We start from the raw sequence: 56,719 nt of genomic DNA on the forward strand, positions 1-56,719 counted from the left end.
ATGGCGAACTCGCCGACATAGCCATAGCCGCCGAACACTTGCAGCGCCTGGCTGGCCAGATAAAAGCCGCGCTCGGTAAAGAACGCCTTGATGATCGGCGTCAGCAGGCCGGTCAATTGGGTGGCCTGGGCACGGGCCGCCGGGGTGGCGCCGTGGTCGGCCTGGTCGAGCAGGTGCCCGACCCAGTAACCCAGGGCGCGCAGGCCTTCGCTGCTGGCGCGCAGTTCCAGCAGGGTACGGCGCATGGCCGGGTGATAGTGCAGCGGGTCGGCGGCGCTGGCGGCCACGCCCGGTGGCCGGCACGGTGCGCGCATCTGCCGGCGCTCGGCAGCGTACTGGCGGGCGTTCTGCCAGGCCGCCTCGGCATGTCCCAGACCTTGCAGACCGACATGCAGGCGCGCCGAGTTCATCATCACGAACATGGCCGCCAGCCCTTGGTTCGGCTGGCCGATCAGCCAGCCCTGAGCCTGCTCGAACACCAGCGAACAGGTGGCGCTGCCCTTGATGCCCATCTTGTGCTCGATGCCGTCGCAGCGCACGGCGTTCAGACGGCCGTCGTCCAGCCGCCTGGGCACCAGAAACAGTGAAATGCCGCGGCTGCCGACCGGCGCGTCCGGCAGTCGCGCCAGCACCAGGTGCAGGATGTCATCACACAGGTCGTGCTCGCCGCCGGAAATGAACAGTTTGTTGCCGCTCAGCGCATGACTGCCATCGGCCTGCGGCTGAGCGCGGCTGCGCAACAGGCCGACGTCGCTGCCGGCCTGCGGTTCGGTCAGGCACATGGTCGCCAGGGCCTGGCCGCTGACCAGGTCAGGCAGGTAGCGCTCCTGAATCCACTGCGGCGCGTGCGCCTGCAAACACAGGCAGGCGCCCTGCACGATGCCGGTGTACATGGCCCAAGCGTGGTTGCTGGCGTAGAGCATTTCCTGCAAGGCGGCGTCGAGCACCTGCGGCAGGCCCTGCCCACCGTGCTGTTCGCTGCATGCCAGTGCCGGCCAGCCGCCCTCGACCCAGGCGCGGTAGGCGGCCTTGAAGCCTTCAGGAGTGCTGACGTTGCCGTCTTCGAAGCGACAGCCCTGGCGATCACCGCTGGCATTGAGCGGCACCAGCACGTCCTGGCAGAACAGACCGGCCTGTTCCAGCACCTGACTGGCCAGAGACGCATCGAGAAAACCGAACGCCTCGCTGTGCTGCCAGGTGGCCGGGGCGTCGAGCCAGTGCTCGATCACGAACTGCATGTCACGCAACGGTGGCTGGTAGTGCCACATGGCAATCTCCTTTGCCCAATGAAGGTTGAAGCTGCTGTAGGAGCGCGCTTGCCCGCGACCGGCTGCGTAGCAGTCGTAAATTTGCAGCGTTTCAAAGATTTTGAATGTGTTCACAGCCGTAGATTTGTGGCGTTTCAGAGAGTTTGCGAGCGCTGCGCACTCGGTCGCGGGCAAGCGCGCTCCTACGGGCGGTGAATTTAATAGCCAATGAAATCAATACGTTATTTTTTGATGAGAGCGGGTCAGCGGTGCCAGTCGGGGTTTTCGATGAGCATCGCCATGCCCTGTCCGCCGCCCACGCAGGCCGCGGCAATGCCATAGCGCAGATTGTGGTCGCGCAACTGGCGGGCCAGGGTCAGGACCAGGCGCAGGCCGCTGGCAGCCAGCGGATGCCCCAGGCCAATCGAACCACCGCGGCGGTTGAGCCGCTCGCTGTCGAGCTCCAGCGCACGGGCCACAGCCAAGACCTGGGCGGCCTGGGCTTCGTTGATTTCCAGCAGGCCGATGTCGTCCAGGTGCAGCCCGCTGCGTTGCAGCAACAGGCTGATGGCCGGCGCCGGACCGATGCCCATGTGCTCCGGGGCCACGCCGACCACCGCACTGGCGCGCAGATGCGCCAGCACCGGGCGGCCGAAGGCCGAAACCGGCCCGACCAGCGCCGCCGCTGCGCCATCGACCACCGCGCAACTGTTGCCGGCCGTCTGCACACCGCCCTCGTGCACGGCGCGCAACCGCGCCAGCGACTCCAGGCTGCTGGCACGCGGATGGCTGTCCTGCTCGACGCTGTCGACGCCACGCGGCAGATCAATACCGCGCGGCTGATAGCCGTCCAGTTCGAAGCGCTCGCGGGTCACGCTGAGGATTTCATCAGCCAGCCAACCGCTGGCCTGGGCTTGCAGGGTCAACTGATGGCTGCGCAGGGCATAGCGGTCCACGGCATCGCGCGGCAGGTCGTAATGCCGGGCCAGGCGGTCGGCGGTGGCGATCATGTCAATGCCGGGCGCCGGATCGTGCAGCGCCTCCCAGAGAAAATCCTTGAACTGCACCCCCGCGCCAAGCTTGAAGCCGTCGCGGTGGGTGTAGGCAGCAATGGGGTTGCGCGACATGGATTCGGCCGCCACACACAGCGCCAGTTGCGTGCCCTCGCCCACTTGCAGCGCGGCCTGGCGCAGCAGTTCGAAACCGGTGGCGCAGATGCGCTGTACACCCAGCGCCGGTACATTCAGCGGCACACCGCTGTACAGGCCGATGTGCCGGGGCAGCAGATAAGCATCGAAGCTGGCTTGAGCCATGGCGCCGGCCAGTACGCTGTCGACCTGGGCGCCGTCGAGCCCGGCGCGGGCCAACACCCCGCGACCGGCCTTGATTCCCAGGTCGATGGGCGAGACCTGCGCCAGCGCGCCGCCCAGGTCGACCCACGGCGTGCGCACCGCGTCGAACAGCGCGACATCGCTGAACGTCGAGTACTGGCCGGCGCCGCTCATGCCGGCGCCCCGACGGCCAGCGTACCGGCACGCAGAAGGGTGTCATCCTGGCCGCGATACAACGCCTCGACCTGGGCGGCACGCCACTGCAACACGGCGCGCTGGTTGATCGAGCCCTTGTCGGTGATCTCGCCACGGTCGATGGACGGCGGCTCGACCAGCAGCGCGATCCATTCCAGGCGGCTGGCGTTGCCGGTGGCGTCGGCATTCAGGCGCTGCAGCCAGGCGGCGAACCACTGGCGTACCGGGGCACTGGCCAGCACCTCGGCATCGCGGGCCTCGGTGCCGAGCCCGGCCAGTCGACGGCAGTCATGCAGGCGCGGGAACACCAGCGCGCCGAGGCATTCGCGGTCCGGTGCGGTGACCACGATGTCCTGCACATACGGCGAGCCTTCGAGCACCGCCCGGTTGCGCAGCGGGCCGACACTGACGAACACCCCGGACGACAACTTGAAGTCCTCGGCAATGCGCCCGTCGAACATCAGTCCCAGTTGCGGATCGGCCGGGTCGGCCAGCTTCAGGGCATCGCCCGAGCAGTAGTAACCCTCGCTGTCGAACGCCTCTGCAGTCTGCTGCGCCGAGCGCCAGTAGCCGGGCATGATGTGCGGCCCGCGAAAGCGCCCTTCCAGCTTGCCGTCCACCGGCACCAGGCGCACTTCGCAGCCCGGCGCCGGCAGACCGATGTAGCCGGCCTGCGACAGGGGGCCGGTGGTAAAAGTGCACGACGGCGAAGCTTCGGTCATGCCCAGCCCGGCCATCATGCGGATGCGCTCGCCGCAATGCTGTTCGGCAACCCGGTCGAGGCGGTCCCAGATGCTTTGTGACAGGCCGGCGGCGGCAAAGAAAAACAGCTTCATGCGCGCAAAGAACCGCTCGCGCAACTCGGCGTCCTGCTCCAACGCGTTGACCAGCTCTTCCCAGCCCTTGGGCACGGTCAGGTAAGCGGTGGGCGAAATCTCCTTGAGGTTGCGCAGGGTCTCGGCAAAGCCCTGCGGCGTCGGCTTGCCGTTGTCCAGATAGAAGGTGCCGCCGTTGTACAGCACGATGCCCAGGTTATGGCTGCCACCGAAGGTGTGGTTCCACGGCAGCCAGTCGACCAGCACCGGCGGCTCCTCGCCAAACACCGGGAAGGTCTGCAACAGCATCTGCTGATTGGCGCAGAGCATGCGCTGGGTGGTGACCACCGCCTTGGGCAGCTTGGTGGAGCCGGAGGTAAACAGGAACTTGGCAATGGTGTCGGGACCGGTGGCGGCAAAGGCAGCCTCGGCCTCGGCACCGCCGGGCTGTTCGAGCAAACGGGCAAAGGACGTCACGGTTCGGCCGGGCAGCTCGCCGCGCACGCTGATCACGGCCACGTCGGCCGGCAGCACGGCATCAATGGCTTTCTGGTAGTGGCTGGTATCGCTGACGAACACCAGGCCCGGTTGCAGCACCTCGCACACATGGCGCAGCTTGGCGAAATCCTGTGACAGCAGCGAGTAGGCCGGCGACACCGGGCAATAGGGGATCCCGGCGTACATCGCGCCCAGGGCGATCTGCAGGTGTTCGATGTCATTGCCCGACAACAGCGCCAGCGGCCGCTCGGCCGACAGGCCATAGCCGAGCAGGTGCTGGGCAATGGCCCGCACGTCATCGAGCATCCGCGCGTAGCTGACTTCGCGCCAGCCGCCCTGCGGGTCGCGGGCGGCGATAAAGGTCTGGTCGGGGCGCACCTCGGCCCAGTGCAGCAGGCGGTCGAGCAGGCGGTCCGGCCGCTCGGCCAGCGGTTCCAGGGCGCGCATGTGCAGCACGCCATCTGCTTCGGTCACCTGCACGGCGGGATGGCCGATGGACACCTGGCGGTAACGCGCCGGGTTCGTCCGGGCGATTGCGGGTTGGTTCACGTGCTGTTCCTCCATCGAGACCGGCCCTGCGGGCGGTCTCTGGCTGTCGCCTTATTGTTGTCAGGGGTAGCCTTTACCGAAGGCCGCCCGGGCTCGGATCGACCGCTTAAATGGGGTAGTGGCGCGGGCCGTTCTGCAGCGTGACCCAGCGCAACTGGGTGAAGAAGTCGATCGAGGCGCTGGCGCCAAAGCTGCCGTAGCCGCTGGACTTGACCCCGCCGAAAGGCATTTGCGCCTCGTCGTGCACGGTCGGGCCGTTGATGTGGCAGATGCCCGATTCGACCCGCTGGGCCAGCGCCAGGGCGCGGCCGGTGTCGCGGCTGAAGATGGCCGACGACAGGCCGAATTCCGAATCGTTGGCCAGGCGCAGCAGGGCTTCATCGCCGTTGGCACGCACCACCACGGCCACCGGGCCGAAGGATTCCTCGCGGTACAGGCGCATCCGGTCGGTCACGTGATCAAGCAGGGTCGGTTGCAGAATGCTGCCTTCACACTGCCCGCCTGCCACCAGGGTGGCGCCGTGGCTGACGGCATCGTCGATCAGGCCCAGAATGCGCTCGCCGGCACGCACGTCGACCAGCGAGCCGAGCACCGAGGCCGGATCGTCCGGGTGACCGGCGTGCAGGGTAGCGATCTTGGCGGTGAGCCTGGCGACGAAGTCATCGGCGACCTTGTCGTCGACGATCAGCCGCTCGGTGGACATGCAGATCTGCCCCTGGTTGAAGTACGCGCCGAAGGCGGCGGCTTCGACGGCGGCATCCAGGTCGGCATCGTCGAGCACGATGAACGGCGCCTTGCCGCCCAGCTCCAGCAATGCCGGCTTCAGGTGGCGCGCCGACAGTTCGCCGACAATGCGCCCGACATGGGTAGAACCGGTGAAGTTGACCCGACGCACGGCCGGGTTGGCGATCAGCCGCTCGACAATGGCCGGGGCGTCGGCCGGGGCATTGCTGATGACATTGACCACGCCGTCGCCCAGGCCGGCTTCATGCAGGATCTGGCCGATCAGGCGGTGCACGGCGGGACTCAGCTCCGAGGCCTTGAGCACCACGGTGTTGCCGCACGCCAGCGGCATGGCGATGGCACGGGTGGCAAGAATCACCGGGGCGTTCCAGGGCGCGATGCCCAGCACCACGCCGCACGGCTGGCGCAGCGCCATGGCGAAGCTGCCGGGCATGTCGGAGGGGATGACCTGCCCGGTGATCTGGGTGGTCATGGAGGCGGCTTCGCGCAGGATATTGGCGGCCAGCTTGACGTTGAAGCCATACCAGTTGGCCATCGCCCCGGTTTCACCGGCAGCGGCAATGAAGCGCGCACTGTTGGCCTGCAATTGTTCGGCAGCCTTGAGCAAGCGCGTGCGCCGCTCGTTGGGCGCCAGCGCCGACCAGGCCGGAAAGGCCGCCTGGGCCGCCGCCACGGCGGCATCGGCGTCTTCGAGGGTGGCGGCGGCCACCGTCGAGACGACTTCGCCGGTCACAGGGTTGCGGCGTTCGAAGGTTCGACCGTCGCCGGCAGGGCGCGATTGCCCGCCGATCAGCAAGGGCACGTCGAGCATGGTGATTCCTCTTTATTGTCTTTATCGGGAATACGGGTAATGCACAGGCGGGTCTGGCGAAGGGCACGCAGCCCCTCGCCCGCCAGGTTCAGCGCTTGTAGGTCTGCAGGCCCGGCTTGATGCTCTTGTCGTCCAGGAACTGCTTCATGCCCTGCTCGCGGCCGCCTTCGGTGTCCAGCAGGCGCGACTGGTCGAGCTTGGCGTACAGGTAGTCTTCGCTCTGCTCCCAGGTCAGTTCACGGCAGCGCTTGAAGCCATGCTTGGCAGCACGCAGCACGACCGGGTTCTTCTCCAGCAGGTTACGCGCCAGCTCGACAGTGGTCTCGCGCAGTTGCGCCAGCGGCACGCTTTCGTTGACCAGGCCCATTTCGGCGGCCTTTTTTCCGCCGAAGGTCTTGCCGGTCATGATGTAGTACAGCGACTGGCGGTGGCCTACGGTGTCAGCCATGGCCTTGCTGACCAGGTTGCCCGGCGGGATGCCCCAGTTGATTTCCGACAGGCCGAAGGTGGCTTCGTCGGCGCAGATCGCCAGGTCGCAGGCCACCAGCGGGCTGAAGCCGCCACCGAAGCACCAGCCGTTGACCATGGCGATGGTCGGCTTGCTGTACATGCGCAGCAGTTTCCATTGCCATTGCGACGCTTCGCGGCGGATCTTCTCTTGCAGGATCTCAGGGCCGGAGTCGGTCTCGCGGAAGTATTCCTTGAGGTCCATGCCCGCCGTCCACGACTCGCCGGCACCGGTCAGCACCAGCACACCCGCGTCGGCGTCCTGCTCCAGGGTTTCCAGCACGTCGATCATTTCCCGGTTCAGGGTCGGGCTCATGGCGTTGCGTTTTTCCGGGCGATTGAGGATGACCCAGGCAATGCCTTCTTCGATCTCGACCTTGACGGTGCTCCAGCGGCCTTCGTAGTTGCTCATGGTGGCTCTCTTGTTCTGTGTGGGGGCTTGTGCGGATGGCCTTTGGGCCGTTGAACAAAAATTAGCCTGAGAAAATAGTTATGTCAATTAACTATTAATCAAATTAACCAGACATTTTCGTGCCCGGCGCAGGTCGGGAAAAATTCGTGGTGAGTGGAGATAGCCATGACGCGGCAATCCCGGCAAACTGCATAGCCTTGTTAACTGACTCAATCAGGACTTGCCTCATGGCCAAGCTTTCCACTGCTGCTCTTCCCCGCGATGCCGTGCCAGGCGATGCCGACGCTCCGCTGCCGCTGGATGCAGCGCTGGACGACCTGATCGGCTATGCCCTGCGCCGGGCGCAGCTCAAGCTGTTCCAGAACCTGATTGCGCAACTGGCGGTGCATGACTTGCGTCCGGCGCAGTTCTCGGCGCTGGCGATCATTGACCACAACCCCGGCCTGATGCAGGCCGACCTGGCCCGGGCACTGGCCATCGAGCCGCCGCAGGTGGTGCCGCTGCTCAACAAGCTCGAGGGCCGGGCGCTGGCGGTGCGGGTGCGCTGCAAGCCGGACAAGCGTTCATACGGGATCTTCCTGAGCAAGACCGGTGAGGCCCTGCTCAAGGAATTGAAGCAGATCGCCGTGCAGAGCGACCTGGACTCCACCGCCGCACTGAACGACACCGAGCGCGAGCAACTGCTGGGGCTGCTGCGCAAGGTTTATCAGAACGCTTGATGCGCGCAAGCCCTCAAAAACAAAATAACTTGTTGATTTTATTGGTTATTGAATTCTGTGTAGGAGCGCGCTTGCCCGCGACTGGGCGCGAAGCGGCCATAAAAATTGATTAAACGCCACAAATTTACGACTGCTGCGCAGCCGGTCGCGGGCAGAGCGCGCTCCTACGGGATTTACGTCATGCCTTGCGATTCATGCTGCACCTCACCAGATCGGCAAGGTGTAGGTCGCCAGGAAGCGTGTCTGGTTTTCATCCCGGAACGCCGCCCCGGTCGGGAAGTCGTTGCGGTAGATGGCCTTGCGCACCACAAAGCCCAACTGCTTGAGCGGACCGCTCTGGATCACATAGCCCAGCTCCATCTGGAACTCGCGCTCCTTGCGGTCATCGGCCTTGAGCGAGGTCAGCTCGATATTGTCGCCACGCACATAACGCAGGCGGCTCTTGAGGCCGGGCACGCCCAGGGCGGCAAAATCGTAATCGTAGATAGCCTGCCAGGTGCGCTCCTTGGCGTTGAGAAAATCCGAGGCCATGGTCAGCTCGCTCATGCCCATCAATTCGGTGCCGGACACATACGGCGTGGCCGTGTCGCCACTGGAGTGCATGTAGCCCACGCCCAGTTTGTGCCCGCCCCAACGGTAGGAAAACAGCCCAGAAACATTGATGTTGTCGACCTTTCCGGCCTTGGCGCTGCCCGCCTCTTCACTAAAGAAGCTGCGCAGGTCGCTGGTCAGCACGCCCTCGCCCACGGGCAGGTTATGCAGCACCGCCAGGGTGCTCTGTCGGTACAGATCGTCCACCTCGGCGTGGTAGACACGCAGGCTCAGGTCCTTGCTGACCTGGTAATCGCCGCCCAGGTAGCTCATGTGCGACGTAGTGGCCGCGCCGTTGAAGCGCCCGTTGGGTGAAGCGATGGTCATGTTCTGGTACGAGGTCGAATCGCGGCGGTTGATGCGATCGATATAGCCGGCATTGAGCGTCAGCCCGTCAATGTCCCTGGAGCTGAGCGTGGTGCCACGAAAGGTTTGCGGCAGCAGGCGTGACGGGCTGGCGAACGCAAACGGCAGAAAGATCGACACGTCGCCGGTCTTTACCGTGGTCTTGGCCCAGCGCAACTTACCGGTCAGGGCCAGGCGCGAGTAATCGTCCGGGGCCCGCTTGTCGCTGGCAGACACCGGCAGCAGCTCGGTGCCGCTGCGGTCCGGCGACGAATCCAGCTTGACCCCCACCAGCGCCCGCGCATCCAGGCCGAAGCCCAGCGCGCCCGGGGTATAACCCGACTCGACATTGAGGATGAACGCCTGGGCCCACTCCCGGGCGGCGGTCTTGGCGCCATTGTCCTTGTAGTCGCGGTCCATGTAGTAGTTGCGCAGCGTCAGGGTGCCGTGGCTGTCGTCCAGCAGTCCCTCGGCCTGTAGCACCGGGCTGCACAGGCCCAGGCCCAGCAAGGTCAGGCAGCAGCCTGGGTGCAACTGAAAAACGGGGCGAATCCCTGCGGTGTTCGAAGGTGTGTCTGGCATGTCCGTTGTCCACTTATTGTTGTTGTTCTTGAGCGCAAGCGTGGGTGCTCCGAGGTCGCCTGCCGGGCAAGAATGGGAAGGCAAGGTCCAGTCGTCAACGGAAAACATCCGATAATCGAACATTAATTTTGTTATCTATTTTTTCTGATTTGTAGCGTTTCTGTTAAGTGCCTGTTTTTACAGGGGCCTGTGGCGTGTGCTTGCCTTCAGCTTGCACTTTGCTTTTTAGTTATCTTTGTTAATCTTATTTTCAGACTTGCCAAGACCCTGCTACCGTGCGGACGTCAGGCTGGCGATCACAACAAAAACAACAAATGAGGTTTATCCATGGACAGTTCACTGCGCCGTCCGGCGCTTACCATCGCGTTGTGTTTTATCGTGGCGCTTATCGAAGGGTTTGACCTGCAGGCGGCCGGCACCGCCGCCGCCGGGTTGCGCCACACCTTTACGCTGGACCCGAAGATGCTCGGCTGGGTGTTCAGCGCCGGGATCATCGGCCTGTTGCCAGGGGCGTTTTTCGGCGGCTGGATCGCCGACCGCATCGGCCGCAAGAAAATCCTGATCGCCGCCGTGCTGTTGTTCGGCGTGTTTTCCCTGGCCACCGCCTACGTCGAGAGCTACGCGGTGCTGTTGCTGGTGCGCTTCATGACCGGCCTGGGGTTGGGCGCCGCCCTGCCCAACCTGATCGCCCTGTGCGCCGAAGCGGTGGGCGAGCAGCGCCGTGGCACGGCGATCAGCATCATGTACGCCGGCGTGCCACTGGGCGGCGCCCTGGCCGCGGTGGTGGCGATGCTGGGCGGCGACCATTGGCAACTGACGTTCATCATTGGCGGCCTGGCCCCCTTGCTGGTGGTGCCGCTGATGCTGGTGTTGCTGCCCGAGTCGACCGTGTTCCGTCAGCAGGCCGACGCCACGGCGCGGGTCTCGACGTCCAAAGCCTTGTTCGGTGAAAGCCGTGCGCCAATCACCCTGGCCTTATGGGTCAGTTACTTCTTCACCCTGACGGTGATGTACATGCTGCTCAACTGGCTGCCGTCGTTATTGATTGGCCAGGGCTTCACCAAACCTGAAGCCGGGCTGGTGCAGATGCTGTTCAACATTGGCGGCGCACTGGGTTCGTTGTCGGGCGGATTGCTGCTGGATCGCTTCAACGGCGTGAAGGTGGTGATCGGCGTGTACCTGGGGCTGCTGGCGTCGCTGGTGGGTGTGGGGTTGTCGGTGGGTATCGTGCCGATGGCAGTGGCCGGTTTCTCGGCAGGCGTGTTCGTGATGGCCGCGCAACTGGTGCTGTACGCAATGGCCCCGCCGTCCTACCCCACCTCGGTGCGCGCCACCGGTGTGGGCGCCGCCGTGGCGATCGGCAGACTGGGTTCGGTGGCCGGCCCCCTGGCCGCCGGACAGATCCTGGCAGCGGGTGCCGGCACCACGGGCGTGTTGCTGGCGACCTCGCCCGGGCTGGTGATCGCCGCGCTGGCGATCATCACCGTGGTGTCACGTCCGGGGCTGGTGGTGCGTACCGCGTAGGACCGGTGACCCTGACCGCTGTTGGAGCGACCACCGGTCGCGAAGGGCCAGCCACCTCACCTTTGGTGCCTGACCGTCAGCCTTCGCGACCGATGGTCGCTCCTACGAGATGAATCCGTGCCCCAACAATGCAGACGCGCGAATGAAACGATCAGTGCGCGAACTGCGAAGCCAGTTCGCGCAGCATGACTTCGGCGTCCAGCACTTTTCTCACGGCTTCATGGGCTTTTTCACGACTCAGGTTCAAGCGCTCGTAAAGCTCGTCCGGAATGGCCTGGGCGGGACCCGAGCCAATGCCGTTCTGACGCAGCAGTTGCACGGCCAGGTACACCAGGTTGGCGTACTCGCAATACTCGCCGGTGTAGTACGGGTCGTGCTGGAAGCGCAGGGCCGTGGCCAGTTCATCCGGCATGTCCCAGGAGCGCATCAGCCAAGCGCCGATCTGCTCACGGCTGATGCCCAGCAAGTGCTGCTCGACAAAGCTGTGGTGCAGGTGCGGATTGACCTCCAGCTGGCGACAGATCAGTGAGAAGTGCGGCGGAAACACGTGGGCCAGCAACAGATAGCCAAAGTTGTGCAGCAGGCCGGCCAGGTAGGTCAGTCCGCCCTCGGGACGCTTGGCACGCGGCATGGCGCGGGTCAGACCTTCAATGACTGCCGCGGTGTAGATCGACTGCTGCCAGTAGGGTGTGGTCTGTTGCGGGTGATCCTTGGGCAGGCTCAAGGTCTTGCCGAGCGCCAGGCCCAAGGCCAGGTTGATCACCAGGTCGAAGCCCAGCACACGCACGATGGCGTCTTCTACCGAGCGGATCTTGCCGGTCGAGGCGTAATACGGCGAGGCTGCCCAGCTGACCACTTGGGCGGCCAAAGCCGGATCGGTCTCGACCACGCCGGTGATGTCGTCGATGGTCGCGTCCGGGTCGACCCGCAGCTTGATGATTTTCTGCGCGGTGCTGGCCAGCGGCGGAATTTCCAGGGTCGCTTCCAGGCGCTGCTGGATGCGCCGTGCGGTGAACGCGTGCACGGCCTGGGTGATTTCCTCGCGGTCATCGTGCGGACGATCAAGGTTGGGCTTGATCTGCGTGAGCACCTGGCCGAAGTGCGCGGCGCTGGCTTTGCTGAGCATGCTCTTGAAATCGTCGCTGGCAATTTCCAGCAACAGGCCCGGCTCGCCCGAACCGACCAGCAGGGTCGGCTCTTGCAGCAAGCGGTCATCGTACAGGCACGGCGAGCTGGTCAGCGCCGGCAAGCCGGGCAGGCTCTGCAGGTTGTGCTTGAGCAGCATGCGCGAGAGGCGCTCGAAGGACACGGCCTTGAGCTCGCGACCGGTCAGTTCGGCGATCCGGTTCAGGTCCAGCAACTGACTTTGCGGGAACAGGATCAACAGAGCACCGACAGCGTCTTCGACCAGGACGGCCTGGACCTTGCGCGCCACCGGCAGCGTCGCGTCATCCGAGACTTCCCGATAGCTGATGGCCAGCTTTTCCAACAACTGCCGGATCACGGAAGGGGCATGGTGAGCATCATTGACGTGGGCTACTTCTGTCATGGTCTGTGTCCATTTCCTACAATCTGCGCAGTATAACCAGCTTCTGCAAATTGGGTTTCGTCAGCTTCGCAAAGCGTTGCCTGGATCACACCTGACCATACTGCTGACCATGACGCAACCATCGTTCCAACAATGGACTGACATGGTGCGGCCAGCGTTCAAGCAAGGCCTGGGCGGCGTCACGCACCGCCGGCAGCAGGTCGGCGTCGCGCATCAGGTCGGCGACCTTGAATTGCAACAGGCCCGTTTGCCGGGTACCGAGCATTTCGCCAGGACCGCGCAGCTCGAGGTCTCTTTCGGCGATCACGAAGCCGTCGTTGGTCTCACGCATGATGCCCAGCCGCTGCCGGCCGATCTGCGACAGCGGCGGATGGTAGAGCAGCACGCAATGGCTGACCGCACTGCCGCGCCCGACCCGACCGCGCAACTGATGCAGTTGCGCCAGGCCCAGGCGCTCGGGGTTCTCGATGATCATCAGGCTGGCGTTGGGCACATCCACCCCCACTTCGATGACCGTGGTCGCCACCAGCAGCTGCAGGGCACCCTGCTTGAACTCGGCCATGATCGCGGCTTTTTCCACCGGCTTCATGCGCCCGTGGATCAGCCCGACGCGCAGTTCGCCCAGCGCCATGCTCAGCTCTTCGAACGAGGTCTCGGCGGCCTTGCAGGTCAGCTCTTCGGATTCTTCGATCAGGGTGCAGACCCAGTAGGCCTGGCGCCCTTCGGCGCAGGCGGCGCGAACCCGTTCGATGACTTCCATGCGCCGGCTGTCGGCCACCAGTACGGTATTGACCGGCGTGCGCCCCGGCGGCAGTTCGTCGAGGATCGAAGTGTCCAGGTCGGCATAGGCGCTCATGGCCAGCGTGCGCGGGATGGGCGTGGCGGTCATGATCAACTGGTGCGGGCTCATGACCCCGCCTACACCTTTGCTGCGCAGCGCCAGGCGCTGCTGCACGCCGAAACGGTGCTGCTCGTCGATGATCGCCAGGGCGAGGTTCTTGAATTTCACCTCTTCCTGAAACAGCGCGTGAGTGCCGACCACCATCCGCGCACCTTCGGCAATCTGCTGCATGGCACTGACCCGTGCCTTGCCCTTGAGCTTGCCGGCCAGCCAGGCGACTTCCACGCCCAGCGGCTCCAGCCAGCGCTGGAAGTTGATGTAATGCTGTTCGGCGAGAATCTCGGTGGGCGCCATCAGCGCCACCTGATAACCGGCTTCGATGGCCTGCAGGGCGGCCAGGGCAGCGACCACGGTCTTGCCGGCGCCAACGTCGCCCTGCACCAGGCGCAACATGGGCGCGTGCTGGCTGAGGTCATGGGCCACTTCCTTGCCGACGCGCTGTTGAGCGCCGGTGGGGGTAAAGCCCAGGTTGGCCAGAAAAAGCCCGGGTAATTGCCTGGCCGGCGGCAAGGCCGGGGCACGCAGGGCACGCTGGCTTTCACGCAAGCGTTGCTGGGACAACTGGTGGGTCAGCAGTTCTTCGAACGCCAGGCGATGCTGGGCCCAGTGGTGACCCAGTGCCAGTTCGTCGACATCGGCATCGGCCGGCGGGTAATGCAAGTAATGAATGGCCTCGTCGAGCGGCGCCAGTTGATAGTCGCGGGCCAGTTCGTCAGGCAGCCAGTCGGGCAGGCTTTTGGGACCGAGCATGGCCAGGCTCTGCTGGCACAGCTGGCGCAGGCGCTGCTGGGTCAGGCCCTCGGTGGTCGGATAGATCGGGGTCAGGGTCTGCTCGACCGGCGGCGGCTCGTCGCCGGTCAGGGCGCGGTATTCGGGGTGATAGATTTCCAGGCCCGAGGCACCGGGCCGCGCTTCGCCAAAGCAGCGCAAGTGCGTGCCGCGCTTGAGGCCGTCTTTCTGGGCATTGCTGAAGTGGTAGAAACGCAGGCTGACCACGCCGCTGCCGTCGCCCAGGCGCACCAGCAGGCTGCGCCGCTTGCCCATGACCACGTCCTGGCCGCTGACCACGCCTTCGATAACCGCATCCTGACCGGGCCGCAACTGGCCGATGGGCACTACGCGGGTGCGGTCCTGGTAGCGCAGCGGCAAGTGAAACAGCACGTCCTGGATATTCTCCAGGCCGACCTTGGCCAGTTTTTCGGCCAGGGCTTCGCCGACGCCCTTGAGGGCAGTGACCGAAACGTGGGAAAGCTCGCTCATGTTGCTCTTGCCGCTCCTGCCTAGCTTGCTTGTGCCTTGGGACGGGCCACCGAACACAGGCGCACGGAATCAGCGAGGATCTCGATTGCCTTGGGCCGCGGGAAACTGGCGCGCCAGGCGATGGCCACGGTACGGAACGGCGCCGGCGGCGTCAGGGGCCGCACCTCGATCACGCCGGGGGCGTAGTGGTGGCTGTCGACTGCCGAGAACGGCAGGATCGACACGCCCAGCCCCGAGGCGACCATATGGCGGATGGTTTCCAGCGAACTGGATTCCACCGTGGTGTGCCTGGCGGCCTCGCTGCCTTTAGTCAGTGTAGGGCACGCTTCAAGAACCTGATCACGGAAACAGTGGCCTTCGCCGAGCAACAGCAGGCTTTTGTCATTCAATGCCGAGGCGTCGATGGTCTGCTTGCGTGTCCAGGGATGGTCGGCCGGCATCAGCACATAGAAGGGCTCGTCGTACAGCGGCAGGGTCAGGACATCGGCTTCGTTGAACGGCAGCGCGATGATGATCGCGTCCAGCTCGCCGTTGCGCAGCTTGTCGCGCAGCACATGGGTGAAGTTTTCTTCGATGTACAACGGCATCTGCGGGGCTACCCGGTGCAGTTGTGGAATCAGGTGCGGGAACAGGTAGGGGCCGACGGTGTAGATGGCTCCGACTTTCAAGGGGGCGGTCAGCTGGTTCTTGCCGGCCTGGGCCAGTTCGCGAATACCCTGGGCCTGCTCCAGAACCTTCTGGGCCTGGGCGACGATGCCCTCGCCGACGGGGGTCAGGCGTACGGCGCTCTTGCTGCGCTCGAAGATCAGCACGCCCAGTTCGTCTTCAAGTTTCTTGACGCCGACCGACAAGGTGGGCTGGCTGACATGGCAGCGCTCGGCGGCATGGCCGAAGTGCTGTTCCTGGGCGAGCGTGACGATATAGCGCAATTCGGTGAGAGTCATAACGTGCGTCCATGTAGTTGCGCCCCAGCATAGCGGCTGCAATCGATAGACGCACGTTATCAGAGGCGCATCGGTGTATCAAAAAACCGATTTACCGTTTATCCAGCGAATACACGAACGGCGCCAGGATTTCGATCGATCCGTTGTTCAACACTTCTGCCGGCGGCTTGGGCACCGGTTGCGCACGACGGATCATTTCCATGGTGGCGCGGTCCAGTGACGGGCTGCCCGAACTGCTGGCAATCGAATACGAAAGCACATTGCCTTCGGCGTCGACCACAAAGCGCAAGCGCGCCACCCCTTGCATGCCTCGACGACGGGCGTCCTCAGGGTATTTCTTGTACTTGGCCAGGTGACGCAGCAGATCACCCTGCCAGCTTGGCAACGCCGTGCTCGGTGGCGATGGCGGGCTTGGCGGTGCCGCAGGCGCGGCGGCCTTCTCGATCTTCGGCGCAGGCGGTGCTTCTACCGGCTTCTCGTCGACAGGCTGTTCCTTGGGCGGCTCAGGCTTCTTCTCGATCGGTTTCTTCGGCTGAGGTTTCGGCTTGGGCTTTTCGACCTTCTTGGGTACGACGATTTCCGGCTTCGGCGCCTCGACAACCTCTGGCATGGGAATCTCTTCCTCAGGCGCAGGCGGGGTCGGCGGCTGCACGACCGCAGGCGGTGGCGGCAGAGGCTCGGGCAGAGGCGGCAGTTCGATCATCATGGCGGGCGGCGGCAATTCGATTGCCTGGGATGCCGGCCAGCGCAGGGCCAGAAGCACCGCGATGGCATGCACGGCCAGCACCAACAACAGACTACCGCTATAGCGCGTCAGTGTTTGGCGCATGGTGATCATTTTTTCCCAACCGTCTCGAGGCCCACCAGTCCGACCTTGAGATAGCCGGCGGCGCGCAGGGTGTTCATGACTTCCATCAGGTCGCCGTAGTCCACGCCCTTGTCGGCCTGGAAGAAGATCGTGGTGTCCTTCTTGCCGTGGGTGCGGGTATCGAGCACCTGGCCGATCTGTTCGCGGGCGACCATGTCGTTGCCCAGGTACAGGTTCTTGTCGGCCTTGACGCTGAGGAAGATCGGCTTCTCCGGCCTGGGCTGTGGTTGCGCCGTGGACGCCGGCAGGTCGACCTTGATGTCCACGGTGGCCAGGGGAGCGGCCACCATGAAGATGATCAACAGGACCAACATGACGTCGATGAACGGCGTGACGTTGATTTCGTGGTTCTCGGCGAGATCGTCGCCGCCTTCGTTAAGATGCAGGCCCACGTTTTAGCCCACCTTGCCCAGATGCGGATGTTGTTGGCTGCGCTCGGTCGGCTCTGGCAGGTGGTCCAGGTCGCGGCTGACCAGCAGCAGGACCTGCGCCGAGGCGTCGGACACCTGGGCCTTGTAGCCGGCGATGGAGCGGGCGAACACGTTGTAGATCACCACCGCCGGAATCGCGGCAACCAGGCCCAGGGCCGTGGCCAGCAGGGCTTCGGCGATGCCGGGGGCGACCACGGCCAGGTTGGTGGTCTGGGTCTTGGCGATGCCGATGAAGCTGTTCATGATGCCCCACACGGTGCCGAACAGGCCGACGAAGGGGGCGGTGGAACCGATGGTGGCCAGCACGCCGGTGCCGATGCTCATGGTCCGGCCGCAATTGGCGACCAGGCGCTCCAGGCGGAAGCTGACACGCTCCTTGATGCCTTCGCGCTCACGGCTGTTGGCCGACAGGCGCATTTCTTCCAGCGCATCGTGCACCAGCAGGTGCGCCAGGGTGCCTTCCTTGCCGTTGCTGGCACTGGCTTCGTTCAGGGTGCGGGCCTTTTTCAGGCTGGCGATTTCAGTGCGCAGGCGGCGCTTGGCGCCCAGCAGCTCGAAACCCTTGGCGATCCAGATGGTCCAGGTAATGATCGAGGCAATCGCCAGGCCGATCATGACCGCTTTGACCACGATGTCGGCGTTCTGGTACATGCCCCAGGGCGACAGGTCATGGGACGACATGCCCAGGCTGTTCTCGCCGGCCAGTGCATCGGCATCGGCGGCGTCGGCATTGACCGGCGCGGCTGGCGCAGTCGGTGCGGCAACAGCAGGGGCCGGGGCCGTTGCAGCGGAGGCAGCAGCCGGAGCGGCGGCATTGGTCGAGGCCGGTGGTGCCTGGTCGGCGAACGCCGGGGCGAGCATCAGGCTCAGCACGATGGCGGCAACAGCGCGCCAGGCGCGTGTCAGGCTGGGAAGCGTGGTTGGCGAGGCGGGTGTTGGATTGCGAGTCATGCTGGCCGGACCTGAAGTGTAGATGTAAGGACATTTGCGTCGTCGCATGGGCGCCGGACGCAGGTGCTTGAACAAACGGCTGCCATTATTGCAAATCGTTCTTGTTAACTAAAGTAATAATGTATCTTTCTGCGAAGAAATTGCGTTTAAACGGTAAAGTCCCGGTAAAGATGATGGCTTTTGATTTCGTTCCATGAGGAGAGACGCAATGCCCGCCCCTTCGCTACTGATCGCCGGTTGCGGTGACATCGGCTCGCGCCTGGCCCTGCAACTGCTCCCTTCGGGTTGGCAGGTGCACGGCTTGCGACGCGATATTGCTGCCTTGCCGGCAGGCGTCACCGGCATCGCCGGCGATCTGTTCGACCCGCAACGGCCAATGAATTGGCCGACCGGCGGCATCGATTACCTGGTGTACTGCGCCACCCCCACCGAACGTGATGAAGCGGGCTATCGGCGCGCCTATGTCGAGGGGCTTGAACACGCGCTCGGCTGGTTGCGCGCGTCCGGACAGTCGCCGCGCCGGGTCATTTTCGTCTCCAGCAGCAGTGTCTATGGTCAGCAGCAGGGCGAATGGGTCGATGAAACCTCGGCCACCGAGGCCACCGGCTTTTCCGGCCAGGTGCTGCTGGAGGCTGAACGGGTAGCGCTCGACAGTGGCTGGCCGGCCAGCGTGGTGCGCCTGACCGGGATCTATGGTCCGGGCCGCAGCGACCTGTCGAACCGGGTACGCCAGGGCTATAGCGTGGCGATCGACCCGCCGGTGTACGGCAATCGCATTCATGCCGACGATGCCGCCGGCCTGCTGGCCTATCTGCTCAAGGCCGATGCCGAAGGCGTAAAGCTGCAGGACTGCTATCTGGGGGTCGATGACGCGCCGGTGCCGCTGGCGGAGGTGGTGGCCTGGATGCGCGAATACCTGGGGGTGACCGAGTGGGCCGAGCAGGCGACCCTGCGCCGCGCCGGCAGCAAGCGCTGCAGCAACGCCCGCGCCCGCGCCCTGGGCTGGGTACCGCGTTACGCGGACTACAAGGCGGGGTATGCAGCGCTGCTGCGCCCGTAGGAGCGTGCTTGCCGGAATGCCGGACCACCGCGACCGAGTGCGTAGCGCTCGCAGAAATTGATTAAACACCGCTATTTTTACGACTGCTACGCAGCCGGTCGCGGGCAAGCGCGCTCCTACAAAGGTGGCGTGGGTTACTGCTTTTCGAGCACCCAGCGGCTCTGGCCCGGACGCAGCTGGGGCATTTCGTCGGCGCCGGCGGTGTTGAGCGCCTGGAAGATTTCCAGTCGTTTGCCATTGCGCACGAAGATCCACGGCGCGCCCTGCTCGGCCCGCTCCAGCCACATGCTGTCGTATTCGCCGCTCATGGCCGCACAATCGCCTGCCAGGCACAGCGCGTAGCGGTCGTTGTCACCCAGGCCCTGCACGGCGCCGTCAGGCATGAACTGCACGGTCGATCCCTGGCCTTCGCCACTGACAATGGTCCACTTGCCGCCCATGAAGGCGCCGTACAACGCATTTTCGAAGCTGCTGCCTGGAGGTGCATCGGCAGGCATCGCCGCCTTGGGCTTGACGAAGTGCTGCTCGGGGCCCGACTCGTTGGCGGCCTGGATCAGTTCGCCGTCGTCCACGCGCAGGTCTTCGACGAAATTGCCATAGAAGTCGATGCGCAGCTTGCCGTCGGCGGCGCTGGTGATCTTGCCTTCACCCAGCTCGAAACCATTGGAGTAAGAGGCCTGGCCGGCCTTGGTGTTGACTTGCCATTCCAGGTTGGGACCGTTGGCCAGCAGGGCCTGGCGCAGATTGCCATCCCTGACGGCGGCATCGATGGCGGTCTGGTTGATCCAGGTCCCGTCGGGGTTACGATCGACGTGGCTGGCACAACCGGTAACGAGTGCGGCCAACAGCGAGAGGGCGAGCGCACGGCGCATAGCAGAATCCTTCCTTAACGGGGTGGGCGCAGCATCAGGGGCTGCGCCCGGGGAGGTTTATTCGATGACCAGGATAGCGTCCATCTCGACCTGCGAGCCACGCGGCAACGCGGCCACGCCGATGGCGGCACGGGCCGGGTAAGGCTGCTGGAAGTAGGTGCCCATGATCTCGTTGACCTTGGCGAAGTGGCCAAGATCGGTGAGGAAGATGTTCAGCTTGACGATGTCCTTGAACGAACCGCCTGCCGCTTCGGCCACCGACTTGAGGTTTTCGAACACCTGGGTGATCTGCGCCTCGATACCGTCGACCAGCTCCATGGTCTTGGGATCCAGCGGGATCTGCCCGGACATGTAGACAGTGTTGCCTGCCTTGATGGCCTGGGAATAGGTGCCGATGGCGGCAGGGGCCTTGTCGCTGGTGATGACGGTCTTGGTCATGAGAACTCCTTGAGGGGGCTTTGGCTAGGCACGCATGCGCGTGATACGGGTCACGCCCGGCAATGCACGCAGCTTCTTGATGACGCGGGCCAGGTGCACGCGGTCGTGGACACTGACCACCAGTTGGACCACGCTGATACGACCATCGCGTTCGTCCATGCTGATTTTCTCGATATTGCCATCGGCGGCGTTGACGCTGCTGGCCAGCAGCGCGATCAGGCCGCGCTGGTGCTCGAGCTCGACGCGCAGCTCGACATTGAATTCGCCCGTCACATCCTTGGCCCAGGACAATTGCAGGCACTTTTCCGGATTGTGGCGGATTTCACTGATGTTACGGCAGTTCTCCAGGTGCACGACCATGCCCTTGCCGGCCGACAGGTGGCCGACGATCGGGTCGCCCGGAATCGGCGTGCAGCACTTGGCATAACTGAGCACCAGGCCCTCGGTGCCGCGAATGGCCAGCGGACCTTCGGCGTTAGGCAACTGCTCGCCGTCGCCCAGCAGGCGGCGTGCCACGACATAGGCCATGCGGTTGCCCAGGCCGATGTCTTCGAGCAGGTCTTCGAGCACCTGTGCCCGGTATTCGGTCAGCGCGGCCTGGATGCGCTCGGTGGCGATCTTGTCCAGGCTGGTCTCGAAGCCGTTGAGCACCTTGTTGAGCAGGCGCTCGCCCAGGCTGATGGATTCGGAGCGGCGCTGCAGCTTCAGGGCGTGGCGAATGTGCGTGCGCGCCTTGCCGGTGACGACAAAGTTGAGCCAGGCAGGGTTCGGTCGTGCGCCCGGCGCACTGACGATCTCGACGGTCGAACCGCTTTGCAGCGGCTCGGACAGCGGCGCCAGGCGGCGGTTGATGCGGCAGGCGATGCAGCTGTTGCCCACATCGGTATGCACGGCATAAGCGAAGTCCACGGCCGTGGAGCCCTTGGGCAGCTCCATGATCCGGCCCTTGGGCGTGAAGACGTAGACCTCGTCCGGAAACAGGTCGATCTTGACGCTTTCGATGAACTCCAGCGAGTTGCCGGCGCGCTGCTGCATTTCCAGCACGCCCTTGACCCATTGCCGGGCGCGGGCATGCGAGCCCTTGGGCTGCTCGTCGTCGCTGGACTTGTACAGCCAGTGCGCGGCGATGCCGTTGTTGGCCATCTCTTCCATTTCATGGGTACGAATCTGGATTTCGATGGGCACCCCGTGCATGCCGAACAGCGTGGTGTGCAGCGACTGGTAGCCGTTGGCCTTGGGGATGGCGATGTAGTCCTTGAAGCGCCCCGGCAGCGGCTTGTACAGGTTGTGCACCGCGCCCAGCACCCGGTAGCAGGTGTCAACCTTGTCGACGATGATGCGGAACGCGTACACGTCCATGATCTCGTTGAAGGCGCGGCGCTTGCCGCGCATCTTCTTGTAGATGCCATAGAGGTGCTTCTGCCGCCCGCTGACATCGCCGGCGATGCCGTCCACAGCCAGGCAGTGGCTCAGCGATTCTTCGATCTTGTTGACCAGTTCCTTGCGGTTGCCACGGGCACGCTTGACGGCCTGGCCGATGCGCGAGGAGCGCATGGGGTACATGGCCTTGAAACCCAGGTCCTCGAATTCGATCCGCACACTGTGCATCCCCAGGCGATTGGCGATGGGGGCGTAGATTTCGAGGGTTTCCTTGGCGATGCGCCGGCGTTTTTCACCGGACAGCACTTCAAGGGTGCGCATGTTGTGCAGGCGGTCGGCCAGCTTGACCAGGATCACGCGAATGTCGCGGGCCATGGCCATGGCCATTTTCTGGAAGTTTTCAGCCTGCGCTTCGGCCTTGGTCTCGAAGTTCATCTGGGTCAGCTTGCTGACCCCGTCGACCAGGTCGGCCACGGTTTCGCCGAACTGCGCGCTGAGGGCTTCCTTGGCGATGCCGGTGTCCTCGATCACGTCATGCAGCATCGCGGCCATCAGGCTCTGATGGTCCATGTGCATGTCAGCGAGGATACTGGCAACCGCCAGGGGATGGGTGACGTAGGCTTCGCCACTGCGCCGGCGCTGGCCGTCGTGGGCTTGCTCGGCGTAGAAATACGCCCGGCGGACCAGGTTGACCTGATCCTTGCCGAGGTAGGCTGAGAGGCGTTCGGCGAGGGCGTCTATGCTCGGCAAAGCGCTACCTCCTGCCGATGGCCCCTGCGCTGCGCCGCACTACGTCGACCCGGCATAGGCTTATACGGCCTCGCTGGACTCGTCCTCGAACGCGGCAAACAACGGTTCGTCTTCGACGATTTCAGCTTCGGCGATCACGGCGTTGTCGATCAGGCCGGCGGCGATTTCACGCAGGGCCAGAACGGTAGGCTTGTCATTTTCCCAGGCCAGCTTGGGTTCCTTGCCGCCGGTGGCGAGCTGACGCGAACGCTTGGTGGCGAGCATGACCAGCTCGAAGCGGTTATCGACGTGTTCCAGGCAGTCTTCAACAGTCACGCGGGCCATGGTATTCCTCGTAGCAAATGCGTATGCGCGTTGCCCGGATGGGCGAGCGGACTTGGTAGTGTACTAGCGGGGAGTGGCAAGCTTCAAGCGCCAAGCCATCGGCGGTGCCGATCCCGGCGCTCGGTTCAGCTCAGCAACTGGCTCAGCAGGACCCGGTGTTGCTGCTGTTGATGTGTCTGGGTCAGGCGATTGGCACGGAAGATGGCCTTGAGGTCTTCCAGGGCCTGGGCGAAGTGATCGTTGATGATCAGGTAATCGTAGGCGGCAAAATGACTCATTTCGCTGACCGCCTCGCGCATCCGGCCCTCGATGATCTCGTCGCTGTCCTGGCCACGATTGTTCAAGCGCTGGCGCAGCGCCTCCTGGCTGGGCGGCAGGATGAAGATCGAGCGCGCATCGGGCATCAGGTTGCGCACCTGCTCGGCCCCTTGCCAGTCGATTTCCAGGATCAGGTCGTGACCCTCATCGAGAATCTGTTGCAGGCTGCTCTGCGAGGTGCCGTACAGGTTGCCGAACACTTCGGCCTGCTCGAGAAAGTCGCCCTGCTCGATCATGGCCAGAAAGTCGGCGCGCTCGACGAAGTGATAGTTCACCCCGTTCACTTCGCCCGGGCGCATGGCGCGGGTGGTGTGCGAGACGGACAGACGAATCTGTGGCTGATCCTTGATCAGGGCCGAAACCAGGCTGGTCTTGCCGGCGCCGGAAGGCGCGGAAACGATGTAAAGGGTGCCGGTGCTATGGGTCATGGGGGCTTGGGCCTTACTCAATGTTCTGCACTTGTTCGCGCATCTGTTCGATCAACACTTTGAGGTTGACCGCCGCCTGGGTACTGCGTGGATCGAAAGCCTTGGAGCCCAGGGTATTGGCCTCGCGGTTGAGTTCCTGCATCAGGAAATCCAGGCGTCGCCCGGCCTGGCCGCCGGCCTTGAGCACCCGGCGCACCTCGGTGACGTGGGTGCTCAGGCGATCGAGCTCTTCGGCGACATCGCTCTTTTGTGCCAGCAGGACCAGTTCCTGTTCCAGGCGCTGCGGGTCCAGCTCGGCTTTCATGTCGGTGAAGCGGTCAAGAATCTTCTGGCGCTGGGCGGCCAGCATGTGCGGCACCAGGGCGCGCAGGGTGGTGACTTCCAGGGCAATGGCGTCCAGCCGCTCGTTGAGCAACGCTGCCAGGCCTGCACCTTCGCGGCCGCGACCGGTCTTGAGTTCGTCCAGGCCCTGGTTGAACAGCGCCAGGGCTTCGTTGTTCAGCGCCTGCGGGTCGCTGGCATCGGCCACCAGCACGCCCGGCCAGGCGAGCACCTCAAGCGGGTTGAGCGGCGCAGGCTGCTGGATCAGGCTGGCAACCTGTTCGGCGGCAGCGACCAGTTGCGCGGCGCGCTCGCGGTCGACCTGCAACGGCTTGCCGGCGCTTTCCTCGGCGAAGCGCAGGGTGCACTCGACCTTGCCGCGTGACAGGCCCTGGCGCAGGGCTTCACGAATGGCGCTTTCCAGGTCACGGAAGGCATCGGGCAGGCGCAGGTGCGGCTCAAGGTAACGGTGGTTGACCGAGCGCAGTTCCCAGCTCAGGGTGCCCTGGGCACCGGCCCGTTCGACGCGGGCAAAGGCGGTCATGCTGTGCACCATGGGGTGTACCTCCTGATTCGTGAGTCCTGGGCAAGGGTGGGTCCGGGCGGACGACGTGCGACAGGCTGCAAAGGCGCAGGATTGTAACCCAGTGCGTGGCCGGCTCCCAAACCGCTGATGCGCCGGCCCCTGCCCGGCTGTCGACACCGCCCGGCAAGGCCTGCGGCAGAGCCCTTGTGTCGGCTGAAACGGCCCGGCGGACTTTTAGATGTGCCCAGCGCCGGCCATGGGCTTTATACTCCCGGCAGTTTTCCGTCCCTGTACAGGTATTGCCAGATGAAACGTCCAAGTGGTCGCGCTGCCGATCAGCTGCGCCCGATCCGTATCACCCGCAACTACACCAAACATGCCGAAGGCTCTGTGCTGGTCGAGTTCGGTGACACCAAGGTCATCTGCACGGTCAGCGTCGAAAACGGCGTCCCGCGCTTTCTCAAGGGACAGGGCCAGGGCTGGTTGACCGCCGAGTACGGCATGCTGCCGCGCTCGACCGGCGAGCGTAACCAGCGTGAGGCCAGCCGTGGCAAGCAGGGCGGCCGCACCCTGGAAATCCAGCGCCTGATCGGCCGCTCGCTGCGCGCGGCACTGGACATGTCCAAGCTGGGCGACATCACCCTGTACGTCGATTGCGACGTGATCCAGGCCGATGGCGGCACCCGCACCGCCTCGATCACCGGTTCCATGGTGGCGCTGATCGATGCCCTGAAACTGATCAAGAAGCGCGGCGGCCTGAAAGCCGGCGATCCGCTCAAGCAGATGGTCGGCGCCGTGTCGGTGGGTATCTACAAGGGCGAGCCGGTCCTGGACCTGGACTACCTCGAGGACTCTGCGGCCGAGACCGACCTGAACCTGGTCATGACCAGCGCCGGCGGTTTCATCGAGATCCAGGGCACCGCCGAAGGCGCGCCGTTCCAGCCTGAAGAGCTCACCGCCATGCTGGAACTGGGCCGCAAGGGCATGGACGAGATCTTCGAGCTGCAGCGCGCGGCGCTGGCGGACTGATTGCCCGCGTGAGACCTACAATTTGCGGGTAATAAAAAGCCGACATCATGTCGGCTTTTTGTCGAATGGACATTGACCCGTGGTCAGATGGTCAGTGTCCAGTCGTAGTCCACGATCAGCGGCGCGTGCTGCGAGAAACGCGGCTGGCGCGGCAGGCGTGCGCTACGCACGAAGCGGCGCAGGCCCGGCGTCAGGATCTGGTAGTCGAAGCGCCAGCCCAGGTTGAGCATCTCGGCCTGTTCGCTGTCCGGCCACCAGCTGTACTGGTCGCCTTCGCGATTGACTTCGCGCAGGGCGTCCACATAACCCATGTTGCCGACGATCTCGTCCATCCAGGCACGCTCAGGCGCCAGGAAGCCCGGCGACTGCTGGCTGTCGCGCCAGTTCTTGATGTCGAGCTTCTGCTGCGCGACATACAGCGAACCGCAATAGATGTATTCGCGACGCTTGCGGCGTTGCTTGTCCAGGTACTTGCCGAAGTCGTCCATGAGCTTGAACTTCTGGTTCAGGTCTTCGTCGCCGTTCATGCCCGAAGGCATCAACAGGCTGGCAATACTGACTTTGTCGAAATCGGCCTGCAGGTAACGCCCGTAGCGGTCGGCTGTTTCGAAGCCCAGGCCGCTGATTACCGCCTTTGGTTGCAAACGCGAGTAAAGCGCCACACCGCCCTGGGCGGGTACTTCGGCTTCGCACGCGTAAAGGAAGTAGCCATCCAGCTGGTAGGCTGGATCATCCAGTTCAAAGGTGGAGGCGCGGGTGTCCTGTAGACAGATGACGTCGGCATTCTGGGCTTGCAGCCAGCTGAGCAAACCACGCTCGACTGCAGCCTGAATGCCATTTACGTTCACACTGATGATCCGCATAAATGGCCCCAAAAATCACGTGCGTGTATGATACCCGAGGTCAAGTCAATTAGCTAAATCCATGCTTTCGAGGCTTTTTCATGCAGGCGTACCAACGCGATTTCATTCGTTTTGCCATTGATCGCGGCGTATTGCGCTTCGGTGAGTTCACCCTCAAGTCCGGGCGTACCAGCCCTTACTTCTTCAATGCCGGCCTGTTCAACAGCGGCTCAGCCCTGTCGCGGCTCGGGCGTTACTACGCGGCTGCCGTGGTCGACAGCGGCCTGGCCTTCGACGTGCTGTTCGGCCCGGCCTACAAGGGCATTCCGCTGGCCGCCGCTACGGCCGTGGCACTGGCCGAGCACCATGACCGCGACCTGCCGTGGTGCTTCAACCGCAAGGAAGCCAAGGATCACGGCGAAGGTGGCAGCCTGGTAGGCGCGCCCCTGGCCGGCAATGTGCTGATCATCGACGACGTGATCACCGCTGGCACCGCCATCCGTGAAGTCATGCAGATCATCCAGGCCCAGCAGGCCACGGCGGCCGGCGTATTGATCGCTCTCAACCGCCAGGAGCGCGGCAACGGCGAGCTGTCGGCGATCCAGGAAGTGGAACGTGACTTCGGCATCCCGGTGGTCAGCATCGTCTCGTTGAACCAGGTCCTGGAGTTTCTGGCCGACGATCCGCAGCTCAAGCAGTACCTGCCGGCCGTCGAGGACTACCGGGCGCAGTTCGGGATTTAAGGAGGCCTATGGCCGGGGCCTGGCAACTGCAAGCGCGACCGATGCGCCAGGCTCGTCTGGGTGCGGCAGGCCTGCTGCTATGGCTTGGCGCTTCGCTCCAGGGGCCTGCCCTGGCCGCCGAGCCGCCCGAAATCCTGCTCTACCGCTACGTCGACAGCCGTGGCGTCATCGTGATGGACCGCCAGGGCGTCCCGTCCGAGTACATCGGCAAGGGCTATCAGGTTCTCAATGCCCGTGGCCGCGTGGTGCAGATCGTGCCGCCGGCCCCCACCGCCCAGGAAATCCGCCAGGCCGAAGCCACCAGGGCCCAGGCCAGTGCCGATGCGCAGCTGTTGCAGCAATACAGCAGCCTGGATGACGTGGACCGCGCCAGGGTACGCCGGCTGGCCGAGCTCGATGCACTGATCGGCGTGGCCCAGGGCAATATCCAGGGGCTGTCTGCCCAGCAGGCCAGTTTGCAGGGCCAGGCGGCCGACCACGAGCGCGCCGGGCGCCCGGTGCCACAAACGCTGCTCGACCAACTCAAGGACCTGCGCACCCGACAACAGGCACTGCAGGCCGGCATCCTGCGCTACCAGCAGAGCCGGCAAGAGGCCGAAGCCGCGTTTGCCGTGGACCGGGCGCGGGTGCAGAAGCTGCTGCAGTAGGCGCGCTTGCCGGAATGCCGGACCACCGCGACCGAGTGCGTTAGCAGTCGTAAAATTTCAGCGTTTCCAGGATTTCTGCGAGCGCTACGCACTCGATCGCCGGCAAGCCGCCTCCCATCAGGTCCCCTGCTTGGCGCGGCGCCAAGGCGACGCACCCACAAAAAAAAGCCCCGCCGGCTTGCGCAGGCGGGGCTTTCGGACCCTCGACCGTCAGCCGCGAGGCTTGCGGTTGGTGATCAGGGTGCCGACGCCGCTGTCGGTGAAGATCTCCAGCAGCACCGCATTAGGCACACGGCCGTCGATGATGTGCGAGCTGTGCACCCCGCCTTGCACCGCTTCGAGTGCGCAACGGATCTTGGGCAGCATGCCGCCGTAGATGGTGCCGTCGGCGATCAGGCTGTCGACCTGTTCGGTGGTCAGGCCGGTCAGCACGTGACCCTGCTTGTCCATCAGGCCGGCAATGTTGGTCAGCAGCATCAGTTTCTCGGCCTTGAGCGCCTCGGCCACCTTGCCGGCCACCAGGTCGGCGTTGATGTTGTACGACTCACCTTCAGGACCGACGCCGATCGGTGCAATCACCGGAATGAAGTCACCCTTGACCAGCATGTTGAGCAGGTCGGTGTTGACCCCGACCACCTCGCCCACATGACCGATGTCGATGATCTCGGGCTTGGTCATTTCCGGGGTCTGGCGGGTCACGGTGAGCTTTTTCGCACGAATCAGCTCGGCGTCCTTGCCGGTCAGGCCGATGGCGCTGCCGCCATGACGGTTGATCAGGTTGACGATGTCCTTGTTGACCTGGCCGCCCAGCACCATTTCCACCACATCCATGGTCTGGGCGTCGGTGACGCGCATGCCATCGATGAAGTGGCTTTCGATGGACAGGCGCTTGAGCAGGTCACCGATCTGCGGCCCGCCGCCGTGCACCACCACCGGGTTGATGCCAACCGCCTTCATCAACACGATGTCGCGGGCAAAGCCGGTCTTGAGCTCTTCACTCTCCATGGCGTTGCCGCCGTACTTGATGACCAGTGTCTTGCCGACGAAGCGGCGGATGTACGGCAGTGCTTCGGACAATACCTTGGCAACGTTGGTGGCGGCATCACGATCGAGGGTCATTCGGGGCTCCTGTCAAAGGTCAAAACAATCAGAACGGCAGTTCGAGGTCCGGCGCAACTTTCTTGAGCTCGGTGTGGAAGACGCCCTGGATGCGCTGCAATTCAGCTTCGGTCTCGGCTTCGAAGCGCAGCACCAGCACCGGCGTGGTGTTGGACGCACGCACCAGGCCCCAGCCTTGCGGGTAGTCGACCCGCACGCCATCGATGCTGGTCAGCTGTGCATCGCCCCATTGAGCGTCCTTTTCAAGGGCTTCAATGATGCTGAACTTGGTGACGTCGGTCACCTTGATATTGATTTCCGGGGTGGAAATGTCCTCGGGGAACGAGGCGAACAGCGTTTCGGCGTCTTCGGCCTTCTGGCTGAGAATTTCCAGCAGGCGCGCGGCACTGTAGATACCGTCGTCGAAGCCGAACCAGCGCTCCTTGAAGAAGATGTGCCCGCTCATTTCGCCAGCCAGCAGGGCACCGCTCTTTTTCATCTGCTTCTTGATCAGCGAGTGACCAGTCTTCCACATCACCGGGCGACCACCATGCGCTTCGATCAGCGGGGTCAGGCGACGGGTGCATTTGACGTCGAAGATGATTTCAGCGCCCGGATTGCGCTCCAGCACGTCCAGCGCAAACAGCATCAACAAGCGGTCGGGATAGACCACGTTGCCCTCGTTGGTCACCACACCCACGCGGTCGCCGTCACCATCAAAGGCCAGGCCCAGGTCGGCACCGGTTTCCTTGACCTTGGCGATCAGGTCCTGCAGGTTTTCCAGCTTGCCCGGGTCCGGGTGGTGGTTGGGGAAATTGCCGTCGACTTCGGCGAACAGCGAGATCACCTCGCAGCCCAGCGCCTCGATCAATTGCGGAGCGATCACGCCGGCCGCACCGTTGCCGCAGTCGACCACGACCTTGAGCTTGCGGGCCAGCTTGATGTCGTTCTTGATGTACTTGAAATAGCCGTCGAGGATGTCGACCTGGGTGATGCTGCCTTGCCCGGTCGGCAGGTCATTGCTGCGAATGCGCTGCAACAGGGCCTGGATCTGCTCGTTGGCCAGGGTGTCGCCGGCGATCACGATCTTGAAGCCGTTGTAGTCCTTGGGGTTGTGGCTGCCGGTCAGCATCACACCGGTCTTGCCGGCCAGCACGTTGGCGGCGTAATACAGGGCCGGCGTCGGCACCAGGCCAACGTCGCTGACGTGGCAACCGCTGTCGTACAGGCCCTTGATCAGTTGCTGCGCAAGCTCAGGCCCCGACAGGCGACCGTCGCGGCCGACGCTGACGTTGGGTTCGTTTTCGGCCAGGCTCTGGGCGCCGATGGCGCGGCCGATCCAGTAGGCGGTTTCAGCGTGAAGAGTGTCACCGACCACGCCGCGGATGTCATAGGCGCGAAAAATGGTGTCAGGTAGCTGGGGTGCCACGGATGCTGGGCTGTTCATTGGGGGGGAGAGCTCCGATCTCAGGAAGTTCTGGTTGTCGTCGAGAATGTCGATATCGAGAATATCGGTATCCTGGAACAGCGGATCGCGCAGGTCATCGTCAGGGACGGTGGACGGTGGCGATACTGCAACGCTGCCTTCAGTGATGCCGGGTGCGGGGCCGGTCTTGTCGCTGCGCACCGTGCCGGGCACGCCGGTATGCGGGCCGCGCAGCGAAAAACGGGCGAGGGCCTGAGCCAGGCCTTCAAGGGCAGGCAGGCTCAGACCGAATGATTTGACGGTTTTTCCGCCAGAGAGTTCTTGCAGCAGTTGATCGAGCTGCCGGGCATCGGCGCTGATGCGGCGTTGCAGGGCGCGCTCATTGAGGTACAGGCCCAGCACGATGCCAACCAGCGCCAGCAGGGCCGCCAGCGCCAACAGCAGCCAGGGCGGCGAGCCTTGCAGGGCCGGACCCGGGGCGAACTGCAATTGCCAGCCGGGGTAGCCGGTGTCAAAGCTTGCGGCCTGATCGCCATTGGCCTGGCCGCGCTGGACAAAGACCTGACGCGGCCCGTTGCCGAACTGCTGGCTGAGCGTGACCTGGCCGGCCTCGGCGGGTATCGGCGGCAAGGCACCGAGCAGGCGCTGGATATCAAAGGCCAGCAGCAGCGTGCCGCCGGGCGGATTGCCTGGGGCATCACGTACGACAGCGGCGCTGTAGATCACCCAGCGCTCGCCGACCTGGCGCGCCTCGGGCGCCGGTGGCTGGCCCTGAATGGTCTTGTTGAGCATGTCCAGGGTGGAAAAGCTCACCGGCACCGGTGCTTGCTCATCGGTATCGGCCAGCCCCCTGGGGTTGATCCGTGCACCGACCAGGCCGTCCCAGTAGAGAAACTGTGCCTGCGCCGCTTTCAGGGCCAGCGGATCGCTGCCATGTACCAGCCGGGCAATCGCCGGATTACTGGCCGCCGCGCGGGTGTCGGCATCGATCTGGCGCAACGCCAGGTTGATCGCTGCGGCCTGGCTGTTGCCCCAGGCCTGCACCTGTTGCTGATAGTGCTGCGGGTTGCCGGACAGACCGATGCCCACCAGCAGTGCAGCGGCACCCAGGCCGATCAGCGCCGGAACCAGGCCGGGCAGCAGGGCGTGCAGACCCGTCGAAGCCGGCGCCGGGCGGTGTGCTGCTGACTGCGTGGCGGTGCTGAGCTGACTGCCTTTCACCCGACTGCTCTCCATTCATGGGTACTGACGCCGGGCATTGTTGCCGCGAGCGAGACTCAGTGGCTGCCGGAGTGACCGAAGCCGCCAGCGCCGCGCTCGGTCTGCTGGAATTCATCGACCAGTTCGAAATGCGCCTGCACCACCGGCACCAGCACCAGTTGCGCAATGCGCTCGCCGATGGCGATGGTGAACGGCGTCTGGCCGCGGTTCCAGCACGAGACCATCAGTTCGCCCTGGTAGTCGGAGTCGATCAACCCGACCAGATTGCCCAGCACGATGCCGTGCTTGTGGCCCAGTCCCGAGCGCGGCAGGATCATGGCCGCCAGGCCCGGGTCCTGGATGTAGATCGAAAGCCCGGTAGGAATCAACAGGGTCTGGCCCGGCTCCAGGACCGTGTCCTGCTTGAGCATGGCGCGCAGGTCGAGGCCTGCCGAGCCGCCGGTGGCGTAGGCCGGAAGAGGAAATTCGCTGCCGATGCGAGGGTCGAGGATCTTGGCTTGTAGAGCGTGCATTCGTAGTCAGGCCTGATTCATGCGTTCTGCGATAAAGGTGATCAGCTGGCGGGCAATCTTGCCCTTGCTGGTCTGGGCAAAGAGCGTTGCGTGCAACGCCCGGTCGATCACGCTGCAGGCATTTTCCTCGCTGTTGAAGCCGATGCTGGGGTTGGCCACATCGTTGGCGACGATCAAGTCGAGATTCTTGTCCTTGAGCTTGCGTGCAGCATAGTCGAGCAAGTGTTCAGTCTCGGCGGCAAAACCGACACTGAACGGACGATCGGGACGGGTGGCAATGGTGGCCAGAATGTCCGGGTTGCGGACCATCTGCAGTAGCAAGCCGTCGCCGTTCGTAGGATCTTTCTTGAGTTTATGCGGGGCAATGACTTCAGGTCGGTAGTCTGCGACCGCTGCCGAGGCGATGAACAGGTCACACGGAATCGCTGCCTCGCACGCCGCGAGCATGTCGCGGGCGCTGACCACATCGATGCGCGTCACCCGGTCCGGGGTCGGCAGGCTCACGGGGCCGGTGATCAGCGTGACCCGGGCGCCGGCCTCAACGGCTGCCTCGGCCAGGGCAAAGCCCATCTTGCCGGAGCTGTGGTTGGTGATGTAGCGCACCGGATCGATGTTTTCCTGGGTGGGACCGGCGGTGATCAGCACATGCTTGCCGGTCAGGCTCAGGCGCTGGAAACACTGCGCCGCGCACAGGGCCAGGTCGTCGGGCTCAAGCATGCGCCCGAAGCCCACGTCACCACAGGCCTGCACGCCGGAGGCCGGGCCGAACACCTTCCAGCCGCGTTCGGCGAGCTGTCGGGTGTTGGCCTGCACCGTGTCGTCGCGCCACATGGCCTGGTTCATCGCCGGGGCAATGGCGACGGTGGCGTCGGTGGCCAGCACGATGGTGGTCAGCAGGTCATTGGCGATGCCCTGGGCCAGGCGGGCGATCAGGTCGGCGGTGGCCGGGGCGATGAGGATCAGGTCGGCCCACCTGGCCAGCTCGATATGCCCCATGGCCGCTTCGGCCGCCGGGTCCAGCAGGTCCAGGTGCACCGGGTGCCCCGAGAGCGCCTGCATGGTCAGCGGGGTAATGAATTCCGCCCCGCCACGGGTCATGACGACACGCACTTCGGCACCCTGGTCGCGCAGGCGGCGAACCAGTTCGGCGCTCTTGTAGGCCGCGATGCCGCCGCCGACGCCCAGAACGATGCGTTTTCGATACAGCCGCTGCATAGGCTTGCCTTGTCTTGGTCAATGGCGCGATGGCGATGACGCCTCCCCAGGCCGGGTCGCCGCGCAAAAAAGATGGGCTAAGATAGCACAGCGTCTGCCCTGGAACAGCGACGTCCATGGCGGTGTTCGCACAACACAAGGAGGTGTTATGAGTATTCGCGACTGGCCCGCGGCGGAGCGTCCCCGCGAGCGATTGCTGAGCATGGGGGCGACCAGCCTCTCCGATGCCGAACTGCTGGCGATCTTTCTGCGCACCGGGGTGGCCGGGCACAGCGCGGTCGACCTGGCCCGCCACTTGCTGGGCCAGTTCGGCAGCCTGCGCACCCTGCTGGAATCGGACCTGGCAGCGTTCAGCGCGCACCTGGGGCTGGGGCCGGCCAAGTTCGCCCAGTTGCAGGCGGTGCTGGAAATGGCGCGCCGGCACATGGCCGAAACCCTGCGCCGTGATTCGGCCCTGGAAAACCCCGATCAGGTGCGCCACTACCTCAAGTCCCTGTTGCGCCACGAACCCCATGAAGTGTTCGGCTGCCTGTTCCTGGACAGCAAGCACCGGGTGCTGGCCTTCGAAGTGCTGTTTCATGGCTCGATCAATGCCGCGTACGTTCACCCTCGCCAGGTGGTCAAGCGCGCCCTGGCGCACAACGCCGCCAGCCTGATCCTGTGCCACAACCACCCCTCGGGCGTCAGCGAGCCCAGCCGGGCCGACATCGAGCTGACCAAGCGGCTCATGGAGACGCTGGCGCTGATCGATGTCGAGGTGCTGGACCATGTGATCATCGGCGATGGCGAACCGTTGTCACTGGTCGAGCGCGGCCTGATGTAGTGCTGTCAGCCGCAGGAGCAAGCAACGGTCGCGAATGCTGCCTTTCGCGACCGTTGGTCGCTCCAACAGGATTGGCGTGGTGCGAGGCGGCCGGGTTATTTCACTGTCACCTTGTAGAAATCCTGGCGGCCGAACGGGCTGACCTGGTAGCCGCTGACTTCCTTGCGGGTCAGCACGGCGGCGGTGGGGTGGGCCAGTGGCAGCCACAGGGCTTGCTGCTGGATCTGCGCCTGGGCCTGCTGGTAGAGCTTGCTGCGGGCGGCCTGGTCACTGGTGGCCTTGCCATTGGTGATCAGCGTGTCCAGACCCTTGTCGCAGTACCGGGCGAAGTTAGTGCCCGACTGCACGGCCGCACAGGAAAACTGTGGGGTCAGGAAGTTGTCCGGGTCGCCGTTGTCGCCGGCCCAGCCCATGAACAACAAGTCATGCTCGCCCGCCTTGGCACGGCGAATCAGTTCGCCCCATTCGATGACGCGGATCTCGGCGTCGATGCCGATCTGCTTGAGATCCGCCTGCAGCAGTTGCGCGCCCAACCCGGGATTGGGGTTGAGCAGACTGCTCGACGGGCGGGTCCAGATCGTGGTTTTGGTGCCGTCCTTCAGCCCGGCCTTGGCCACCAGGGCCTTGGCCTTGGCCACATCGTGGGCGTAGCCCGGCAAGTCTTTGGCGTAACTCCAGGTGGTGGCCGGGAAAGGGCCGGCGGCGCTTTCGGCCGTGCCTTCGAACACCGCCTTGAGGTAATTGGCCTTGTCGAAGGCCAGGTTCACGGCCTGGCGCACCTCGGGCTTGTCGAACGGCGGGTGCTGGGTATTAATCGCCACGAAGGCGGTCATGAACGCTTCGGTCTTCTCGACCTTGAGGTTCGGGTCTTCACTGGCGGCCTGTATATCCAGCGGCTTGGGCGACAGGGCGACCTGGCATTCGTTACGCCGTACCTTCTGCAGGCGCACGTTGGCGTCCGGGGTGATGGCGTACACCAGCGTGTCGATGGCCGGCTTGCCGGCAAAGTAGTCCGGGTTGCCGCTGTAGCGCACCACGGCATCCTTCTGGAAGCGCTTGAACACGAAAGGACCGGTGCCGATCGGCTGGGTGTTGAGTTTTTCCGGCGTGCCGGCCTTGAGCAGTTGCGCGGTGTATTCGGCCGAGTAGATCGAGGCAAAGCCCATGCTCAGGGTCGCCAGGAAGGTGGCGTCGGCACGGTTGAGAACAAAGCGTACAGTGTGTGCGTCAGGGGCCTCGATGGCCTTGATCAGCGCCGGCAGCTGCATCGACTGCGCATGCGGAAAGCCGCTCTGGGCGATCTTGTGCCAGGGGTTGCTGGCGTCGAGCATACGATTGAAGCTGAACAGCACGTCGTCGGCATTCAGGTCGCGGGTCGGCTTGAAGTAGTCGGTGCTGTGGAATTTGACCCCGCTGCGCAGCTTGAAGTCGTACGTCAGGCCATCGGCCGACACCGTCCAGCTTTCGGCCAGGCTTGGCACCAGCCTGGCGCCTTGTGCATCGAAGTCCACCAGGCGGTTCATCAGCACATCGGCCGAGGCGTTGGTGGTGGTCAGCGAGTTGTACTGCACGACATCGAACCCCTCGGGGCTCGCTTCGGTGCATACGATCAGGTTGGCGGCCTGGGTCATGGCCGGCAGCAGCAATGGGGCGAGCAAAAGAGGGAGTGCAGCTAGGCGCATGGCTATATTCCTGTTCAGATAGGGCCCCATCTGCCGGTGCAGTCTGGTGAGGGGACCTACCCTAGACGATGTCATGGCACACGACAATCAATGCAATGCGACGAATGGCACTTTGTTCGTGGATGCCCGCTGGCATGGACATGGCACCTGTTCCAGCAGCGCAAACTACTTTGCTTGTTGTTGACTGCGGGGGTTTCTGGTATAAAGCAGCGCTCTTTTCTAGGGCCCGGCTCCTTACCCATCAGGTGAGGTCGGTAAGACCCTTGAAGAAACGCGGCGCACCATGCGCCGAATGACTGAGAGATTAAGCGGCCAACCCATGCCGGGTTGGGCATGTGGTTTTAGAGGGCTGAGGCATGTCGAGAGTCTGTCAAGTTACCGGTAAGGGTCCGGTAACCGGGAATAACATTTCCCACGCAAACAACAAAACCCGTCGTCGTTTCCTGCCAAACCTGCAGCATCACCGCTTCTGGGTTGAAAGTGAAAAACGTTTCGTTCGCCTGCGCGTTTCTGCCAAGGGCATGCGTATCATCGACAAACGCGGTATCGAGGCGGTCCTGGTTGACCTGCGTCGCGACGGCAAGATTTAAGGAGACTGATCATGCGTGAATTGATTCGTTTGATTTCGAGCGCCGGCACCGGTCACTTCTACACGACCGACAAGAACAAGCGTACTACTCCGGACAAAATCGAGATCAAGAAATTTGATCCGGTTGTTCGCAAGCACGTGATCTACAAGGAAGGCAAAATCAAGTAATTGATTTTGGCTTTCACAAAAAAGGCCCGTATCGCGAGATACGGGCCTTTTTTGGTTCAGGCAGAAACGTGATCAGCCAAAGCTGAAGCCGGTGATGGCTTCATCGGCATCGGCCTGCACGGTCACGCGATTCACGTCGTATTCACGCGTGGTGATCTCGCGTGGACCGTGCACCCGGGCGCGGCCGGTGAGCTCGCTGATATAGCCCCTGATCGCCGGCACATAGCGGCTGCCGACCAGGTATTGCAGGGACTGGGTGATTTCTTCGTTGGTCATTTTGATCTTCCTTGAAAAGAGATAGATGCCCGTCCATGCGGGCACTCTCAGATTCCTCTTTTAGCGCCCTGCGGGTGCGCTATTTATTTATATTTGCAGACCCGGGCGCATACAGGCCTTTGGCATGCTGTTCAGCCGGAAAGGCGATCAGACAAAACCAAAGCGGATGACACGCCCAGCGGCGTCGACCGCTACGGTGATGCGGCTGACATCAATTCCTGGACGGCCCTTGCCGTCGATTTCGCCCGGTACACCGTCAGGACGACCGTCTGCGTTGAGGTCAGGACGGCCCTTGCCGTCAATTTCACCCGGTACACCGTCAGGGCGACCGTCTGCATTGAGGTCAGGACGACCCTTGCCGTCAATTTCACCCGGTACACCGTCAGGGCGACCGTCTGCGTTGAGGTCAGGACGACCCTTGCCGTCGATTTCGCCCGGCACACCGTCAGGGCGACCGTCTGCGTTGAGGTCAGGACGGCCCTTGCCGTCGATTTCGCCCGGTACACCGTCAGGACGACCGTCTGCGTTGAGGTCAGGACGACCCTTGCCGTCGATTTCGCCCGGTACACCGTCAGGGCGACCGTCTGCATTGAGGTCAGGGCGGCCTTTTGTGTCAGTTTCACCGGGACCGGCTACATCCGGGACACCGGTCAGTTCGCTGATATAGGCCTTGAGCGAAGGTACATAGCGACTGCCAATCAGGTGTTGAAGGGTCTGAGCCAAATCATTGTTGTTGTTCATTTCTATCTTCCTTGAAAGGTACGTCCATCAGTCAGGACACCTTCAGAGTCCTCCTTCATGACCCTGTAAAGGCGTTACTTATCTATATGTGTTGTTTCAGAAAATGCGCAAATCTTGCGATATGTTTCCTGGTGGGTTGCCGGATTGCGCAGCCAAAAAAAAGATGCGCATCTTGCGATGCGCATCTCTTGTGTGGCCGGTTGCCGAATCAGCCAACCTTGAAGCCGGCAATCCTGCCTCGCCAGTCGAGCAGGATGCCAAGACGGCGAATGTCAGGTTCGCCGGTCGGGTAATCATCAGGTGCCCACACCTGCTCAAAACCGGTCAGTTGCATGACATAGGCTTTGACAGAAGGGACGTACCAGCTACCAACCAGGTATTGCAGCTGCTCGTTGACCTTTTCATTGGCTTCAGTGAATTCGTCGCTCATGCTCATCTTCCTTGTTGAGTGCGAGTCCGTTGATTCGGACACGTGAGCATCATGCGTCTGTGCAGCGCCACGTATGCGTTACTTATTTATATGCGTGGCTTCGAAAATCACGTAGATCTTGCGGCATGTTTCCAGCACCTCCCAGGTGCCCTTGAAACCCGCCGGAATCACGAAGCGGTCACCGGCGCGCAAGGTCTTGGCCTGGCCGTTTTCATCGCGCAGCACCGAGACGCCGTGGACGATCTCGCAGTATTCGTGTTCGGTGTAGCTGACCTGCCACTGGCCGGGCTCGCCTTCCCACACCCCGGCATTGAATTGCTCGCACGGGCTGTTGTAGTGGTTGTAGACAGTCTGCTGCGGGTCGCCCTTGAGGATTTTTTCCGGGGCAGGACGATAACGTTCGGCAGGCGTGCCGGCTTCGCTGAAATCGACGATGGTTTGAATGGTCATGCAGATCCCCTTGGCAAGCGTGTGGTGCGCGGTGGTTGTAATTGAATCAGGCGAAAGGCCGATGATGCCTCTGATCGGCCGTTCAATAAATTAAACAAAGGCTGCTTTTGTAACCGTTTCTGTCAAATATATTGGATTTTTTGCCGGTCGCTGGTTTAGGGTGGCGAACGCTCATGGCTGTTTTAGACTCCTGCAGCCAGACCATCATCGAACACTAAGAGGACATGCGTATGACCACCTTGACGCTTGCTGACTGGGAACAACGCGCCCGCGACCTGAAGATCGAAGGCCGCGCCTTCATCCAGGGCCAGTACACCGATGCCGCCTCCGGTGCCACCTTCGACTGCATCAGCCCGGTCGACGGCCGGCTGCTGGCCAAGGTGGCCAGTTGCGACAGCGCCGACGCCCAACAGGCGGTCGAAAGTGCCCGCAAGGTGTTCGACGCCGGCAGTTGGTCGCGACTGGCGCCGACCAAGCGCAAGTCGACCATGATCCGCTTTGCCGGCCTGATCCGCCAGCATGTCGAAGAACTCGCCCTGCTGGAAACCCTCGACATGGGCAAGCCGATCGGCGACTCGTCCGGCATCGACATTCCAGGCGCCGCGCAGGCCCTGAGCTGGTGCGGCGAGGCCATCGACAAGCTGTATGACGAAGTCGCTGCCACCCCGCACAACCAGCTGGGCCTGGTGACCCGCGAGCCGGTCGGCGTCGTCGCCGCCATCGTGCCGTGGAACTTCCCGCTGCTGATGGCGTGCTGGAAGCTGGGCCCTGCGCTGTCGACCGGTAACTCGGTGATCCTCAAGCCTTCGGAAAAGTCGCCGCTGACCGCCATCCGCATTGCGCAACTGGCCATCGAGGCCGGCATTCCGGCCGGCGTGCTCAACGTGCTGCCGGGTCATGGCCACACCGTGGGCAAGGCGCTGGCCCTGCACAATGACGTCGACACCGTGGTGTTCACCGGCTCGACCAGGATCGCCAAGCAACTGATGGTCTACGCCGGCGAGTCGAACATGAAGCGCGTCTGGCTGGAAGCCGGCGGCAAGAGCCCCAACATCGTGTTCGCCGATGCCCCGGACCTGCAGGCCGCCGCCGAAGCCGCCGCCAGCGCCATCGCCTTCAACCAGGGCGAGGTGTGCACCGCAGGCTCGCGCCTGCTGGTCGAGCGCTCGATCAAGGACCAGTTCCTGCCGCTGGTGATCGAGGCCCTCAAGGCCTGGAAGCCGGGCAATCCGCTGGACCCTGCGACCACGGTCGGCGCACTGGTCGACACCCAACAGATGAACACCGTGCTGGGCTACATCGAGGCCGGGCACGCCGATGGCGCCAAACTGGTCGCTGGTGGCAAGCGTATCCTGGAAGAGAGTGGCGGCACGTATGTCGAGCCGACCATCTTCGACGGCGTCAACAACGCCATGAAGATCGCCCAGGAAGAAATCTTCGGCCCGGTGCTCTCGGTCATCACCTTCGACAGCGCCGAAGAAGCCATCCGCATCGCCAACGACACCCAGTACGGGCTGGCGGCTGCGGTCTGGACCTCGGACCTGTCCAAGGCGCACCTGACCGCCAAGGCCCTGCGCGCCGGCAGCGTGTGGGTCAACCAGTACGACGGCGGCGACATGACCGCGCCGTTCGGTGGCTTCAAGCAGTCGGGCAACGGCCGCGACAAGTCGCTGCACGCCTTCGACAAGTACACCGAGCTGAAAGCAACCTGGATCAAGTTGTAATCCCCCTGTCGCCCGGCCTGTGCATCGTGCACGGGCCGGGCGATTTTTTTGGGCATTCTTTTTATCTGTTGGAGCGGTCAATGCCGTGGGGTACCTATTTTGCCGTACTGGCCTCGGTCCTGAGCGTCGGTCTGGCGATTGGCGTGAGCATGCCGCTGGTGTCGCTGCGCCTTGAAGGCTGGGGCTATGGCAGCTTTGCCATCGGTGTGATGGCGGCCATGCCGGCTATTGGTGTGCTGCTGGGCGCCGGGCTGGCCAGCCGGCTGGCGGCGCGCTTCGGCACGGCACACCTGATGCGCCTGTGCCTGTGGAGCGGCGCGCTGTCGGTCGGGCTACTGGCACTGTTGCCGTATTACCCGGTGTGGCTGGTGCTGCGCCTGATGCTCGGGCTGATCCTGACCATCGTCTTTGTACTGGGCGAGAGCTGGATCAATCAGTTGGTGATCGAGCGTCTGCGCGGACGCCTGGTGGCCCTGTATGGCAGCACCTATGCCCTGAGCCAGCTCAGCGGCCCGCTGTTTCTGGGCTGGATCGGCACCGAAGCCGACTACGGCTTCTGGATCGGCGTGGGGCTGTTGATCGTTTCACCGTTTCTGCTCCTGGGCCGCAGCGGCGCACCCAGCACCGAAGCCTGCCATGTGAGCTTCAATGACCTGTTCGCCTTCTGCCGCAACATCCCGGCAATCGCCTGGGCCGTGTCGCTGTTCGCGGCCTTCGAAGCGATGATTCTGACCCTGTTGCCGGTGTACTGCCTGCGCCAGGGGTTCACGGCCGACATCGCGCTGCTGATGGTCAGTACGGTGGTGGTGGGCGATGCGCTGTTGCAGTTGCCCATCGGCCTGCTGGCCGACCGCATGTCGCGGCGCACCCTGTTTACTGGCTGTGCAGTGATGCTGTTGATCTCCAGCCTGCTGGTGCCGGTGTTCATGCACACGGTAGTGATCTGGCCGGTGTGGGTGCTGTTCGGCGCCAGTGCCGGCGGGCTGTTCACCCTGTCGCTGATCCTGATCGGCGAGCGTTTCCGTGATGATGCGCTGGTGCGTGCCAACGCCCATGTCGCGCAGCTATGGGGCATCGGTTGCCTGCTCGGGCCCTTGGTGGCTGGCGCGGGCAGCCAGTGGGTCAGCGGCCACACCCTGCCGTGGCTGATGGCCGCCGGCGCTTTTGGCCTGGTGGTGCTGTTGCTGCGCCAGGGGGCGTTTGGCGACAAGCCGGCGGCGGTTTGAGCCCGCAGGACCGCTCCTACCGCGGCTACAGCATGCGCTCCAGGCCGATGGCCTGGCTCATCCAGGCATTGAAACGCCGCCACCAGTCGCCCGGCTCCTTGCGCAAGGTGTGCAGGTGACCATTGTCTTCGGTGACCCAGACAAGCTGGCCATTTTCCAGGCGCACCTGGTAACTGCGCTCCGGCGACATGCCTTCCAGGGTCAGGCCGCGCAGTTGCTCGGCCAGCGGCGGGCTGTCGACCAGAATGCCGATCTCGGTGTTCCACAGCACCGAGCGCGGGTCGAAATTGAACGAGCCGACAAACATTTTCTGTCGGTCGAAAATCATCGCCTTGCTGTGCAGGCTGGAGTCCGAGCCGCTGCTGACCAGCGACGGGCTGGCGAACAACGGTGACTGGCGACGCCCCATGGCCGACGGGTCACCGGGCTGGCGGCGCATTTCGAACAGTTTCACGCCATGCTCCAGCAGGCCCTGGCGATAGGGCGCATAGCCGCCATGCACGGCCGGCACGTCGGTGGCCTCCAACGAGTTGGTCAGCAGGCTGACCGCCACGCCGGCATCGGCGCGCCCGGTCAGGTAGGCCTGGCCTTGCTCGCCCGGCACAAAATAGGCCGAGACCAGCATCAGTTCCTGTTTGACACTGGCCAGTTCCGGGCCGAGCTGGGTGGTCAACAGCAAGTGCGGGTCCGGTTCGCCCTGCGACAACACTTTGGTCGGTGCATCCCACAGCACCTGGCTGTGCGCCCAGGTCAATTGCTGCAGCCAGGTCTGCAGTCGCGGTTCGGTCTGGTAGGTCATCAGCCGCTCGTACAGCTGCCTGTGCTGCTTGTGCGACTGCTCCAGTGACCTGGCCAGCTTGCGGCGCGCCTTGCTCAAATCGTGGTGGCTGGGCAAGAAATACATGAAGCCGTCGATGGGCTTGCTCAGCCGGCTGTTCCAGTACTGATCGAAACTGTGCCCGAGCTGCTCGGCCACCGGGCCCGCGCCGAGCAGGTCGACATCGGTGAAGTTGAGATTGGGCTCGGCGTCGAAATACTCATCGCCCAGGTTGCGCCCACCGACGATGCCGACACTGTTGTCGGCCAGCCACAGCTTGTTGTGCATGCGCCGGTGTTGGCGCGACAGGTTCAGCAAGCGCCCGACACTGCGCGTCACACCGGTTTCGCGACCTAGCTCCTGCGGGTTGAACAGCCGGATCTGGATCTGTGGATGCGCCGCCAGAGTGGCAATGGTCTGGTCCTGGCCATCGGTGGTGGTGTCATCCAGCAGGATGCGCACGCGCACGCCACGGTCGGCGGCCTTGAGCAGCTCTTCCACCAGGGTGCGGGTGCTCAGGCCGTCATGCACGATGTAGTACTGCAGGTCCAGGCTGGTGCGGGCCATGCGGATCAGCTCGGCGCGGGCGCTGAACGCCTCGCCGCTGTTGGCCAGCAGACGAAAGCCCGAACGCCCCTCATGGGCCTGCGCCAACGCCTGGATCGAACGGCCGAAGCTCGACTGCGCCGCCGGCAGGGCCTGGCTGGGCTCGTCGTGCACACTGCGCTGTGCACAGCCGGCCAGGCCCAGCGTGGCCCACAGGTAGAACGGCACCAGCCATCGTCTGTTCAAGGGGTGTCCCTGCATGCTTGATTTGGCGATATGACAGTCACAGGGGTGTAAAAGTTACGCAACAGCTACCGACACGGCACGTAGGAGCGCGCTTGCCCGCGACCGAGTGCGTAGCGCTCGCAAAATTTGTCAGACGCCACAAATACTGAACTGTGGACGCATTCAAAATTTATGAAACGCTGAAAATTTACGACTGCTAACGCAACCGGTCGCGGGCAAGCGCGCTCCTACAGGGGCTGGGCCAGCAGGCGCTTGATGGTCTCGCCCACGGTGCGTACGGCCGCTTCGATCTCGGGGGTCGGGCGGCCCGAGTAATTCATGCGCAGGCAGTTACGGTATTTGCCGGAGGCGGAAAAGATGCTGCCCACCGCCACCTGCACCTTGTGCTCGAGCAGGGCGCGGTTCAGGCGCAGGGTGTCGAAATTCTCGTCCAGCTCGACCCACAGCATGAAGCCACCTTGCGGCCGGCTGGCGCGGGTGCCTTCGGGAAAGTAGCGCATCACCCAGTCGATCATCTGGTCACGGCCGCGCTGGTACTGGCTGCGCATGCGCCGCAGGTGCGGCTCGTAATGCCCGCCCTGCAAGAACTCGGCGGCAGCCAGCTGCGGCTGCGGCGCGGTGGAGCCGGTGCTGATGTACTTCATGTGCAGCACCTGTTCCAGATAGCGTCCCGGTGCCACCCAGCCGACGCGCAAGCCCGGTGCCAGGGACTTGGAAAACGAACTGCACAGCAACACGCGGCCGTCCTCGTCGAACGACTTGATGGTGCGCGGGCGCGGGTAACTGTAGGCCAGGTCGCCATACACATCATCTTCAATGATCGCCACGTCGAAACGCTGTGCCAGGCGCAGCAGGGCGCGTTTGCGCTCCTCAGGCATGATGTAGCCCAGCGGGTTGTTGCAGCTCGGCGTCAGCTGGATGACCTTGATCGGCCATTGTTCCAGCGCCAGCTCCAGGGCTTCCAGGCTGATGCCGGTCAGCGGGTCGGTGGGAATTTCCAGGGCTTTCATGCCCAGCCCCTTGAGGGTCTGCATGGCACCGAAAAAGCTTGGCGAGTCGACCGCAACTACATCGCCAGGCGAGCACAGCGCCCGAATGCTCGCCGACATCGCTTCATGGCAGCCGGTGGTGATGATCACATCGCCAGCACTGAGGTTGCAGCCGGAGTCCAGCAGCAAGCGAGCAACCTGTTCACGCAGCGCATCCACGCCATGGATGTCGCCGTAATACAGGCCGGGCATGTCTTGGTGGCGACTGAGCTGGCTCAGCGAGCGCAGCAGCGGCCTGAGCGTCGGGCTGCTGACATCCGGCATGCCACGCCCCAGCTGAGTGAAGTCTTTGGCCGGCGAGAAGCGGATCAGGTCCAGCACCTGCTCCCACTGGGAAATCTCCACGGGCCGCTGCACCGGGCGCCCGACCCCTGGCAATGCCGGCGCCTTGCGACTGGCCGGCACGAAATAGCCCGACTTGGGCCGTGGAATCGCCAGGCCATTGTCTTCCAGCACTCGATACGCCTGCTGCACGGTACTCAGGCTCACGCCGTGCTCCAGGCTCAGGGCACGCACCGATGGCAATCGGTCACCCGGCCGGTAGAAGCCGTTCTCGATGCGCGAACCCAACAGTTCGGCCAGATTGACGTACAGGGTCAAAGCATACTCCCGGCGGCTTGCGCGCACGTTGCAATACAGATGTCGCGAAAATATAGCATTCAGCCTTTTGAACACGCTATCTGTACGAAAAATATAAAGCCTTTTTGAATCTGTATTGCGCTTGCCGTTTTCTTCATCATCGTTCCAACACCACGCCATACGCAGGAGACGATCATGAACGGGGTTATTGATGTGCAATCGGTGCTGCAAGGCAGCGAACGGGATACACACCAACCGGTTGCCCGCCAGAAACGTACACAGCCGGCGCCAACTGTATGCCTGCCCGCCACGGGCCGCCTTGCACTGTATCGTCATCGCTGGGTATCACGCCGCGCCTTGCTCAACCTGACCGATGACGAACTGCGCGACATCGGCCTGGACTACAGCCAGGCCCGGGCCGAGGCTGCCAAGCCGTTCTGGCGTGAGTGATACATCGCTGCTGGCTGGTAGGAGCGCGTTTACCCGCGACCGGCTGCGTCAGCAGTCGTAAATTTGTGGCGTTTCATCAATTTTTGTGGCCGCTTCGCGCCCAGTCGCCGGCAAGCGGGCTCCTACAACCGGTCGATGCAAAGACCTAGGCCAGTTCCTTGAGGCGGTGCCAGAGCATGCCCAGCGCCAGCAGCGGTGAGCGCAGGTGCTTGCCGCCGGGGAAGGTCATGTGCGGCACCCTGGCGAACAGCTCGAAACCGGCGCTGTGCTGGCCGGCGATGGCTTCGCCCAGCAGCTTGCCGGCCAGGTGCGTGGCGTTGAGGCCGTGCCCCGAATAGGCCTGGGCGTAGAACACATTGGGGTGCTGCTTGAGCCGGCCGATCTGCGGCAGGCGGTTGGCACCGATGCCGATCATGCCCCCCCACTGGTAATCGATGCGCACCCCGGCCAGTTGTGGGAACACCTTGAGCATCTTGGGCTGCATGTAGGCCGCAATGTCCTGCGGGTCGCGGCCCGAGTAATGGCAGGCGCCACCGAACAGCAGGCGGCGGTCGGCGGACAACCGGTAGTAATCCAGGGCCACGCGCTGGTCACACACCGCCATGTCACGCGGCAGCAACTGGCTGGCCTGCTCGGCGCTCAGCGGTTCGGTGGCGATGACGTAGCTGCCGGCCGGCAGTACCTTGCCGCCCAGCTCCGGATTCAGGTCGTTCAGGTAGGCATTGCAGCCCAGCACCAGGAAGCCGGCCTGCACATGGCCCTGGGCGGTGTGCACCTTGACCTGCGGGCCGTATTCGATGCGCGTGACTGCCGATTGCTCGAACACCTGCACGCCCAGCGTGCGGGCCACGGCCGCTTCGCCCAGGGCCAGGTTGAGCGGGTGCAGGTGCCCGGAGCCCATGTCGATCAGGCCACCCACATAACGGTCCGAACCCACCACTTCGTGCATCTGCCCTGGCTGCAGCAAGCGCAGTTCATGACCATAACCCAGGCTGCGCAGCTCTTCGAGGTCTTCGGCAAAGCCCTGCAGGTCGGCGGGCTTGTTGGCCAGGTCGCAATAGCCCCACTTCAGGTCGCAGGCAATGCCGTGGCGCTCGATACGCTGGCGCACGATGTCCACCGCCTCGAAGCCCATCAGCTTGAGCTGGCGCACCCCATCCTCGCCGATTACCGGAGCAAACTGCTCCACACCATGGCCGACGCCGCGAATCAGTTGCCCGCCATTGCGCCCACTGGCGCCCCAGCCGATGCGCCGCGCTTCCAGCAGCGCCACGCTCAGGCCGCGCTCGGCCAGCTCGATGGCGGTGTTCAGCCCGGAAAAGCCACCGCCCACCACGCACACATCGACCTTCAGCTCGCCTTGCAGCTGCGGATGATCAGGCTGCGGATGGCGGGTGGCGGCGTAATAGGAAGCGGCATGGGCGGTCATGGGGTGTCCTTGGTCATTCGCAAACAGCAGGCGAGGATAAGCCGCTGTCGCAGGCCTGCCAACTGCGGCACAATCGCCGCGTTGTCCAAGATGGAAAGGTCGATGAGTTGCAACCGAGAAAAAGTCCGCACCCTGCGGCGCCAGATTCCTTCGTTCGAATGTGTACCGGGTTGTCATGACTGTTGTGGGCCGGTGACCACGTCAACCGAAGAAATGTCACGCCTGCCGCGCAAGAGCGTGGCCGAGCAAGAGGCTGCGCTCGAGGCGCTCAACTGCGTGCACCTGGGCCCCCAGGGCTGCACGGTGTATGAAGAGCGCCCGCTGATCTGCCGCTTGTTCGGCACCACCGCGACCCTGCCATGCCCCAACGGCCGGCGTCCCGAGCAGTTGATTCACCCACGGGTCGAAAAGCAGATTCACGACTACATGGCCAGCACCCGACAGGTGCTCGTGTAGGACCGGCTTTAGCCGGGAAGAGGCCTCAAGGGCAGCCGTTCAATCCGCAATCGGCAGGCTCAGGCTTTCCTTGACCTCTTCCATCACGATGTAGCTCTTCGACTCGCGCACGTGCGGCAGCTTGAGCAGGATGTCGCCCAGCAGCTTGCGGTATGAAGCCATCTCCGAGATGCGCGCCTTGACCAGGTAATCGAAGTCGCCCGACACCAGGTGGCATTCCAGCACATGCGGCAGCTTGAGAATGGCGCGGCGGAATTCGTCGAAGGTGTCGCCGGACTTGTAGTCCAGGCTGATCTCGACGAACACCAGCAGGCTGGCCTTGAGGTTCTGCGGGTTGAGCCGGGCGTTGTAGCCCATGATGATGCCTTCGCGCTCCAGGCGCCGGACCCGCTCGGTGCAAGGCGTGGTCGACAAACCGACGCGCTCGCCCAGCTCGGTGAACGAGATGCGCCCGTCAGTCTGCAGGATGCGCAGGATATTGCGATCGATCTTGTCCAGTTCACGCCGGGACTGATGCTGGGTACGCATGGGTAATCTCCCTCTGCCTAAGCGCTGTTTACCGAGAAAACGCCTCGAATATAGCTTTTTATATAGTGAAAAGCACTGCTTAAACCTTTTTATACTGCGCTCATTCCTTACTCATTCTGCAAACGTCAGCGGATCTCCGCGATGAGGTGCTCAAGATGCGCGTTCTGGTTCTCGGCAGTGGTGTCATCGGTACGACGACGGCCTACTATCTGGCGCGTGAAGGCTTTCAGGTCACGGTGGTCGACCGCCAGCCAGCCGTGGCCATGGAAACCAGTTTCGCCAACGCCGGCCAGGTCTCGCCCGGCTATGCCTCGCCGTGGGCCGCGCCAGGCGTGCCGCTCAAGGCCATGAAATGGCTGCTGCAGCGCCATGCTCCGCTGGCGATCAAGGCCACCACCAGCCTGGACCAGTACCTGTGGATGGCGCAGATGCTGCGCAACTGCACTGCCAGCCGCTATGCGGTAAACAAGGAGCGCATGGTGCGCCTGTCCGAGTACAGCCGCGACTGCCTCGACGAACTGCGCGCCGAAACCGGCATTGCCTACGAAGCGCGGCAACTGGGCACCACCCAGTTGTTCCGCACCCAGGAACAACTGGACAACGCCGCCAAGGACATCTCGGTGCTGGAGCAATCCGGCGTGCCTTATGAGTTGCTCGACCGCGCCGGCATCGCCCGCGTCGAACCTGCCCTGGCCGGCGTCACCGGTATCCTCAGCGGCGCGCTGCGCTTGCCCAACGACCAGACCGGCGACTGCCAGCTGTTCACCACGCGCCTGGCGCAGATGGCCGTCGACCTGGGGGTCGAGTTTCGCCATGGGCAAAACATCGAGCGCCTCGACTTCGCCGGTGACCGCATAGACGGTGTCTGGATCGACGGCAAGCTGGAAACCGCCGACCGCTACGTGCTGGCGCTGGGCAGCTATTCGCCGCAACTGCTCAAGCCGCTGGGCATCAAGGCCCCGGTCTACCCGCTCAAGGGCTACTCGCTGACCGTGCCGATTACCCGTGGCGACATGGCACCGACCTCGACCATCCTCGACGAGACCTACAAGGTCGCCATCACTCGCTTCGACAACCGTATCCGGGTCGGCGGCATGGCCGAGATTGCCGGTTTTGACCTGTCGCTGAACCCGCGTCGACGCGAAACGCTGGAGATGATCGTCAACGATCTCTATCCTCTCGGCGGCGACCTGAGCCAGGCCGGTTTCTGGACCGGCCTGCGCCCGACTACCCCGGACGGTACGCCGATCGTGGGCGCCACGGCGTACAACAACCTGTTTCTGAACACCGGCCACGGCACGCTGGGCTGGACGATGGCGTGTGGCTCGGGCCGCCTGCTGGCTGACCTGATCGCGCGCAAGACCCCGCAGATCAGCGCCGCCGGCCTGGATATATCCCGTTACGGCAGCAGCCGTGAGGCCGCCGGCCACAACAATCCGGCGCCCGCTCACTCGTAGGACCGGCAGAAGGACGGCCGGGCGGCGATCCGTCGGACGGCGATCCGCTTCAGCCGGGAAAAGGGTCACCACGTAGCGGATCACTGTCCGGCCTCTACAAACCCACAACCCGTTCCCATGAAAAAGAATGACTGACCATGCGCCCAGCCCGTGCCCTGATTGACCTTCAAGCCTTGCGCCACAACTACCGCCTGGCCCGCGAACACGCCGGTGCCAGGGCGCTGGCCGTGGTCAAGGCCGATGCCTACGGTCACGGCGCGGTGCGGGTAGCACAGGCGTTGCAACCCGAGGCCGACGGTTTTGCCGTGGCCTGCATCGAAGAGGCGCTGGAGCTGCGGGCCGCCGGCATCAAGGGTCCGATCCTGTTGCTGGAAGGCTTTTTCGAAGCCCGGGAACTGGACTTGATCGTCGAGCATGATCTGTGGGTAGTGGTCCATTCATTCTGGCAACTGGAGGCCATCGAACGCACCGCCGTCGGCAAGCCACTGACGGTCTGGCTCAAGCTCGACAGTGGCATGCACCGGGTCGGGCTGTTTCCCGCCGACTACGCCGCGGCTTACCAACGCCTCAAGGCCAGCGGCAAGGTCGCCGACATCGTGCTGATGACCCACTTCGCCCGCGCCGACGAGCTGGACTGCCCGCGCAGCGAGGAGCAACTGGCGGTGTTCAACGCCGCCCGCGAAGGGCTCGTGGCCCAGACCAGCCTGAACAATTCGCCCGCCTTGCTGGGCTGGCCGCAAATCACCAGCGACTGGGTACGCCCGGGGATCATGCTCTACGGCGCCACGCCGTTCGAACAGGCGCATCCACTGGCAGACCGCCTGCAAGCGGTGATGACCCTGGAATCCAAGGTCATCAGCGTGCGCGAGCTGCCGGCCGGCGAACCGGTGGGCTATGGCGCGACTTTCATCACCGAGCGGCCCAGCCGCATCGGGGTCGTCGCCATGGGCTACGCCGACGGCTACCCGCGCCATGCCCCCACCGGCACGCCGGTCAGCGTCGACGGCCAGCCGGGCCGCCTGGTCGGGCGGGTGTCGATGGACATGCTTTGTATCGATTTGACCGACCTGCCCCAGGCCGGGCTCGGCAGCCGGGTCGAATTCTGGGGCCGACAGGTTGCCGCCAGCGAAATTGCCGCCCAGGCCGGCACCATCCCTTACCAGTTGTTCTGCAACCTCAAGCGCGTGCCACGCCTGTATCGCGACAGCTGACATTGACGGCCCGCCGCATGGTCGGGCCTCTGTCGGTGCAGCTGTTGTAAATATCGAACACTGTTGCCATCATGCCCCGGTCTCGACTTTAACCCCAGGCCTTGTACATGCATGCCTGCGCGTTGATCGTGCGGCGATTGAAGACGATCCGAAGAGATCGTGCCGCCGGCAGGCATCCGGCCCAACCTGCCCGATGCCCGGCAGTGACAGGCCTGCCTGTGCCTTGTCTTGCCTTACAACGCGCGTGCGTACAGGGTCGCCGAACCTGGAGGACTGCCGCATTGGACGTCGGTGAGCGACTGCAATACATCCGTAAGCTCAAGGGGCTGTCCCAGCGCGAACTGGCCAAGCGGGCCGGCGTGACCAACAGCACCATCTCCATGATCGAGAAAAACAGCGTCAGCCCGTCGATCAGCTCGCTGCGCAAGGTGCTGGGTGGCATTCCCATGTCCATGGTCGAGTTCTTTTCCGAAGAGCTGGAGCCGGTCAACACCACCCAAGTGGTGTACAAGGCCAACGAGCTGCTGGACATCTCCGACGGCGCGATGACCATGAAGCTGGTGGGCAAGTCGCACCCGGGCCGGGCCATTGCCTTCCTGACCGAGACCTACCCGCCAGGCGCCGACACCGGCGAAGAAATGCTGGTTCATGAAGGTGAGGAAACCGGCATCCTGATCGAAGGCCGGCTCGAACTGATCGTCGGTCCCGACACTTACCTGCTCGAAGCCGGCGACAGCTATTATTTCGAAAGTACCCGTCCGCATCGCTTTCGCAACCCGTTCGATGCGCCGGCCCGGTTGATCAGCGCCGCCACCCCGGCCAATTTCTGATGGAATGCGCCAGCCCCTGACCACCGGGGGCTGGCCGGTGTATCGATCCATGGCAAGGTAACAGGCGCAGCCTTCATGAGGGCGAACCTGTGAATCCGATAACCCTGTGCGTGGCGGCGCTGGCACTGCTGGCCCCCATGAGCCTGATGGGCGCCTCCAGCGAAGAAATCGCCCGAAGGCTCGAACCGGTCGGCAAGGTGTGCATCCAGGGGCAGGCGTGTCCGGGTGTCACGGTGACCGTTGCGGCTGGAGGCGGAGCCGCCCGCAGTGCCGATGACATCATCAATAAGCACTGTAATGCCTGCCACGGTCCCGGCCTGCTGAATGCGCCCAGGAGCGGCGACAAGGCCGCCTGGAAAACCCGCGCCGACAAGGAAGGCGGCCTCGACGGCCTGCTGGCCAAGGCCATTACCGGGATCGGGGCCATGCCAGCCAAGGGCACTTGCGCCGATTGCAGCGACGCCGAGCTGAAAGCCGCCATCCAGAAAATGTCCGATTTGTAGGAGCGACCAGCGGTCGCGAGTGCCGAGCGCCAGACGCTGAAAAGGCGGCGCCTGGACCGCCTCTTTCGCGACCGTTGGTCGCTCCTGCGGAATGTATGCCAAACCGATCTGTTGGAGCGACCAGCGGTCGCGAATGCCGAGTGCCATGCCACCTAAACCGGCTTGTGCAGCAATTGTTGTGCGATAACGGTCCAAGCTGCATCTCAAGCCTGTTTCAGGAACGCCCGGATGCCGCAGACCTGCTCCATCGAACACGCCGTCGACCAGGTGCTGGCGCAGTTGCCCGCGCATATCCATCTGGGCATGCCGCTGGGGCTGGGCAAGCCCAACCGCTTCGTCAACGCGCTGTATGCCCGTATTCGCGAATTGCCCGAGCGACGGCTGACCATTTACACCGCCTTGAGCCTGGGTCGCCCGACACCGGGCGAGGGCTTGCAGGCGCGGTTTCTGGAACCGTTCCTGGAGCGGGTATTCGGCGATTACCAGGAGCTGGAGTACTTGGGCGACCTGCGCCGCAACCGCTTGCCGGCCAATATCCGTGTCGAGCAGTTCTTCATGCAGCCCGGCAGCCTGCTCGACAGCGCCCCGGCCCAGCAGGACTACGTCAGCAGCAACTACAGCCATGCCGCCCGCGACATCAATGCCAAGGGCCTGAACCTGGTCGCGCAACTGGTGGCCAGCGACCCGCAATATCCTGACCGGCTGAGCCTGAGCTGCAACCCCGACGTCACCCTCGACCTGCTGCCCATGATTGCCAAACGCCGCACCGCTGGCGAAACCATCCTGGTATTGGGACAGGTGCATGCCGGGCTGCCGTACATGCCCGGCGACGCCGAACTCGATACGGTGGCCTTCGACCTGCTGATCGATGAGCCCGAGCACGCCACCCTGTTTTCCACCCCCAACATGCCAGTGGGCTTGCAGGATCATCTGATCGGGCTGCACGCCAGCACCCTGGTGCGCGATGGTGGCACCCTGCAGATCGGCATCGGCTCGATGGGCGACGCTCTGACCGCTGCCCTGCTGGCGCGCCAGGCCGACAACGCCACCTACCTTGGCCTGCTCGGTGAGTTGAACATGAGCAACTGGCAGACATTGATCGACCGCGAAGGCGGCACCGAGCCCTTCGGCAGCGGCCTGTACGGTTGCAGCGAAATGTTCGTCAATGGCCTGCTGGCGCTGGCCGACGCCGGTATCGTACGGCGCAAGGTGTACGCCGACGCCGGGTTGCAGTTACTGGCCAACCAGGGTGCGCTGGACGAAAGCCAGCAGGCCGGCGGCGTGGTGGTGCACGGCGGCTTTTTCCTGGGACCGCGCAGCTTCTATGAACGCTTGCGTGAGCTGCCGGCCGAACGTTTGGCGCAGTTCAACATGACCGCCATCAGCTTCATCAACGAGCTGTACGGCGACGAAGCACTCAAGCGCTTGCAGCGTCGCGATGCGCGCTTTATCAACAGTGCGTTCACCGTCACCCTGCTGGGTGCGGCGGTCTCCGATCAGTTGGCCGATGGACGGGTGGTCAGCGGCGTGGGCGGTCAGTACAACTTCGTGGCCCAGGCCCATGCGCTGGAGGATGCCCGGTCGATTCTGATCCTGCGCAGCTGGCGCGAGTCCGGTGGCGAGGTCAGCTCCAATATCGTCTGGTCCTACGCGCACACCACCATTCCGCGGCATTTGCGCGACATCGTGGTCACCGAGTACGGTATCGCCGACCTGCGCGGCCAGACCGACGCCACGGTGATCGAGCGCCTGCTCAATATCAGCGACTCTCGCTTCCAGCCCGGCCTGATCGAGCAGGCGCAAAAGGCCGGCAAGCTGTCACACGACTTCCAGCTCGACCCGCGCTTTACCGACAATACGCCCGAGCGCCTGAAGGCGCTGGCGGCACGTTATCCGCAACTGTTTGCCGAATACCCGCTGGGCTCGGACTTCAGCAGTGAAGAGCGTGACCTGCTGCGTGCACTGAACTGGCTCAAGAGCAAGCTCAAACTCACCGAAATGCTGGAACTGGGCAAGGCCACCTTCGATGCGCCGGACCCCGCGGCCTATCCGGCGCACCTTGCGCGGATGGGCCTGGACAGACCCGATGGCCTGCGTGAAGAACTGTACCAACGCCTGCTGCTGGCCGGCCTGCAGGCGACAGCGCCCACAACAGGTCGCGCCGAATGACGGGTAGCCCAATCCTGACCAGCTCTGCTCGCGACTGGCCGTAACAGACGCTGAAAGTACGTCAGGTTCACGACCGCTATCGCCGGCAAGCCGCCTCCCACAGTCTGGTGCCAGACACGACATTCAGGGTCACATCCAACGGGTGGGAGGCGGCTTGCTGCGGGCGGCGATCCGACGATGAGGCCAGCAAGGCCCATGCACCTGCTGCGTCTGTCACATAGCCATCGCCAGCAAGCTGCCTCCCAGAGTGTGAGGCGTTCAACACCGCCAGTCCTGCGGCCTAGCGCTTGAGCATCGCCCGGATATCGGCCAGGGCGTTGTTGCCGCGAGCGGCCTTGACCTCGACCGGGGCGTCGTCGTTGCCTTCCCAGGCCAGGTCGTCGGGCGGCAGTTCATCGAGAAAGCGGCTGGGTGCGCAGTCGATGATCTCGCCGTACTGCTTGCGCTTGGCGGCAAAGGTGAAGGCCAGGGTCTGGCGCGCACGGGTGATGCCAACGTAGGCCAGGCGTCGCTCTTCCTCGATGGTGTCGGCCTCGATGCTGGAGCGGTGCGGGAGGATTTCCTCTTCCATGCCCATGATGAACACGTACGGAAACTCCAGGCCCTTGGAGGCATGCAGGGTCATCATCTGCACGCCTTCGGCGCCCTCTTCCTCTTCCTGCTGGCGTTCGAGCATGTCGCGCAGGACCAGCTTGCCGATCGCCTCCTCGATGGTCATGCCGCCTTCTTCATCTTTTTCGAGGGTGTTCTTCAAGGCCTCGATCAGAAACCACACGTTGCTCATGCGGTAGTCGGCAGCCTTGTCGCTGGAGCTGTTGGTGCGGATCCAGTTCTCGTAGTCGATGTCCATGACCATGCTGCGCAAGGCGGCGATCGGGTCGCTCTGCGCACATTGCTGGCGCACGCCGTCCATCCAGCGCTTGAAACGCTGCAAGCGGTCGGTGTAGCGGCTGTCGAGGTGCTCGCCCAGTCCGAGTTCCTCGCTGGCGGCGTACATCGACACCTTGCGCTCGGAGGCGTAGTTGCCGAGCTTTTCCAGGGTCGTGGAGCCGATCTCGCGGCGCGGCACGTTGATCACCCGCAAGAAGGCGTTGTCGTCGTCCGGGTTGACCAGCAGGCGGAAGTAGGACATCAGGTCCTTCACTTCCTGGCGGCTGAAGAAGCTGGTGCCGCCGGAGAGCCGATACGGAATCTGGTGGTGCTGCAGCTTGAGCTCGATCAGCTTGGCCTGGTAGTTGCCACGGTACAGGATGGCGAAGTCGCTGTAGGGCCGGTCGGTGCGCAGGTGCAGGGTGAGGATTTCCATCGCCACCCGCTCGGCCTCGGCTTCTTCGTTGCGGCAGCGGATCACGCGGATTTCATCACCGTGGCCCATTTCCGACCACAGCTGCTTTTCGAAATCATGCGGGTTATTGGCGATCAGCACGTTGGCGCAGCGCAGGATGCGGCTGGTGGAGCGGTAGTTCTGCTCCAGCATCACGATCTTCAGCGACGGGTAGTCATCCTTGAGCAGCATCAGGTTTTCCGGCCGCGCCCCGCGCCAGGCGTAAATCGACTGGTCGTCGTCGCCCACCACCGTGAACTGGTTGCGGCTGCCGATCAGCAGCTTGACCAGCAGGTACTGGCTGGCGTTGGTGTCCTGGTATTCGTCCACCAGCAGGTAGCGCACGCGGTTCTGCCACTTTTCCAGGATGTCGGCGTGTTCCAGGAACAGCTTGACCGGCAGCAGGATCAGATCGTCGAAGTCCAGCGCGTTGTAGGCCTTGAGCGTGCGCTGGTAGTGCATGTAGACGATGGCGGCGGTTTGCTCCTTGGGGCCGCGGGCATTGGCCAGCGCCTCTTCGGGGAGGATCAGGTCATTCTTCCAGGAGCCGATGATACCCTTGATCTCGTCGACGCCATCGTCGCCGGCGTACTCCTTCTGCATGATGTCGGTCAGCAGGGACTTGATGTCGCCTTCGTCGAAGATCGAGAACCCCGGCTTGTAGCCCAGGCGCACATGTTCCTTGCGGATGATGTTCAGGCCCAGGTTGTGGAAGGTCGAGACGGTCAGGCCGCGACCTTCGGCGCCACGCAACAGGGTGCCGACACGCTCCTTCATCTCCCGGGCGGCCTTGTTGGTGAAGGTCATGGCCACGATGTGCTGGGCGCGGATGCCGCAGTTCTGGATCAGGTGCGCGATCTTGCGGGTGATCACGCTGGTCTTGCCGGAGCCGGCGCCGGCGAGCACCAGCAGCGGGCCGCCGACGTAGTTCACGGCTTCCTGCTGCCGGGGATTGAGTCGGGACATGGGAGATTAGGCGTCGTGTACGAAAGGGCAGGCATTTTAACAGGGTCATGGCGCTGTGCAGTGACCTTCGTCCCTTTCTCAGTAACCGCTATCTAAATTTCTTGATTTTGTTACATTTGCACACCGTACTCATTTACATTTTTTTCGATACCTCGTTTTGAGGTTTCCGCCCCCTTGCATTTTTCCTCTGGATTTAGGGAGTCAGCTTGCCAACGCGTGTCGAACCCTCGCGGTTATTGCTGCTGGCCTGTGAGCCTGAATGGCTGGAGCAACTGCAAAGCTGCCTGGCCACCCTCTCTGCGTCAATCACGCTGGATTGGATCCAGGACTGGGACGCCGACGGCAGGCGCTACGCTGGCGAGCGCGACACGGTACTGCTGGTAAGCCCCGAGCTGCAGCCACCGGCCGGCAGCTGCAGCCTGCCGATCGTGATGCTGCTGGAGGCCGAACCCGATACCGGCCTGGCCGGCGCCAGCGACTGGCTGGTACGGGACAGCCTGACCCCCGACACCCTGCGCCGCTGCCTGCGCCATGTGCGCGAACGCGGGCATCTGGAGCGCACCCTGCAAGGCCTGGCCGAGCAGGACCCGTTGACCGGCATCGCCAACCGCCAGGGGTTCCAGACCCTGCTGGCGGCGCGCCTGGCCGAGCACGACGGTACGGGCCTGGCGCTGGGGCATCTGGACCTGGACAACTTTCGCCGGGCCAACGATGCGCTGGGCCACCAGGGCGGCGACCGGCTGATCCTGCAAGTGGTGGCGCGGCTCAAGCGCCAGCTGGATGTCAACGACCAGATCGCCCGCCTGGGCAGCGATGAATTTGCGCTGTTGATCGACACCCGCGACGCACCGCAGCGGGCCGCCCTGGTGGCCGAACGCATCATCGAGGCGCTGTCCGAAGCCTACTGGATCGACGGCGAGAGCCTGCTGCTCGGCTGCAGCTTGGGCGTGGCCCATGCCCGCGCACGGGCCGGGGCCGACCCGCTGATGTGGCACGCGCACATTGCCATGCGCCAGGCCAAGAGCATCCAGGGCTGCACCTGGCACCTGTTCGATGAGCGCATCAACCGCAATGCCCGCAGCCTGGCCGACCTTGAAGGTGAACTGCGCCGGGCCTTGCGCCGTGA

Annotated in this window: 52 protein-coding genes (2 of these 52 cut by a window edge); 19 read left to right on the forward strand and 33 right to left on the reverse strand. The window is 63.7% G+C overall.

Annotated features, from left to right (window positions below):
- The 5 genes from DGA31_RS08330 to DGA31_RS08350 form a co-directional block, all read right to left on the reverse strand.
- Window positions 1-1,268 carry the 5' portion of an acyl-CoA dehydrogenase family protein gene (locus tag DGA31_RS08330; protein ID WP_109512240.1) on the reverse strand. The gene continues 490 nt to the left of window position 1, outside the view, so only the first 1,268 of its 1,758 coding nucleotides appear in the window; it begins with the start codon at window positions 1,266-1,268; its stop codon lies beyond the left edge, outside the window.
- A 242-nt stretch (window positions 1,269-1,510) separates the two neighbouring features.
- Window positions 1,511-2,752 (reverse strand): thiolase family protein, encoded by a 1,242-nt coding sequence (locus tag DGA31_RS08335; RefSeq protein WP_109512197.1) that lies wholly within the window; start codon window positions 2,750-2,752, stop codon window positions 1,511-1,513.
- Window positions 2,749-4,635, reverse strand: a complete 1,887-nt coding sequence (locus tag DGA31_RS08340; RefSeq protein WP_241509550.1) for a feruloyl-CoA synthase — start codon at window positions 4,633-4,635, stop codon at window positions 2,749-2,751. Before DGA31_RS08340 ends, DGA31_RS08335 begins: the two co-directional genes overlap by 4 nt.
- A gap of 106 nt (window positions 4,636-4,741) precedes the next feature.
- Window positions 4,742-6,190, reverse strand: a complete 1,449-nt coding sequence (locus DGA31_RS08345) for an aldehyde dehydrogenase (protein WP_109512199.1) — start codon at window positions 6,188-6,190, stop codon at window positions 4,742-4,744.
- 88 nt (window positions 6,191-6,278) lie between these two features.
- The gene (locus DGA31_RS08350) at window positions 6,279-7,109 is read right to left on the reverse strand and encodes a p-hydroxycinnamoyl CoA hydratase/lyase (protein WP_056841165.1); all 831 of its coding nucleotides are present in this window, start codon (window positions 7,107-7,109) and stop codon (window positions 6,279-6,281) included.
- Window positions 7,110-7,336: 227 nt separating this feature from the next.
- Between DGA31_RS08350 and DGA31_RS08355 the strand changes: the two genes are divergently transcribed.
- Window positions 7,337-7,828 (forward strand): MarR family winged helix-turn-helix transcriptional regulator, encoded by a 492-nt coding sequence (locus tag DGA31_RS08355; protein WP_109512200.1) that lies wholly within the window; start codon window positions 7,337-7,339, stop codon window positions 7,826-7,828.
- Between the two features lie 204 nt (window positions 7,829-8,032).
- On the opposite strand, the gene DGA31_RS08360 is transcribed toward DGA31_RS08355, so the two are convergent.
- Window positions 8,033-9,346: an OprD family porin gene (locus DGA31_RS08360; protein ID WP_109512201.1), complete on the reverse strand. Its 1,314-nt coding sequence runs from the start codon at window positions 9,344-9,346 to the stop codon at window positions 8,033-8,035.
- Between the two features lie 327 nt (window positions 9,347-9,673).
- Here DGA31_RS08360 and mhpT point away from each other — a divergent pair, with 327 nt between their 5' ends.
- Entirely contained in the window at window positions 9,674-10,870 is a 1,197-nt protein-coding gene (mhpT, locus tag DGA31_RS08365) for a 3-(3-hydroxy-phenyl)propionate transporter MhpT (protein WP_056841162.1), read from the forward strand.
- A gap of 151 nt (window positions 10,871-11,021) precedes the next feature.
- Here mhpT and DGA31_RS08370 read toward each other — a convergent pair whose 3' ends face one another.
- The 6 genes from DGA31_RS08370 to exbB form a co-directional block, all read right to left on the reverse strand.
- On the reverse strand, window positions 11,022-12,419 hold the full coding sequence (locus DGA31_RS08370; protein ID WP_056841161.1) for an aminoacyl-tRNA deacylase and HDOD domain-containing protein: 1,398 nt from the start codon (window positions 12,417-12,419) through the stop codon (window positions 11,022-11,024).
- 85 nt (window positions 12,420-12,504) lie between these two features.
- Complete coding sequence (gene recG / locus DGA31_RS08375) at window positions 12,505-14,580, reverse strand: ATP-dependent DNA helicase RecG (protein ID WP_109512202.1); 2,076 nt, start codon at window positions 14,578-14,580, stop codon at window positions 12,505-12,507.
- A gap of 20 nt (window positions 14,581-14,600) precedes the next feature.
- The gene (locus DGA31_RS08380) at window positions 14,601-15,524 is read right to left on the reverse strand and encodes a hydrogen peroxide-inducible genes activator (RefSeq protein ID WP_109512203.1); all 924 of its coding nucleotides are present in this window, start codon (window positions 15,522-15,524) and stop codon (window positions 14,601-14,603) included.
- A 91-nt stretch (window positions 15,525-15,615) separates the two neighbouring features.
- Window positions 15,616-16,362 (reverse strand): energy transducer TonB, encoded by a 747-nt coding sequence (locus DGA31_RS08385; RefSeq protein WP_056841158.1) that lies wholly within the window; start codon window positions 16,360-16,362, stop codon window positions 15,616-15,618.
- Window positions 16,359-16,784, reverse strand: coding sequence for a TonB system transport protein ExbD (exbD, locus tag DGA31_RS08390; RefSeq protein WP_056841157.1), 426 nt, complete (start codon window positions 16,782-16,784; stop codon window positions 16,359-16,361). The genes DGA31_RS08385 and exbD overlap by 4 nt, the downstream gene beginning before the upstream one ends.
- A 3-nt stretch (window positions 16,785-16,787) precedes the next feature.
- Window positions 16,788-17,774, reverse strand: coding sequence for a tonB-system energizer ExbB (gene exbB / locus DGA31_RS08395; protein ID WP_056841507.1), 987 nt, complete (start codon window positions 17,772-17,774; stop codon window positions 16,788-16,790).
- Window positions 17,775-17,982: 208 nt separating this feature from the next.
- Between exbB and DGA31_RS08400 the strand changes: the two genes are divergently transcribed.
- A complete protein-coding gene (locus tag DGA31_RS08400) occupies window positions 17,983-18,834 on the forward strand; it encodes an SDR family oxidoreductase (protein WP_056841156.1) in 852 nt (283 codons plus the stop codon).
- A 134-nt stretch (window positions 18,835-18,968) separates the two neighbouring features.
- Here the strand turns inward: DGA31_RS08400 and DGA31_RS08405 are convergent, their stop codons facing one another.
- From DGA31_RS08405 to DGA31_RS08430, 6 genes are all read right to left on the reverse strand, one after another.
- A complete protein-coding gene (locus tag DGA31_RS08405) occupies window positions 18,969-19,706 on the reverse strand; it encodes a hypothetical protein (protein ID WP_056841155.1) in 738 nt (245 codons plus the stop codon).
- A 57-nt stretch (window positions 19,707-19,763) separates the two neighbouring features.
- Window positions 19,764-20,144, reverse strand: a complete 381-nt coding sequence (locus DGA31_RS08410) for a RidA family protein (protein WP_056841154.1) — start codon at window positions 20,142-20,144, stop codon at window positions 19,764-19,766.
- A gap of 24 nt (window positions 20,145-20,168) precedes the next feature.
- Window positions 20,169-22,274: a bifunctional GTP diphosphokinase/guanosine-3',5'-bis pyrophosphate 3'-pyrophosphohydrolase gene (gene spoT / locus DGA31_RS08415; RefSeq protein ID WP_056841153.1), complete on the reverse strand. Its 2,106-nt coding sequence runs from the start codon at window positions 22,272-22,274 to the stop codon at window positions 20,169-20,171.
- Between the two features lie 60 nt (window positions 22,275-22,334).
- The gene (gene rpoZ / locus DGA31_RS08420) at window positions 22,335-22,598 is read right to left on the reverse strand and encodes a DNA-directed RNA polymerase subunit omega (RefSeq protein WP_045485028.1); all 264 of its coding nucleotides are present in this window, start codon (window positions 22,596-22,598) and stop codon (window positions 22,335-22,337) included.
- Between the two features lie 125 nt (window positions 22,599-22,723).
- Complete coding sequence (gene gmk / locus DGA31_RS08425) at window positions 22,724-23,344, reverse strand: guanylate kinase (RefSeq protein ID WP_109512204.1); 621 nt, start codon at window positions 23,342-23,344, stop codon at window positions 22,724-22,726.
- 13 nt (window positions 23,345-23,357) lie between these two features.
- Window positions 23,358-24,221: a YicC/YloC family endoribonuclease gene (locus tag DGA31_RS08430; protein WP_109512205.1), complete on the reverse strand. Its 864-nt coding sequence runs from the start codon at window positions 24,219-24,221 to the stop codon at window positions 23,358-23,360.
- 276 nt (window positions 24,222-24,497) lie between these two features.
- Between DGA31_RS08430 and rph the strand changes: the two genes are divergently transcribed.
- Complete coding sequence (gene rph, locus DGA31_RS08435; RefSeq protein ID WP_056841150.1) at window positions 24,498-25,220, forward strand: ribonuclease PH; 723 nt, start codon at window positions 24,498-24,500, stop codon at window positions 25,218-25,220.
- Window positions 25,221-25,303: 83 nt separating this feature from the next.
- Here the strand turns inward: rph and DGA31_RS08440 are convergent, their stop codons facing one another.
- The gene (locus tag DGA31_RS08440; RefSeq protein ID WP_056841149.1) at window positions 25,304-26,083 is read right to left on the reverse strand and encodes an exodeoxyribonuclease III; all 780 of its coding nucleotides are present in this window, start codon (window positions 26,081-26,083) and stop codon (window positions 25,304-25,306) included.
- Window positions 26,084-26,163: 80 nt separating this feature from the next.
- On the opposite strand from DGA31_RS08440, the gene pyrE reads away from it, so the two are divergent.
- Both pyrE and DGA31_RS08450 read left to right on the forward strand, forming a co-directional pair.
- Window positions 26,164-26,805, forward strand: a complete 642-nt coding sequence (pyrE, locus tag DGA31_RS08445) for an orotate phosphoribosyltransferase (protein ID WP_056841148.1) — start codon at window positions 26,164-26,166, stop codon at window positions 26,803-26,805.
- Between the two features lie 41 nt (window positions 26,806-26,846).
- Window positions 26,847-27,452, forward strand: coding sequence for a DUF4124 domain-containing protein (locus tag DGA31_RS08450; protein WP_421957955.1), 606 nt, complete (start codon window positions 26,847-26,849; stop codon window positions 27,450-27,452).
- A gap of 210 nt (window positions 27,453-27,662) precedes the next feature.
- Here DGA31_RS08450 and argB read toward each other — a convergent pair whose 3' ends face one another.
- From argB to coaBC, 4 genes are read right to left on the reverse strand one after another with little or no spacing between them, the layout of a single operon-like run.
- A complete protein-coding gene (argB, locus tag DGA31_RS08455; RefSeq protein WP_056841147.1) occupies window positions 27,663-28,571 on the reverse strand; it encodes an acetylglutamate kinase in 909 nt (302 codons plus the stop codon).
- Window positions 28,572-28,599: 28 nt separating this feature from the next.
- Window positions 28,600-31,197, reverse strand: a complete 2,598-nt coding sequence (locus DGA31_RS30550; protein ID WP_109512206.1) for a phosphohexomutase domain-containing protein — start codon at window positions 31,195-31,197, stop codon at window positions 28,600-28,602.
- A gap of 56 nt (window positions 31,198-31,253) precedes the next feature.
- Window positions 31,254-31,709 (reverse strand): dUTP diphosphatase, encoded by a 456-nt coding sequence (dut, locus tag DGA31_RS08465; RefSeq protein ID WP_056841145.1) that lies wholly within the window; start codon window positions 31,707-31,709, stop codon window positions 31,254-31,256.
- 6 nt (window positions 31,710-31,715) lie between these two features.
- Window positions 31,716-32,924, reverse strand: a complete 1,209-nt coding sequence (coaBC, locus tag DGA31_RS08470) for a bifunctional phosphopantothenoylcysteine decarboxylase/phosphopantothenate--cysteine ligase CoaBC (protein WP_056841144.1) — start codon at window positions 32,922-32,924, stop codon at window positions 31,716-31,718.
- Between the two features lie 148 nt (window positions 32,925-33,072).
- Between coaBC and radC the strand changes: the two genes are divergently transcribed.
- A complete protein-coding gene (gene radC, locus DGA31_RS08475; protein WP_109512207.1) occupies window positions 33,073-33,747 on the forward strand; it encodes a RadC family protein in 675 nt (224 codons plus the stop codon).
- A 95-nt stretch (window positions 33,748-33,842) separates the two neighbouring features.
- On the opposite strand, the gene DGA31_RS08480 is transcribed toward radC, so the two are convergent.
- Window positions 33,843-35,429, reverse strand: coding sequence for an ABC transporter substrate-binding protein (locus DGA31_RS08480; protein ID WP_109512208.1), 1,587 nt, complete (start codon window positions 35,427-35,429; stop codon window positions 33,843-33,845).
- Between the two features lie 356 nt (window positions 35,430-35,785).
- On the opposite strand from DGA31_RS08480, the gene rpmB reads away from it, so the two are divergent.
- Together rpmB and rpmG are read left to right on the forward strand one after the other, a co-directional pair.
- On the forward strand, window positions 35,786-36,019 hold the full coding sequence (gene rpmB, locus DGA31_RS08485) for a 50S ribosomal protein L28 (protein ID WP_056841141.1): 234 nt from the start codon (window positions 35,786-35,788) through the stop codon (window positions 36,017-36,019).
- 11 nt (window positions 36,020-36,030) lie between these two features.
- Window positions 36,031-36,186 carry a 50S ribosomal protein L33 gene (rpmG, locus tag DGA31_RS08490; protein WP_007894709.1) on the forward strand — a complete coding sequence of 52 codons (156 nt, stop codon included), beginning with the start codon at window positions 36,031-36,033 and terminating at the stop codon, window positions 36,184-36,186.
- 72 nt (window positions 36,187-36,258) lie between these two features.
- Here rpmG and DGA31_RS08495 read toward each other — a convergent pair whose 3' ends face one another.
- The 4 genes from DGA31_RS08495 to DGA31_RS08510 form a co-directional block, all read right to left on the reverse strand.
- The gene (locus DGA31_RS08495; protein WP_109512209.1) at window positions 36,259-36,462 is read right to left on the reverse strand and encodes a hypothetical protein; all 204 of its coding nucleotides are present in this window, start codon (window positions 36,460-36,462) and stop codon (window positions 36,259-36,261) included.
- A 147-nt stretch (window positions 36,463-36,609) separates the two neighbouring features.
- A complete protein-coding gene (locus tag DGA31_RS29960; RefSeq protein WP_109512210.1) occupies window positions 36,610-37,203 on the reverse strand; it encodes a hypothetical protein in 594 nt (197 codons plus the stop codon).
- A gap of 208 nt (window positions 37,204-37,411) precedes the next feature.
- Window positions 37,412-37,633: a hypothetical protein gene (locus DGA31_RS08505; protein ID WP_109512211.1), complete on the reverse strand. Its 222-nt coding sequence runs from the start codon at window positions 37,631-37,633 to the stop codon at window positions 37,412-37,414.
- A 78-nt stretch (window positions 37,634-37,711) separates the two neighbouring features.
- Window positions 37,712-38,083: a cupin domain-containing protein gene (locus tag DGA31_RS08510; protein WP_109512212.1), complete on the reverse strand. Its 372-nt coding sequence runs from the start codon at window positions 38,081-38,083 to the stop codon at window positions 37,712-37,714.
- Between the two features lie 230 nt (window positions 38,084-38,313).
- On the opposite strand from DGA31_RS08510, the gene DGA31_RS08515 reads away from it, so the two are divergent.
- Together DGA31_RS08515 and DGA31_RS08520 are read left to right on the forward strand one after the other, a co-directional pair.
- Complete coding sequence (locus DGA31_RS08515; RefSeq protein WP_109512213.1) at window positions 38,314-39,807, forward strand: aldehyde dehydrogenase; 1,494 nt, start codon at window positions 38,314-38,316, stop codon at window positions 39,805-39,807.
- Between the two features lie 80 nt (window positions 39,808-39,887).
- Window positions 39,888-41,033, forward strand: coding sequence for an MFS transporter (locus tag DGA31_RS08520; RefSeq protein WP_109512214.1), 1,146 nt, complete (start codon window positions 39,888-39,890; stop codon window positions 41,031-41,033).
- Between the two features lie 25 nt (window positions 41,034-41,058).
- Here the strand turns inward: DGA31_RS08520 and DGA31_RS08525 are convergent, their stop codons facing one another.
- Together DGA31_RS08525 and DGA31_RS08530 are read right to left on the reverse strand one after the other, a co-directional pair.
- Window positions 41,059-42,642: a phospholipase D family protein gene (locus DGA31_RS08525; RefSeq protein WP_109512215.1), complete on the reverse strand. Its 1,584-nt coding sequence runs from the start codon at window positions 42,640-42,642 to the stop codon at window positions 41,059-41,061.
- A gap of 227 nt (window positions 42,643-42,869) precedes the next feature.
- A complete protein-coding gene (locus DGA31_RS08530; protein ID WP_109512216.1) occupies window positions 42,870-44,291 on the reverse strand; it encodes an aminotransferase-like domain-containing protein in 1,422 nt (473 codons plus the stop codon).
- Between the two features lie 174 nt (window positions 44,292-44,465).
- Here DGA31_RS08530 and DGA31_RS08535 point away from each other — a divergent pair, with 174 nt between their 5' ends.
- Entirely contained in the window at window positions 44,466-44,720 is a 255-nt protein-coding gene (locus tag DGA31_RS08535) for a DUF1127 domain-containing protein (protein WP_109512217.1), read from the forward strand.
- A 145-nt stretch (window positions 44,721-44,865) separates the two neighbouring features.
- On the opposite strand, the gene DGA31_RS08540 is transcribed toward DGA31_RS08535, so the two are convergent.
- Window positions 44,866-46,149, reverse strand: a complete 1,284-nt coding sequence (locus DGA31_RS08540; RefSeq protein ID WP_109512218.1) for an NAD(P)/FAD-dependent oxidoreductase — start codon at window positions 46,147-46,149, stop codon at window positions 44,866-44,868.
- Between the two features lie 102 nt (window positions 46,150-46,251).
- On the opposite strand from DGA31_RS08540, the gene DGA31_RS08545 reads away from it, so the two are divergent.
- Entirely contained in the window at window positions 46,252-46,605 is a 354-nt protein-coding gene (locus tag DGA31_RS08545) for a YkgJ family cysteine cluster protein (RefSeq protein ID WP_056841130.1), read from the forward strand.
- Between the two features lie 39 nt (window positions 46,606-46,644).
- Here the strand turns inward: DGA31_RS08545 and DGA31_RS08550 are convergent, their stop codons facing one another.
- Complete coding sequence (locus DGA31_RS08550) at window positions 46,645-47,133, reverse strand: Lrp/AsnC ligand binding domain-containing protein (protein ID WP_056841129.1); 489 nt, start codon at window positions 47,131-47,133, stop codon at window positions 46,645-46,647.
- Between the two features lie 155 nt (window positions 47,134-47,288).
- Between DGA31_RS08550 and dadA the strand changes: the two genes are divergently transcribed.
- The 5 genes from dadA (at window position 47,289) to DGA31_RS08575 (ending at window position 53,303) form a co-directional block, all read left to right on the forward strand.
- A complete protein-coding gene (dadA, locus tag DGA31_RS08555; RefSeq protein ID WP_109512219.1) occupies window positions 47,289-48,590 on the forward strand; it encodes a D-amino acid dehydrogenase in 1,302 nt (433 codons plus the stop codon).
- A 137-nt stretch (window positions 48,591-48,727) separates the two neighbouring features.
- A complete protein-coding gene (alr, locus tag DGA31_RS08560; RefSeq protein ID WP_109512220.1) occupies window positions 48,728-49,801 on the forward strand; it encodes an alanine racemase in 1,074 nt (357 codons plus the stop codon).
- 281 nt (window positions 49,802-50,082) lie between these two features.
- Complete coding sequence (locus DGA31_RS08565) at window positions 50,083-50,631, forward strand: cupin domain-containing protein (protein ID WP_109512221.1); 549 nt, start codon at window positions 50,083-50,085, stop codon at window positions 50,629-50,631.
- Window positions 50,632-50,768: 137 nt separating this feature from the next.
- Entirely contained in the window at window positions 50,769-51,134 is a 366-nt protein-coding gene (locus tag DGA31_RS08570) for a c-type cytochrome (protein ID WP_109512242.1), read from the forward strand.
- Between the two features lie 228 nt (window positions 51,135-51,362).
- The gene (locus tag DGA31_RS08575) at window positions 51,363-53,303 is read left to right on the forward strand and encodes an acetyl-CoA hydrolase/transferase C-terminal domain-containing protein (RefSeq protein ID WP_109512222.1); all 1,941 of its coding nucleotides are present in this window, start codon (window positions 51,363-51,365) and stop codon (window positions 53,301-53,303) included.
- A gap of 280 nt (window positions 53,304-53,583) precedes the next feature.
- Here the strand turns inward: DGA31_RS08575 and rep are convergent, their stop codons facing one another.
- Window positions 53,584-55,593, reverse strand: coding sequence for a DNA helicase Rep (gene rep / locus DGA31_RS08580; protein ID WP_109512223.1), 2,010 nt, complete (start codon window positions 55,591-55,593; stop codon window positions 53,584-53,586).
- 206 nt (window positions 55,594-55,799) lie between these two features.
- Here rep and DGA31_RS08585 point away from each other — a divergent pair, with 206 nt between their 5' ends.
- A protein-coding gene (locus DGA31_RS08585) for a putative bifunctional diguanylate cyclase/phosphodiesterase (RefSeq protein ID WP_109512224.1) crosses the window boundary here: on the forward strand, window positions 55,800-56,719 show its 5' portion. It continues 754 nt past the right edge of the window; 920 of the gene's 1,674 nt are visible here — the first part of the coding sequence; it begins with the start codon at window positions 55,800-55,802; the stop codon falls past the right edge of the window.

It is taken from the genome of Pseudomonas ovata (assembly GCF_003131185.1).
GTDB lineage: Bacteria > Pseudomonadota > Gammaproteobacteria > Pseudomonadales > Pseudomonadaceae > Aquipseudomonas > Aquipseudomonas ovata.

Coding starts and splice junctions, on each gene's coding strand:
- rpoZ (WP_045485028.1), bottom strand. CDS start 22,598: ATGGCCCGCGTGACTGTTGAAGACTGCCTGGAACACGTCGATAACCGC.
- rep (WP_109512223.1), bottom strand. CDS start 55,593: ATGTCCCGACTCAATCCCCGGCAGCAGGAAGCCGTGAACTACGTCGGC.
- DGA31_RS08400 (WP_056841156.1), top strand. CDS start 17,983: ATGCCCGCCCCTTCGCTACTGATCGCCGGTTGCGGTGACATCGGCTCG.
- DGA31_RS08545 (WP_056841130.1), top strand. CDS start 46,252: ATGAGTTGCAACCGAGAAAAAGTCCGCACCCTGCGGCGCCAGATTCCT.
- DGA31_RS08570 (WP_109512242.1), top strand. CDS start 50,769: ATGAGCCTGATGGGCGCCTCCAGCGAAGAAATCGCCCGAAGGCTCGAA.
- DGA31_RS08480 (WP_109512208.1), bottom strand. CDS start 35,429: ATGCGCCTAGCTGCACTCCCTCTTTTGCTCGCCCCATTGCTGCTGCCG.
- coaBC (WP_056841144.1), bottom strand. CDS start 32,924: ATGCAGCGGCTGTATCGAAAACGCATCGTTCTGGGCGTCGGCGGCGGC.
- rpmB (WP_056841141.1), top strand. CDS start 35,786: ATGTCGAGAGTCTGTCAAGTTACCGGTAAGGGTCCGGTAACCGGGAAT.
- pyrE (WP_056841148.1), top strand. CDS start 26,164: ATGCAGGCGTACCAACGCGATTTCATTCGTTTTGCCATTGATCGCGGC.
- DGA31_RS08575 (WP_109512222.1), top strand. CDS start 51,363: ATGCCGCAGACCTGCTCCATCGAACACGCCGTCGACCAGGTGCTGGCG.
- gmk (WP_109512204.1), bottom strand. CDS start 23,344: ATGACCCATAGCACCGGCACCCTTTACATCGTTTCCGCGCCTTCCGGC.
- DGA31_RS08520 (WP_109512214.1), top strand. CDS start 39,888: ATGCCGTGGGGTACCTATTTTGCCGTACTGGCCTCGGTCCTGAGCGTC.
- exbB (WP_056841507.1), bottom strand. CDS start 17,774: ATGACTCGCAATCCAACACCCGCCTCGCCAACCACGCTTCCCAGCCTG.
- DGA31_RS08515 (WP_109512213.1), top strand. CDS start 38,314: ATGACCACCTTGACGCTTGCTGACTGGGAACAACGCGCCCGCGACCTG.
- DGA31_RS08335 (WP_109512197.1), bottom strand. CDS start 2,752: ATGAGCGGCGCCGGCCAGTACTCGACGTTCAGCGATGTCGCGCTGTTC.
- DGA31_RS08370 (WP_056841161.1), bottom strand. CDS start 12,419: ATGACAGAAGTAGCCCACGTCAATGATGCTCACCATGCCCCTTCCGTG.
- DGA31_RS08355 (WP_109512200.1), top strand. CDS start 7,337: ATGGCCAAGCTTTCCACTGCTGCTCTTCCCCGCGATGCCGTGCCAGGC.
- recG (WP_109512202.1), bottom strand. CDS start 14,580: ATGAGCGAGCTTTCCCACGTTTCGGTCACTGCCCTCAAGGGCGTCGGC.
- DGA31_RS08550 (WP_056841129.1), bottom strand. CDS start 47,133: ATGCGTACCCAGCATCAGTCCCGGCGTGAACTGGACAAGATCGATCGC.
- mhpT (WP_056841162.1), top strand. CDS start 9,674: ATGGACAGTTCACTGCGCCGTCCGGCGCTTACCATCGCGTTGTGTTTT.
- DGA31_RS08360 (WP_109512201.1), bottom strand. CDS start 9,346: ATGCCAGACACACCTTCGAACACCGCAGGGATTCGCCCCGTTTTTCAG.
- DGA31_RS08505 (WP_109512211.1), bottom strand. CDS start 37,633: ATGAGCGACGAATTCACTGAAGCCAATGAAAAGGTCAACGAGCAGCTG.
- radC (WP_109512207.1), top strand. CDS start 33,073: ATGAGTATTCGCGACTGGCCCGCGGCGGAGCGTCCCCGCGAGCGATTG.
- alr (WP_109512220.1), top strand. CDS start 48,728: ATGCGCCCAGCCCGTGCCCTGATTGACCTTCAAGCCTTGCGCCACAAC.
- rpmG (WP_007894709.1), top strand. CDS start 36,031: ATGCGTGAATTGATTCGTTTGATTTCGAGCGCCGGCACCGGTCACTTC.
- DGA31_RS08345 (WP_109512199.1), bottom strand. CDS start 6,190: ATGCTCGACGTGCCCTTGCTGATCGGCGGGCAATCGCGCCCTGCCGGC.
- DGA31_RS08405 (WP_056841155.1), bottom strand. CDS start 19,706: ATGCGCCGTGCGCTCGCCCTCTCGCTGTTGGCCGCACTCGTTACCGGT.
- DGA31_RS08430 (WP_109512205.1), bottom strand. CDS start 24,221: ATGGTGCACAGCATGACCGCCTTTGCCCGCGTCGAACGGGCCGGTGCC.
- DGA31_RS08450 (WP_421957955.1), top strand. CDS start 26,847: ATGCGCCAGGCTCGTCTGGGTGCGGCAGGCCTGCTGCTATGGCTTGGC.
- DGA31_RS08510 (WP_109512212.1), bottom strand. CDS start 38,083: ATGACCATTCAAACCATCGTCGATTTCAGCGAAGCCGGCACGCCTGCC.
- DGA31_RS08440 (WP_056841149.1), bottom strand. CDS start 26,083: ATGCGGATCATCAGTGTGAACGTAAATGGCATTCAGGCTGCAGTCGAG.
- DGA31_RS08495 (WP_109512209.1), bottom strand. CDS start 36,462: ATGACCAACGAAGAAATCACCCAGTCCCTGCAATACCTGGTCGGCAGC.
- DGA31_RS08385 (WP_056841158.1), bottom strand. CDS start 16,362: ATGATCACCATGCGCCAAACACTGACGCGCTATAGCGGTAGTCTGTTG.
- DGA31_RS08380 (WP_109512203.1), bottom strand. CDS start 15,524: ATGACTCTCACCGAATTGCGCTATATCGTCACGCTCGCCCAGGAACAG.
- dadA (WP_109512219.1), top strand. CDS start 47,289: ATGCGCGTTCTGGTTCTCGGCAGTGGTGTCATCGGTACGACGACGGCC.
- dut (WP_056841145.1), bottom strand. CDS start 31,709: ATGCACGCTCTACAAGCCAAGATCCTCGACCCTCGCATCGGCAGCGAA.
- DGA31_RS29960 (WP_109512210.1), bottom strand. CDS start 37,203: ATGAACAACAACAATGATTTGGCTCAGACCCTTCAACACCTGATTGGC.
- DGA31_RS08535 (WP_109512217.1), top strand. CDS start 44,466: ATGAACGGGGTTATTGATGTGCAATCGGTGCTGCAAGGCAGCGAACGG.
- DGA31_RS08540 (WP_109512218.1), bottom strand. CDS start 46,149: ATGACCGCCCATGCCGCTTCCTATTACGCCGCCACCCGCCATCCGCAG.
- DGA31_RS08350 (WP_056841165.1), bottom strand. CDS start 7,109: ATGAGCAACTACGAAGGCCGCTGGAGCACCGTCAAGGTCGAGATCGAA.
- rph (WP_056841150.1), top strand. CDS start 24,498: ATGAAACGTCCAAGTGGTCGCGCTGCCGATCAGCTGCGCCCGATCCGT.
- DGA31_RS08410 (WP_056841154.1), bottom strand. CDS start 20,144: ATGACCAAGACCGTCATCACCAGCGACAAGGCCCCTGCCGCCATCGGC.
- argB (WP_056841147.1), bottom strand. CDS start 28,571: ATGACCCTCGATCGTGATGCCGCCACCAACGTTGCCAAGGTATTGTCC.